We start from the raw sequence: 42,593 nt of genomic DNA, 5'->3' as shown, positions 1-42,593 counted from the left end.
CTTGTCGTGTGGCTTGTCGCTTGTCTTGTCTTGTCGCTTGTCGCCTTGCAGGTCATAAGCGTTTCGGGTCCCTCAGACCCGCCGGGGCGAGACGTGCTGTGGTCGGCCCGACAAGCGACAAGTGATCAGTCCTCGGGGGGCTGTTCGGGGGCGTGCTGGCGGTGGACGTAGCGGGCTTTGGTACCCTCTCCGACGCGGACGGCGGTGCCGTCCTTCATCCAGTCCCTCAGCCAGCCCACGACGGTCTGACGGGACGTGCCGTGCTCGTCGGCGAGCGCGCGGGCGATCGCGGAGGCTCCGGTGCCCGCGGGGCCGGCGGCGAGCAGCAGCGCCAGCGCGGCCTGTTGCGCGGGGCTGTCCTGCTCGCCCCGTAGCGCGGACAGGTTCAACCCGGTTGCGGCGGGCGGCCGGTCGCCTCCCGCGGGGGTCTGCGGTTCAGGGGCGGTGCCGAACTGTGCGTCGATCTGCTCGCGGAAGCGGCGCAGCATCTCGTCTTCCGGCGAGCCCGGAGCTTGCTCCGAGCTGTTCAGGGCGGACAGCCTCAGCCCTGCTCCAGCCGTGCCGGTGGTGCTGGCCTCGTCGCTGGAGGCTTGGTCGCGCATCCAGGCGGTGCGGTCGGTGTCCCAGCGTCGGGCGTAGGCAGGCCCGGCGGCTTTGGCGGACACGGCGTCGAGGGTGGGGTGCCGGTCGGAGGTGGCGGCGATGATCTCCCGGATCTGGTTGGGGAGGATGCGCCAGGCCTTGAACAGTGCGGCCGGGGACTCGGGGGTGCCCATGAACCCGGCGCCCTTGTGGGGGGCCTGTTCGACGCGCAGTCCGCGGGAGCCGGGGAACATCTTGGACAGGTCCATGCTCTCGGTCTCACCGCCGGTCAGGGCGACGCGGACCTTGGCTTCCCGCCGGATCATGAGGTTGCTCAGCACGCTCCCGGTCGCTCCGAGAGCGGTGAGGACGGTGCGGATGCCCATGGCGCGGGCGATCCGGATCACTTCCAGGATCTTCTCTCCGAGCTTGCGCACCTGCCGGTCCGGGCTGGACAGGATCTCCGCGCCCTCGTCGATGACCAGCATGATCTGCGGAATCTTCGCGCTGATGGGCAGCAGGTCCGTGTTCGCGCGGGCGAGGACGTCCTGGTAGCCCATCTTGCGGTGCTTGGCCACGCGCACGGCCGTGTCCAACATGGCCATGGCCTCGTCGTGCGTCCCGGCCAGCCAGTCGATACCGGGCCGGACCGCCCTGCCGTCCGGAGCGCTGATCTCGCCGTTGAGTGCCGGGAGCACCCAGGGCAGGCCCGCGGACCCGGCGTTGAGGTCGATCACCCAGGTCAGGATGTCGTCGGCGCGGGCGAACCCGGCGAGGATCGAGTGGACCATGTTGGTCTTGCCCGATCCGGTCGGGCCGACGATCAGGGCGCACTGCTCGCGCAGGTAGGTGAGGATCTGCTCGGCGTTGGTCCGGTAGCCCCACGGGATACCGGTGTGCACGGAGAGCGGTCCGTAATCGCTGGGGTAGGTGCGTTCCTGCTCCAGGACGTTGACGGTAGTCACGTCGATGATGACGCGGCCCTGGTGGATGCCGGGGGAGGCGGTGGCGGTGCAGCCGTGCGGCAGCTTCGCATCGGCGGACAGGCGGGGGGACTCGGCGGCGATCCTGTTCCAGGTGGCGCCGCCGGGCGGGAGTTCGGCGTCGATGGAGTACCCGGCGCCGGTCTCCCACTGCTCGACTCCGACCACGCGCACGGTGATCGAGCAGACCCGCTGGATACGGTCCACCCACTCCGCGGCGATGGCCCGCCGATCCGCGGACAGCTCGGCAGCGATCTGCCGCTGCTCGGCGGCGAGGGCCTCTTCCTCGCGGGCCTCCTCGAACAGGGCGGTGGAGCGGGCGGCGGCACCGATTCCGACGCCGATGGTGGCCAGGGAGCCGAGGGCGGCCCAGGTCAGGGGACCATTTGTCATGGCCCAGGTGGTCCATCCGGCGCCGACGAGCCAGGAGGCGGCGCGGGTGGCGAGCGTCCGGCCGGCGTTGCGGACCCGCAGCCCGACCACGGTGTGTCCGAGGGCGCCGGCCGCGCCGACGGCCAGGGCCCAACCCGGGGGCATGGCGGTGGCGGCGCCGGTGGTGGCGACGGCGAAGGCTCCGGTGGTGGCGGACAGGGCGCCGGTCACGGGTCCGTGACCGGCCGCCCAGTCCAGCACCGGGCCACTGCTCGCGTTCTGCTTGGCGGTGGCGGTGCTGCTCATGTCAGACGTTCCAGCCCTTCTCTGCCTCGTGGCCGTTGCGGGGGTCCTCGTGCCGGGCGATGTCCTGGGCGTGGACCTGGCGGAACACCGGGCCCATGTCCTCGGCCACGGCGACGGCGCTCATCAGGGCACCGAAGATGTCGTTGAAGTTGTCGGCGATCTGCTTCTCCAGCGGGAACTCACTGTCGGAGCGCTCGGCGAGGATCTTCATCACGTTCGCCACGCTGGCCAGGGCGGCGGGCAGGCTCTCGACCATCGCCAGGATCTCCATGCAGCCATCGGGGTCGTAGGAGGTGGCGGCCTGCTCCATTTCGGCGGCGGCCTCTTCGAACCGGAATCCGGACACGTGCTCTCCCTCAATCGACGAGTCGTTCGTACTGGTCGGGACGGTGGATGTAGGCCGCTCGACGCCGTCCGCGATGCCGTCGGTGCCGTCCTGGGCGGCTTCGGCCTCGGCGGCGGTTTCCTGCTCGGCCTGCTCCTGGCGGATCGCCTCATCTCGCGCGGCCCGCTCCTCGGCGGCCACACCGGCCAGCCACCGGTACAGGCGCCGTCCGGGGTGGATCAGCCAGGGCAGGTTGAGCTTGCGGCCGATCGGGCTGGTGACCAGCCCGAGCAGCCCGGCCGGGAGGGCGAGCAGCGCGGCGAGCAGGCGCCGGCCGTGGAAGCGGGCCGCAGACCGACGCAGCGCCTGCCGGGCCGCCCTACGGGCCGGAGCCTTACGGACCGTGGCGCGCTTGGCCGCGACCGTGCCGGCCGACTTGGCGTCTCGCTGCCCGCGGCTCTTGGCGACCGCTGAGTCTCGCGCGGCGCGGGCCTTACGGACGGCACTCCCGAGCAACCGGCCGGCCAGGCCGCCCCGGCGCCCGGCCCGGGACGCGTTCCCGACTCCGCCGCCGGCGCGGGCCTTGGCGTTGCGGCGGGCGTCCGCGACCGCGCGGCGGGCGGCGGTGGTCTGCGCCCGCTGCCCGGCACGGGATCCGGCCGCAGCTTGCTGCGTCGACCGCAGGGCCTTGACCTGCCCAACCCGGCCCGCAGCCTTACCCAGGGCGCCGGCCGCGCGCTTGGACGCCCCCTGACCGGTCTTGGCGCGGGTCTTCCCGGCCGCGGCGGTGCTGCCGTGCTGGGCAGACGAGCCGGATCCGCGGCGGTGCTGACTGGGAACGCTGCCCGAGCGGCCGCCGGTACGAGCGTTGCGAGCAGCAGACGAACGGCCACCGGCGCGGCTGCCGCCTGCTGCCGTGCTCGTTCCGCTGCGGCGCGGGCCCGCGCTACGGGCAGCGGCCCGGCCGGCGGTACGGGCGGCGGCCCGGCGGACTTCCTTGCGGGGGTTGGCCGTGCGGCTGCGGGTGGCGGCGACGGTGCCGAGTACGGCGGCGCCGGTCGCGGCCACCATCGCGGCGACCGGGCCACCGGCCAGGGCCGCGGTGGCGACCATGCCCACGGTGCTGTTCGCCCCGGACAGTGCGAGCGGGACGACCGGCCAGCCGCCGGGCGTGTGCTCCACCTCGGCATCGGCCGGGGCCGGAGCCTGCTCCGCTTGCGCAGGTGGCGGCGGAGGTGGTGCGGGTGCGGGAGCCTCGACGGCTACCGGCTCGGTGCTGAGTTCCGTCATGCTGAGAGCACTCCTTAAGGGGAGTAGGGCCCGGCCAGGGCTGTGGAAGGTTGCTGGCCGGGCCTGCCAACAGGGCTACGCGGCGTGCTGTTCGTCGGGGTAGGCGCACGGGGTGCACATGCCGAGGGAGGGCGGGATGACGTATCCGGCATCCCGCCGGCACTTCGGGCAGATGCGGCGAGCAGTGTTGGCCTTGGCCAGGGCCGCCCACTTCGCGGGCGTCATCGGCCGGACGGGCTTGGCCTGCTCGATCGCGTAGAGGTAGGCGACCAGCGGGCCACGGCGGCGCCGCGGACGCTCCAACTGGCCTGCTACGTCCTGGCCGCCGGGCCGCAGCCCGAGGGCCCGGAGCTGGCGGCGCGTGGCCAACCCGTCGGGGGCCAGCCGCCACCGGTAGGTGGGGACGGCGGCCATTAGTTGCTCGCGATGGCCAACTCAACCCCGCCCGTGCCGGGGTCGCGGTGTTCGGCGTAGCGGGCGGACACCCACCCCACCGACCAGCCGCACAGCTCCGCGGCAGAGCGCACGGACAGTTCCGCGCCGAACGCGGCAGTCACGATCCGGCGGGCTTCGTCTTCGGGAAGCTTGCCGTCGGCCGGCCCGCGCGCCAGCAGCGCGGCCCGTTCACGCTCGGCCCGCTCCTCACGCTCCTGCTGTTCACGGCGTTCACGTGCCTCCCGCTCGGCCCGCTCGCGGGCACGGCGTGCGGCGGCTTCCCGCTCGCGCTGTTCACGCTCCTGCTCACGCTGTTCACGCTCGTGTTCACGGCGTTCACGCTCGGCCCGTTCGGCAGCCTCAGCCCGCTCCCGGGCTTCGCGCTCCTCGCGCCAGTGCCGCTCCTCCCGCTCCGCCTGCTCGCGGGCGAGGCTGGCCTCGTGTTCGCGCTGTTCACGCGCCAGCGCCGCGGCATGCTCGCGCTCCTCGCGGGCCTGGAGGCGGGCAGCTTCCTCCCGCTCCCGCACTGCCTGCTCGCGCCGCTCCCGCTCGGCCCGCTGCTGCTCTTCCAGGGCCGCCACGGCGGAGGCGATGGCGCGGCGGTAGGCCAGGCTGGTCTCTGCGGTGACGATCAGCAGCAGCGGCGCCACCGAGTGGACGGCCACGCCGACCAGGTCTTTCTTCAGCGCGGAGTCGGCGGTGTTGAGCGCGAGGGTCATCAGGCCGGTCATCCAGCGCAGGGTGATGGGCCAGCGTCCGCCGTTGCCGCCCAGGCGGGCCAGCACGTCATCGAGCTTGACCACGATGACGACCGCGGCGTCCACCACGAGCGGCAGGATCGGGGCCGTCCAGTCCCACTCCTCTGCCGTGTGTGCGGCCATCAGCGGCGTCACGGTGAGGATGGAGTAGAGCATCGCCCCGCACACGATCAGCCACGTGCCGCCCGACAGGGCGCGCTCTGCTGAACGGGTCTGAACAGTGTTCACGCGACCTCCCCGACCGGCTTCGGGGCGGGCATGTGAGCGCGGCGGAAGCCGTTGGAGGCGGCGTTGTAGATGAACGCCTCACACCGCCACATGGCCGCGGACGCCGGGCGTTCACCGGAGGGCACCCACCCGTCCGGGTCAGCGCCGTGGGTGGCCGTGTCGGCGTAGGCGTCCTCACGGGAGGCGTAGACGGTGTGCGGCTCGCCGTAGTGCAGCAGCACCGTCAGCGTCCGCCCCTCCATCGACTCGCCCTCCAGCTCGGCCCTCAGTCGGCGGATCTTGATGTCCTTCAGCAGAAGTTCCTGCTGCGCGGCGGACAGTTCCTCCAACGCGCGGGACAGGATCGCGCTCACCTCAGAGGTGGCCGCATCCGCCCTCTCCGCGCGGTCTGCGGCGGCCTGCAGCTCCCGCACGTGGCGTCCCAAGGCGGCATCCGCCTGCGCCTGCACCTCCCGGGCACCGGAGCGGGCCTGTTCGGCGTCCTGCTCCAGCTGGTGCAGACGGCCGGCCGTGACGATCCGGATCATGCCGCACCCCCGTCAGTTGCCACGTCGGTGAAGCCGCGCAGGTGTACTTCGGCGCCGGCGTAGACGGTCGACGCCTTCAACAGGCGCGTCCCGCCCTGCACCGTGTGCGTCACCGTGTCCGGCGGCACGCCCAGCGCCTCCCGCCACGCCTCGAACACGTGCAGCCCGTCGTGGAAGCACAGGGTCAGCCGGTCGGGGTAGATGCGGGTCAGGTCGATGTCGGGGGCGGGCAGGTGCGGGAAGTCGACGGCGAGCAGCCGCAGCGCCTGGAGGGGCACCGTGAGGCTGTCGAACGTGAGGGTGCCGGTCATGCCGCGTCCCCCGGCAGGCTCGTCGGGGCCGTCTGGTTGAGCAGCGCGACGCGCGCGGCCAGCACCCGACGGCGGGCCCGGCGAACCCGGCGGGCGTCCAGCTCGGCCGGGTTGTGCTCCAGCGCGGCGATCTCGGCGTCGACCAGGTCGACGTCCGCCAGGATGACGGGCATCTCCAGCTCGATCGCGTCCAGCTCCGCGTCCGTCGGCTCGATCCAGTCGGCGAACGCGGTAACAGCGTCCTGAACAGTGACGATGGTCTTCATTGGGTCGTGGTTCCTCTCAACAGGTACGGCCCGACAGCGCCCCCGGAGTGCCAGCTCCGGGGGCGCGTCGTTTACGGGATGGGCAAGTCCTAGGTCAGCGGCCCTGCGCCCAGCGGTACAAGCCGATGACCGTGTCGGTGACGTCGGTGACACGGCCCGACTCCAGGTCGACGGCACGCGCATCGACCCGCGCGGCGGCCTCGTCCCTGCCGCGGCTGCGCAGAACCTTCGCCGCCTCGCGGTTCCTCTCGGCCTGCCTCTTCAAGCGGTCCATGAACAGTCCTCTCCTTGGCGGAAGGGTGGTGGAGCTCTCGCGGCTCCCCTCAGCGCTGCTCGTACGAGACGAGCAGCGGAGGCAACCAGCGCAGCGGATGTGCTGCGGAAGTCGAATCACGTATGCCGTCACCGCCAATGCGGCGGATCAGGGCAGGTCACCCGGCCCGACATGGGCGGTCGGGATGGTGGCCCGCACCCATCGACCACCCGAGTTCAGGTGGCTGGGTCGGCACTCTGTTGAGTTCTTCAGCAGTGCTGAATCCGGGCCTTGCTTCCGGGCACTGACACGGCCAATGAAGCCCTTCCGGGCCTCGCGTTCTGGCGATGGCTTCAGATTGACCTAGGTCAATCTGACTGTCAAGGGGGCGCTGCGGTGCGACGTGAGATTGACCTAGGTCCGGTTAGGCTCGGGGGCATGGATCAGAGCCCCGAGGTGCCCAAGCCCACGCCGACGGCCAAAGACATTGCGGCGCAGTTCCGCGAGAAGATCACGGGCCCCGATCGTGAGTACGAAGCGGGGGACCGGCTCCCAGCAGCTCGCGCGCTCGCCAAGGAACTTGGCGTGCAGCTCATGACTGTGCAGAGCGCATACGGCCAACTCCGGGACGAGGGGTTGATCCTCACTCAGCAGGGGCGCGGGACGTTCGTCCGCGACCCTGCGGCGCCCCTCGGCACCGAGCCGGGCAGCAGCCCCGCTTTCGCGGCCCTGGCCGCAGAGCTCAGCACGATTCACGACGCTCTCCGGTTGCTCGGGGAGCGACTTGACCGGCTTGAGCGGCTTGTGGGTAGCGAGACTCCACCGTCGCCGTGAGGGTGTCTGCACGCCTCAGAAGTCGTTCGACCTTGATGCGTGCGTCCCTCAAACTCGCTTTTATAAAAAGCGAGTTCAGCAGGAGTCATGCATTCCAGCTCGCCGCTTCGCTCATTGATACCTGGCATGCCAATGAGCATGTAGCCGTGAACGGCGGAGGACCCGGACAGAGTGTCCGGGTCCTCTTTCCTTGCAGGTCAGGATGGTTGACGACTCGTCATCGGGTGGCTTCGTCCACAGCGTCCAGCACTGCCCCCCACGGGAGTTCACGCCCCTTAGGTGCTTCGCGCGGCTCATACAGCGGCCACACCTCCGGGCCGTAGATGACGCGCACGCCTCCCGCCCGAAGGGTGTCGATGTGGTGCTGCCATGCCGGGTGGCGGGCGTGCGCCGCGTTCACCCGAGGGAAGACGACGACGGGCAACCCGAGTGTTCCGATCGCCTCGCCCACCTGGGTCAGTGCCTGGTTGTCCATAAGGCCCGTGGCGAGCTTGGCCACCATGTTGGCCGATGCCGGGGCTACGACATAGCAGTCAACCGGCGGGTGCGGCCGTAGCTCGCCAGGCAGGCGTGGTTCATCGCGCACGGGCAGGCCAGTCAGCTTCTCCAACTGCTCGACCTCGCCACTCATCCGTAGCCACTGACCTGCGGTCGGCGTCAGAGTGACAGCCACCTGCCAGCCACGTTGCATCGCCGGCTCAACCAGACCGGTGCGCAGCGCCTCTACGCCTCCGGCCGCCGACCCGACGACTCCGAGCACCGCACGCTTGCCTGAACTCACTGCACCGCCCTGCACCGTTGAGCCATCACGAACACCTCGGACGATCGCGAGCCGCTGGTGACTGGCGACTGCTTGATCAGGTCCCGCAGCGTCTCGCGCACCCTCGGATTGTTGCGTACGAGCTGCGGCGATGTGCGCTCAGCCGTGCGGAGCTCAGTGAACGCCTCATCGCCCTGTCCGCTGAGTGAGAGAGCGCGCGCGAAGTCGATGCGGTGCGACACGCTGCGTTCCTGTGGCATGTGGTCGACATTGATCCGGCCGTGCTCCACCACGTACGACACGTTGTCGAGGTCCAGTTCAACCGACAGACGGTGAAGCAGGACGTTCGTGGGTCCAAAGCCGGTCTGCCAGTAGTTCTCATCAGAGCCGAGATGATCCGCGAGTTCCTCGGCTCGGTCCAACAAGCTGGTTGCCGTGGGCCGGTCCTGGTGGCGGGCCGCTGCGACTGCGGCCCGCAGGTGGATCATCCCCAGCAAACTCAGTGCCGCAGGGTCGTTGTCGGTCACCTGAGACGCGAGCCAGGCGGCGGCCGTGTTACCAAGCTCCAAGGCGTCGTCGTACCGACCGTTGGCCAGTAGGGCGTGCGTGCCGGACCGCGCGGCGGACGCCAACACGAGAGGGTCGTCAGACTCGTCTGCGGCACGCATCGCCCGCTCGGCGGCGAGCCATGAGATATCCGATTCGCCGATTTTCGCGAGGGTCGTTGCTGCGAGATGGTGGGTACGGGCCGACACTGCCCAGCAGTCGCTACGGTCCTCGCCGCGCCGTGCGGCTCGCTCCTCCAGCTCTTGCGCGGTCTGGAGGAGCGCCGGAAGTGCGGCGATGACGCTGCCGAGTCGCCCACCCTGGTAGTCGTTCCATGCCTGCTCCACGCGCACGGCTACTGGCGCAGGTGTGGGGAGCTGCACCTCAGCCTCGGGGCCGAAGAGCAGACGAGACAGTCGGCGCGGGCTCATGAGCGCGTCACGCACGGCCGGGACATCGTCCTGCTGCTTCTCGTCCTCCATGAGCACTGTCTGACCGAGTAGGTCCCCGAGGGGCACTCGCAGGATGCGCGACAGCTCCGCCAGCATGTCGATCCGGGGAGGCTTCCGGCGCCCCGTCTCGATCTTTGCCAGCCAGTCCGTGCTACGCCCGACCAGACCGGCGAGCACCTCTTGCGTGTAGCCGCGACGCTTCCGGTAGAACGCGATGCGCTCACCGATGGTGAGGTGATCTCCAAGACCACGCATTCCGTGCTGCCTCCTGCTGGTTGTAGGGGCCCGTCTCACCGTACAGAGCAGCTCCCCAAGCGGGTAGCCGGCCTTCTGGCGGCTACATGCAAGTACGAGAGTGGTGGTCCTGACATGAACGGGCCCGGACAGAGTGTCCGGCTGCCTTGGAGCTCATGACCCCAGCCAAGCTCAGTGGCACCGAGATGAACCTTTCACCCTCACTGGACGAACGTTGGTGATAGAACCAAGGAAGTACTTTCTCGAACAATGTGAGGCGCACATGCAGACTGCGGCTGACTCCGATGGCGACTCGAAGGAATTCTCGATCTCGATCGCGGGTGTCGAGTTGACGACGGGTGATCGAATCGACTTTCCGCGATCGGGCGTAACTGCCATTGTGGGTTCGAATAATTCTGGCAAGTCAACATTGCTTCGTCAGCTCACTGCGCACATAGCTCGTGGGCAGCAGGCGGCAGAGCTGGATAGAACGTTTCTGGTGCGTCGGGTAATTTTCGAGCGATCTGGCACGGTCAATGATGGTCTGGCTTGGGTGCGTGAGCATGCGGTGGAACTGGACCGGGGTGGTCAACGGGTATTCTATGGTCCAGGTGTTGAAGGGGTCCGGCTGGAAGCTATTGCGACCAGACTAAGAGATTTCGGGTTGGGGCTGCATGAGCTGAATAATTTGCTCGTCTTTTATGGGGATGCGTGGCAGCGTCTCCAGGGTGCTACGCCCGTGGAGATGCGAGATACCTTTTCAACACCGCCATCATCCCCACTTCATGTCCTGCAAGACGACTACAAGCTGTTCGAGGAACTCAATAGGATCAGCCTGGAGGTATTCCGCCAGCCGCTGACATTGGACCGCCTTAGTAAGCGGGTGAACCTTAGGGTGGGGGATCCGGGAGTTCCGACGCCAAGGATCGATCGTGTAACTGAAGAATACTCGACAGCCTTGTCATCCTTGCCAGCATTGATGGAGCAGGGTGACGGTATGCGGAGTCTCCTCGGCCTGCTCGTGCCCTTGGTGACCTCCGCCTACCCCATCGTATTCATTGATGAGCCCGAAGCATTCCTGCACCCCCCGCAGGCGGCGGCGCTTGGAAGGATTCTGGGTGAACAGGCAAAGGAAAGAGGCGTCCAGGTAATCCTGGCTACGCATGACCGGAATATGCTTTCAGGACTACTTGCATCCAAGGCCGATGTATCCATTGTCCGCCTAAATAGGTCCGTCGATGACGAGACATCTATGCATCAGCTCAATGTGGGCGATTTGCGAGAGATCTGGAATGACCCGGTGCTCCGTTACTCAAATGCCCTAGATGGCCTATTTCATCGGCTCGTCGTCCTGGCGGAGGCTGACGGCGACTGCCGGTTTTATTCGGCGGCGCTGGAGGAATCGGCGTCCGATCTTGGGTTGCCATTTCCTCCGGGAGATGTACTTTTCGTTCCAAGCGGCGGGAAGGCTGGCATGTCAAAGCTTGCAAGGGCTCTGCGGGCTGTGAACGTTCCAGTCGCAGCGAGTCCAGATATGGACCTCTTGAACGACCGGGACACGTTGAAAGGGCTTGTCCAGTCTCTCGGCGGAGCGTGGGCCGAATATGAGCGTGACTATAATTTGGCTACAGCTCCGTTTCGCCAACCGCGCGATAAGGTGCTGGTTTCGCAGATCATCTCTACCCTTAATGCGGTTTTTGCTGATCGCGGGGGCGAGCCTTTCACCGCCGAGGTTCGTGGCGAATTCGTTACTCAGCTGCGGGTAAAGGAAAGTCCATGGTCGGACGTGAAGCAATATGGCGAGCTCGCCTTCAAGGGAGAAGCGGCGCAGGCCCTACAGCGTCTTCTGTCAAAACTTGAACAACTGGGCATTGTGCTTGCGCGCGTTGGAGAGCTGGAGCGTTTCGCACCTGCTCTCGGAGTGGCAAAGGGCGCGGCATGGCTACCTGCCGCCCTCAAGGCCGGCGCACACAAGGAGCCTCCGGCGCGACGGCATGTTGCCGCACTTGCCGAGGCGGGCAAGAGCGCGTGAGGTCTCGTTTGGGCTGGCTACAGGCATGGTCCCCGCTCAGGTCTCGGGCCGTCTGGGGGCCGTCGAAGGGTGGCCCCCAGCGCCCAACGACGACCAATGACGACCGTCCGAGCACAGGTCAGAGATGGGCTGACGTCGATCGCGTGAGGTCGCTCCATGCCAATGTCACTTCCTGCGCAACAAGCGGCAGGAGTGGGAGGAGTACCGCTCGGAGGTCACGGCGTTCGAGCTGCGGAAGAACCTTCCGGCGCTGTAGGTCCCTCGGCCGGGGCCGGCGGGCCTGCCGCGGCAGCGCTCACACCGACGCGTCCTCCGACGCCGTCGTCCAGGCGAATCCGTCCGGGTCGGTGAACGGCCCGGCGTCGCTGCCGATGACGAGGCGGTGGGAGCCGGTGCCCTCGGGGGAGACGCCGGCGACCTTGGCGAGGCCGCGGCGCTTGTAGAGGGCCAGCTTGACGGGACCGGGCCCGGTGGCGAACTCGACGTACTTGCTGCCGAAGCTCTTCCCGACGGCCAGGCCGTGCTCGACGTAGAACTGCTTGCTGGCCTTCACGTCCTCGACGCCGAGCAGGAGGACGAACTCGTCGACCTGCCCGGTCGCCGGGCCGGTGTTCTTCTTCGACGACGACGCGAGCTGCCAGATCGTCCCGTCGGGGGCCTGCACGACGCCCCCGTAGCCCCAGAGCGACTTGGCGGCGGGCTTCAGCGTCGTCGCCCCGGCCCGCACGGCCGCGTCGGCGAGGGCGTCGACATCGGCAGGCTGAGGGACCACGAGCGACAGCGTGAACCCGCGGAAGCCGGAGGTCGGTGCCTCCGACGCCCGCAGGCGCAGCCGGTCGCCCAGACCGAAGGCGGCGGAGTAGAAGCGGTCGGCGGCGGCGGGGTCGGCCACCTCGAGGGTGACGGATGCGAGGGAAGTCATGACAACGACGCTAATCGCGCTCCGGGTACCGTGCTTCTCGATTCCTGACCAGGTCCTCAGGCCTGCTGCCGCTTCAGGTCCGCCAGCAGCCGGTGCAGTGGCTCGGTGGCCCGGCGCCGGTACTCCTGCACCGCCCACCCGTTGCCGTCCGGGTCCTGGAAGTGCATGAACGTGGCGCCGTCGTCCGGGGAGTACTGGACCGGCTCCGAGATGTCGAGGCCGCGGGCGACCAGCTCCGTGTGGGCCGCCTTGATGTCGGCGACGCACAGTTGCAGGCCCTGGTAGGAGCCCGGGGCCGGGGTGGGGCCGGGGGTCATCTGCCAGATCGACTCGCCCAGGGCGATCGAGCAGCCGGAACCCGGAGGGGTCAGCTGGATGATCCGCATCCCGGGCATGACCTCCTGGTCGATGTCCACGTGGAAGCCGACCTTGTCCCGGTAGAAGTCCCGGGCGCGGTCGATGTCGGTCACGGGCAGCGGGATGACTTCGAGGGTGATGTCCATGGCGTGACTCCTTCGTCCGGCCTCGTGCGAACCGCCGGCTCGTCCGGCTGAACGGCTCCCCCTCACCGAAGCCGAAAACGGTGGGCGGCGCCACCGAGTGGACGGCCGCACGGCCCGTGCCGTGGTGGAAATGGCCTTCCCGTACCCCGTGTGGCCAGAAAGCGCCGTACCTCGCCTCCCACGTCGCGGCCAGTGCCCGTGGCCACGCGCGGCCCCGTCCTCCTGGCGAACTCACCGGCGCTTCTGCCGGCCCGTGCGGTTAGGCTCAAAGCCGTAGGACCTTGATCCGAAGCATGTCCGAGGAACAGTGCGAGGGAGGCCCGGATGACGGCCGCGCCGGGGCGCAGGAGCAGTACCTTCACGCGGCTGCTGCGGCACGGTTTCACCGACGCCTCCGCCGCCGAGCGGCTTCTGGACAGCCCCGAGCTCGCGCTGCTGCGCGACGACCCGGTGCTGCTGGAGGCGCTGGGCGCCACCGCCGACCCCGATCTCGCGCTGCTCGGGCTCGTCCGGCTGCTGGAGGCCCAGCAGAGCCCCGGCGCACGCCGGGAACTGCTGGACACCCTGATCTCCTCCAAGCCGCTGCGCGACCGGCTGCTGGGCGTCCTGGGTGCCTCCACCGCCCTCGCCGACCACCTCACGCGGCACCCGGACGACTGGCAGGCCCTCGTCATGTACGAGGCGTACGACCTGCACCCCGGGGTGGAGGAGTTCGAGGCCGGCCTCGCGGAAGCCGCCGACCCGGTCTCCCTGCGGGTCGCCTACCGGCGCTGCCTGCTGTCCATCGCCGCCCGGGACGTGTGCGGCACCACCGGTGTCGCCGAGTCCGCCGCCGAGCTCGCCGACCTCGCCACCGCCACCCTGCGCGCCGCCCTCGGTATCGCCGAGGCGGCCGCGCCGGAGGATGCCGGCCTGTGCCGGCTCGCCGTCATCGCGATGGGCAAGTGCGGCGGCCACGAGCTGAACTACGTCTCGGACGTGGACGTCATCTTCGTCGGCGAGGCCACCGAGGGGACCGACGAGACCAAGGCCGTACGCGCCGCCACCCGGCTCGCCTCGCACATGATGCGGATCTGCTCGGAGACCACGGTCGAGGGCTCCATCTGGCCCGTCGACGCCAACCTCCGGCCCGAGGGCCGGAACGGCCCGCTCGTACGGACCCTCTCCAGCCATCTCGCCTACTACCAGCGCTGGGCCAAGACCTGGGAGTTCCAGGCGCTGCTCAAGGCCCGCCCGGTGGCCGGCGACCTCGACCTCGGCGAGGAGTACGTCGCCGCCGTCCAGCCCCTGGTGTGGAAGGCGGCCGAGCGCGAGAACTTCGTCCCCGACGTGCAGAAGATGCGCCGCCGGGTCGTGGAGAACATCCCCGTCGCCGAGGTCGACCGCCAGCTGAAGCTGGGCCCGGGCGGCCTCAGGGACGTCGAGTTCGCCGTGCAGCTGCTCCAGCTCGTGCACGGCCGGGCCGACACCTCCCTGCGCAGCGGCACGACCCTGGACGCGCTCAAGGCCCTCGCCGCCGGCGGCTACGTCGGCCGGGCCGACGCGGCCCAGCTCGACGAGGCCTACCGCTTCCTGCGCTCCCTGGAGCACCGCATCCAGCTGTTCCGGCTGCGACGCACCCACCTCGTCCCCGAGGACGAGGCCGAGCTGCGCCGCATCGGCCGCTCCCTGGGCCTGCGCAAGGACCCGGTCGCCGACCTGCACCGCGAGTGGCGGCGGCACGCGGGCGTCGTACGCCGTCTGCACGAGAAGCTCTTCTACCGGCCGCTGCTCGACGCGGTCGCCCAGCTCGCCACCGGCGAGGCCCGGCTCAGCACCGAGGCGGCCCGCGAGCGCATGGTCGCCCTCGGCTACGCCGACCCCGCCTCCGCCCTGCGCCACCTGGAGGCGCTGGCCTCCGGCGTCACCCGCAAGGCCGCCATCCAGCGCACCCTGCTCCCCGTGCTGCTCGGCTGGTTCGCCGACTCCGCCGACCCGGACGCGGGCCTGCTCAACTTCCGCAAGGTCTCCGACGCGCTCGGCAAGACACCCTGGTACCTGCGGCTGCTCAGGGACGAGGGCGCCGCCGCGCAGAACCTCGCCCGCGTGCTGTCCGCCGGCCGGCTCGCGCCCGATCTGCTGATGCGCGCCCCGGAGGCGGTCGCGCTGCTCGGCGACGGGGACGGCGGCGGCCTGGAGCCACGGTCGCGGGCGCATCTGGAGCAGGAGATACTCGCCGCGGTGAAACGCGCCGACGGCGGCGCCCAGGCGGTCACGGCCGCCCGCGGGGTGCGTCGCCGCGAGCTCTTCCGTACGGCCGCCGCCGACATCGTCGGCTCCTACGGCACCGAGGAGCAGCCCGCCGAGGCCGATCAGGGCGCCCTGGTGGACCGGGTCGGCGGCGCGGTGTCGGACCTGACCGCCGCCACCCTGGCCGGTACGCTCCGCGCGGTCGTGCGGGACGGCTGGGGGGACGACCTGCCCACCCGGTTCGCGATCATCGGTATGGGCCGCTTCGGCGGCCACGAGCTGGGGTACGGCTCCGACGCGGACGTGCTGTTCGTGCACGAACCGCGCGACGGCGTCGACGAGCGGGAAGCGTCCGAGGCGGCGAGCAAGGTCGTCTCCGAGATGCGCCGCCTGCTCCAGATCTCCAGCGCCGACCCGCCCCTGCTCATCGACGCCGACCTGCGCCCCGAGGGCAAGTCCGGGCCGCTCGTGAGGACCCTCAAGTCGTACGAGGCGTACTACCGCCGCTGGGCCCTGACCTGGGAGTCGCACGCGCTGCTGCGGGCCGAACCCGTCGCCGGCGACGAGGAGCTGGGCCGCCGCTTCATCGAGCTGATCGACCCGCTGCGCTACCCGGCGGACGGGCTCGCCGACGAGGCTGTCCGCGAGATCCGGCGGCTCAAGGCCCGCATGGAGTCCGAGCGGCTGCCGCGCGGCGCCGACCCCAAGCTGCACGCCAAGCTCGGGCCGGGCGGTCTGTCCGACGTGGAGTGGACCGTGCAGCTCATGCAACTGCGGCACGGCTCGACGGAGCCGGGCCTGCGCACCACCCGCACCCGTGAGGCCCTGGCCGCGGCCCGTATCGCCGGGCTCCTCGCCGACGAGGACGCGGCGATCCTCGACGAGGCCTGGGTCCTCGCGACCCGCGTCCGCAACGCGGTGATGCTGGTCCGCGGCCGGGCCGCCGACACCTTCCCCTCGGACCCCCGGGAACTGGCCGCCGTAGGGCGGTACTTGGGTTACGGCCCCGGCCACGTCGGCGACATGCTCGACGGCTACCGGCGCACCGCGCGCAGGGCGCGGGGCGTGGTGGAGGAGCTGTTCTACGGGGCGGCCGAACGCTGACGCCTGCTGCGCGGATCAGGCCCGTTCCTCTCCCGGGAGACGTCCGGTGCGCGCGCCGGCACCGTCTGCGGCAGCGCGTACGGTGTCCTCCCGTACCAGAGCCGCGCGACCGTGAACCCGAAGGCCAGACACAGCAAGCCACCGACCGCGTCCAGCCAGAAGTGGTTGGCCGTGGCGACGATGACCACCAGCGTCAGCACCGGGTACAGCAGCCCCAGGACCCGCACCCAGGGGACCCTCGCCAGCGCGAAGATCGTCAGCCCGCACCACACGGACCAGCCGATGTGCATCGACGGCATCGCGGCGTACTGGTTGGACATGTGCTTCAGATCACCGGACGCCATCGAGCCCCAGGTCTGGTGGACCATGACCGTGTCGATGAAGCCGCCGCCGTTCATCAGCCGTGGGGGCGCCAGCGGATACAGGTAGTAACCGGCCAGGGCGACGGCCGTGGTCGCGAACAGCGCCATGCGGGCTGCCGCGTAACGGCCGGGATGGCGACGGTACAGCCACACCAGGACACCCAGCGTGACGATGAAGTGGAGCGTCGCGTAGTAGTAGTTCATCCCGACGATCAGCCAATGCACCGAGTTCACGGCGTGGTTGACCGCTTCCTCGAAGGCGATGCCCAGATGGTGTTCGGCCCGCCAGATCCAGTCGGCGTTGCGCAGCGCCTCGGCCTTCTGCTCGGGCACGGCGTTGCGGACGAGCGAGTACGTCCAGTAACTCACCGCGATCAGCAGGATCTCGAACCAGAACCGTGGCCGGCGCGGGGTGCGCAGCCGACGCAGTGGACCACGCCCCGTATCGGCCGCAACGGGGTCCGGGAGGGCCGCTTCCAGGCTCTCCGGCTTCGTTACGGTCGTTTCACCCATAGGCGCAAAGTCTGCCAGAAAAGGACTTCTCCACCGATCATCCCGCGGCCCGGTCCGAGCCGCATGTCCTGCGGCGAAATCAGGCCGCAGGACTCAGAAGCGCCCGCGTTCCCCAGGGGCCGAAGCGGTCGAACCGCGCACCACCAGTTCGGGCATGAACACGAACTCGCTGTGCGGTGCGGGCGTCCCGCCGATCTCCTCCAGCAGCGTGCGCACGGCCGCCTGCCCCATAGCCGGGACGGGCTTGCGGACCGTGGTCAGGGGCGGGTCGGTGAAGGCGATCAGCGGGGAGTCGTCGAAGCCGACCACGGAGATGTCCTTCGGCACGTCCAGACCGAGCTGCCGGGCCGCCCGGATCGCACCCAGCGCCATCATGTCGCTGGCGCACACCACGGCCGTGCAGTTCCGCTCGATCAACGCCGTGGCCGCCGCCTGACCACCCTCCAGGGTGTACAGGGAGTGCTGCACCAGCTCCGACTCGACGGTCTCGGCGCCCAGGCCCAACTGGTCCTGCACCGTGCGCACGAACCCCTCGATCTTGCGCTGCACCGGCACGAACCGCTTCGGGCCGAGGGCCAGCCCGATCCGGGTGTGCCCCAGGGACACCAGGTGCGTGACCGCGAGGCTCATCGCCGCGCGGTCGTCGGGGGAGATGAACGGTGCCTGCACCTTCGGCGAGAAACCGTCGACCAGCACGTAGGGCACGCCCTGGGCGCGCAGCCGGTCGTAGCGCTGCATGTCGGCGGTGGTGTCCGCGTGCAGCCCGGAGACGTAGATGATGCCGGCGACCCCGCGGTCCACGAGCATCTCCGTGAGCTCGTCCTCGGTCGAGCCGCCCGGGGTCTGGGTGGCCAGCACGGGCGTGTAGCCCTGCCGTGTCAGTGCCTGGCCGATGACCTGCGCCAGAGCCGGGAAGATCGGGTTCTCCAGCTCCGGGGTGATCAGCCCCACCAGCCCCTCGCTGCGCTGACGCAGGCGCACCGGGCGTTCGTAGCCCAGCACGTCGAGAGCGGCCAGCACGGACTGGCGGGTGGTGGCGGCGACGCCCGGCTTCCCGTTGAGGACGCGGCTGACGGTCGCTTCGCTCACCCCCGCCTGCACAGCGATGTCGGCAAGCCGTGTGGTCACAGCACTGGACTGTAGCGGCCGGGGTTCTCCTTGCACACCGACGGGACGCCTGGTGCGCGCCGTCGCACGGCCCGCTGCGGGTTGCTGGGTCATCGGGGTCCCCAAAAAGAGTTGTGGTCGGCGTCCGGTCCGCAACGGATGATTCCCCCGGCGGAAGCGGATAGCAAGTGCTTGCAGAGTCTTGCACAGCTGTCCGAGTACCCGTCGAACAGCCGGAACCCCGGGCGTCAGGCGAGTCGACGTGAGGTCACGGCGGGGTAACCATCCGCATCTCTTGCATCTTTTTGCTGCAAGGTCTTTCGCAAGACGTTGCGGCGCGGTTAATGTCACCGACGCCCGGCCGCCAACGGCGCAGTCGGCAGCACAACGGGCTTCACCCTCAAGGAGAACTCATGCGGCGTGGCATAGCGGCCACCGCGCTGGTGGCGTCCCTCGCCCTGGCGGCGACGGCCTGCGGCGGAAGCGACAGCGGCGACGAGGCCGACGGCCCGGTCACCATCACCTGGTGGGACACCTCCAACGCGACCAACGAGGCGCCGACGTACAAGGCCCTGGTCAAGGAGTTCGAGGCCGCCAACAAGGACATCAAGGTCAACTACGTCAACGTCCCCTTCGACCAGGCGCAGAACAAGTTCGACACCGCCGCCGGTTCCCAGGGCGCCCCGGACGTGCTGCGTTCCGAGGTCGGCTGGACCCCCGCCTTCGCCAAGAAGGGCTTCTTCGCGCCGCTGGACGGCACCGAGGCCCTCGCCGAGCAGGACGAGTTCCAGCCCAGCCTGATCGAGCAGGCCACATACGAGGGCAAGACCTACGGCGTCCCCTTCACCACGGACACCCTCGCCCTCGTCTACAACAAGGCCCTGTTCGAGAAGGCGGGCGTCGAGGCCCCCAAGACCTGGGAGGACCTGAAGAAGGCCGCCGCCACGATCAAGGACAAGACCGGCACCGACGGCTACTGGGGCTCCACCCAGGCCTACTACGCCCAGTCCTTCCTCTACGGCGAGGGCACCGACACCGTCGACGCCGACGCCGAGAAGATCACCGTCACCTCGCCCGAGGCCAAGAAGGCCTACGGCACCTGGCAGAGCCTGTTCAAGGGCAAGGGCCTGCACAAGGCCGACACCACCGCCGACGCCTACGCCCACATCCAGGAGGCGTTCGTCAGCGGCAAGGTCGCCTCGATCGTCCAGGGCCCGTGGGAGATCACGAACTTCTACAAGGGTTCGGCCTTCAAGGACAAGAACAACCTCGGCATCGCCACCGTCCCGGCCGGCTCCACCGGCAAGGCGGGCGCCCCGACCGGCGGCCACAACCTCTCCGTGTACGCGGGCTCGGACAAGGCCCGCCAGGAGGCCTCGCTGAAGTTCGTGAAGTTCATGACCTCGGCCAAGGCCCAGGAGACCATCGCGCTGAAGAACTCCACGCTCCCCACGCGCGACGACGCCTACACCGACAAGGTCAAGGCCGACCCCGGCATCGCCGGCTACCAGGGCGTGCTCTCCAGCGCCCAGCCGCGCCCGGCGCTGCCCGAGTACAGCTCCCTGTGGGGGCCGCTCGACGACGAGCTGCTCAAGATCGCCGGCGGCAAGGAGTCCCTGGACAAGGGCCTCGGCAACGCCGAGACCGCCATCGCCAAGCTGGTGCCGGACTTCTCCAAGTGACCGCCGCGTGGCCGCCGGATCCCCCAGCCATGGGGGAGGGGATCCGGCGGCCACCGGCCCGCGTCTGCCGCCCGGCAGCCTCCTTGACCTCCTTGAACCTCCAGAAGGTGTCGAACCATGACAGTCGCCATCGACCGAGCGACCGGCAAGCGGCGCGGTGAGCGGGAACCGCGACCCGGGCCGGCCCAGCGGCTGAAGAACGGCTTCCACAAGCACTGGTACGCCTACGCGATGATCGCCCCGGTGGCGGTCGTCCTCGGCGTGCTCGTGCTGTATCCCCTGGTGTACGGCCTGTACCTCACCCTCACCGACGCCACCAGCCTCAACACCGCCCGCACGATCGGCGCCAACGAGATCGAGGCCACCTACAAGTTCATCGGCCTGGACAACTACGCCGACATCCTGTGGGGCCCGACGGCGTACGACCGCTTCTGGTCGCACTTCCTGTGGACGGTCTTCTGGACGGCGGCCTGTGTCGCCCTGCACTACGGCATCGGTCTCGGCCTCGCCCTGCTGCTCAACCAGAAGATGCGCGGCCGCACCCTCTACCGGATGCTGCTGGTGCTGCCCTGGGCGGTGCCGACCTTCGTCACCGTCTTCGGCTGGCGGTTCATGCTCGCGGACGGTGGCGTCATCAACACCGCCCTGGAAGGCCTGGGCCTGCCCGCGCCGCTGTGGCTGGAGGACACCTTCTGGCAGCGGTTCGCCGCGATCATGGTCAACACCTGGTGCGGTGTGCCGTTCATGATGGTCTCGCTGCTCGGCGGACTGCAGTCGATCGACGCGAGCCTGTACGAGGCCTCCGAGATGGACGGCGCCAACGCCTGGCAGCGGTTCCGCTACGTCACCCTGCCCGGTCTGAGGTCCGTCAGCACGACGGTCGTACTCCTCGGTGTCATCTGGACCTTCAACCAGTTCGCCATCATCTTCCTGTTGTTCGGCAACACCGCCCCGGACGCCCAGATCCTCGTCACCTGGGCCTATCAGCTGGGCTTCGGGCAGCAGCCGCGCGACTACGCCCAGTCCGCCGCCTACGGAATCCTGCTCCTGTCCATCCTGATCGTCTTCACCTCCTTCTACCGCCGCTGGCTGAACCGCAACGAGCAGCAGCTCGCGATCTGAGGCAGGAGTCCCCCATGAGTACGACCACCGTCGAGACCTCCGCCCCGGCGGCCGAGCGGCGCCCCGCGAACACCCCCGGACAGGTCCGCGGCCGCGGCGAACGCAGCCGCCGGGCCTCCCTCGCCTCGCACGCCGTGCTGATCGTGGCGAGCCTGACCGCGCTCTTCCCGGTGGCCTGGCTGGTCTTCCTGTCCCTCGGCCCGGACAAGGACGACTACCTCCACCCCGGGCGCATCTGGGGCAAGATGTCGCTCGACAACTACGCGTTCGTCCTGCAGGACACCGGTTTCTTCGACTGGCTGAAGAGCACGCTGGTCGTGGTGCTGGGCACGACGCTCATCGGCGTCGTCGTCGCCGCGTCCACCGGCTACGCGGTCTCCCGCATGCGGTTCCCCGGCTACCGGAAGCTGATGTGGGTGCTGCTCGTCACCCAGATGTTCCCGATCGCGGTACTGATCGTGCCGATGTACCAGATCCTCTCGGATCTGCAGCTCATCGACAGCTACCTTGGTCTCATCCTGGTCAACTGCACCACGATCGTGCCGTACTGCGCCTGGCTGATGAAGGGCTATTTCGACACCATCCCGTTCGAGATCGACGAGGCCGGGCGCGTCGACGGGCTGACCCCCTTCGGCACGTTCGCGCGGCTCATCCTGCCGCTCGCCAAGCCGGGCCTCGCGGTCGCGGCGTTCTACAGCTTCCTCACGGCCTTCGGTGAGGTCGCGTTCGCCTCCACGTTCCTGCTGAGCGACGACAAGTACACCTTCGCCGTCGGTCTGCAGACGTTCGTGAGCGAGCACGACGCGCAGCGCAACCTGATGGCCGCGACGGCTGTGCTGATCGCGATACCGGCCGCCCTGTTCTTCTACGTCGTGCAGAAGAACCTGGTGACCGGCCTGACCGCCGGCGGCACGAAGGGGTGACCCCGCGTCCCCCGGGGCGCTGCCGAACCGCACTTCACAAGCCCGAGGTGGCCGCGGCGCCCATCCGACCCCGCTGTGCCGCGGCCACCTCGTCACCCCGCCCAGACCTCACATGACCACACCTTCGTTACGCATCAAGGACGACATGAGCCAGCACTCAGCTGCACCTGCCCCCACTCCCACGTCCGCCGTGGCCGTCGCCAAGCGCCGCGACTGGTGGCGGGACGCGGTGATCTACCAGGTGTACCCGCGCAGCTTCGCCGACAGCAACGGTGACGGCATGGGCGACCTGGAGGGTGTCCGCACCCGTCTGCCGTACCTGCGCGACCTCGGCGTGGACGCCGTGTGGCTCAGCCCCTTCTACGCCTCGCCACAGGCCGACGCCGGCTACGACGTCGCCGACTACCGCGCGGTCGACCCCATGTTCGGCAACCTCCTGGACGCCGACGCGCTGATCCGCGACGCCCACGAGCTGAACCTGAGGATCATCGTCGACCTCGTGCCCAACCACTCCTCCGACCAGCACGAGTGGTTCAAGCGGGCCGTCGCCGAAGGTCCGGGCTCCCCGCTGCGGGAGCGCTACCACTTCCGCCCCGGCAAGGGCGAGAACGGGGAACTGCCGCCCAACGACTGGGAGTCGATCTTCGGCGGCCCGGCCTGGACCCGGGTCACCGAACCCGACGGCACGCCCGGCGAGTGGTACCTGCACCTGTTCGCCCCCGAGCAGCCCGACTTCAACTGGGAGCATCCGGCGGTCGGCGACGAGTTCCGCTCCATCCTGCGCTTCTGGCTGGACATCGGCGTCGACGGCTTCCGTATCGACGTCGCCCACGGTCTGGTGAAGGCGGAGGGGCTGCCCGACCTGGGATCCCACGACCAGGTGAAGCTGCTGGGCAACGATGTCATGCCGTTCTTCGACCAGGAGGGCGTGCACGAGATCTACCGGCAGTGGCGGCTGGTCCTCGACGAGTACGCGGGCGAGAGGATCTTCGTCGCCGAGGCGTGGACTCCGACCATCGAGCGCACCGCCCACTACGTCCGCCCGGACGAGCTGCACCAGGCCTTCAACTTCCAGTACCTCAGCACCCACTGGGACGCCGAGGAGATGCGCGAGGTCATCGACCGCACGCTGGAGGCCATGCGCCCGGTCGGCGCCCCCGCCACCTGGGTGCTGTCCAACCACGACGTGACCCGGCACGCCACCCGCTTCGCCAACCCGCCCGGCCTCGGCACCCAGATCCGCCTGGCCGGCGACCGGGAACTGGGGCTGCGCAGGGCCCGGGCCGCGAGCCTGCTGATGCTGGCGCTGCCCGGCTCGGCCTACGTCTACCAGGGCGAGGAGCTCGGTCTGCCCGACGTCGTCGACCTGCCGGACGAGGTGCGCCAGGACCCGGCGTACTTCCGCGGTGCGGGCCAGGACGGCTTCCGCGACGGCTGCCGGGTGCCGATCCCCTGGACCCGGACGGGATCCTCGTACGGCTTCGGTGGCGGCGGCAGCTGGCTGCCGCAGCCCGACGGGTGGGGCGAGCTGAGCGTCGAGGCGCAGACCGGCGAGCCCGGCTCGACCCTGGAGCTGTACCGGGCCGCGCTCGCGGTGCGCCGCGAGCAGCCCGACCTCGGCGCCGGGACGTCCGTGGAGTGGCTGCGGGCACCCGAGGGTGTGCTGGCCTTCCGGCGCGGGGAGTTCGTGTGCGTCGCGAACACCACCGGGGAGTCGGTGGCGATGCCAGCGTACGGCCGGGTGCTGGTGGCGAGCGGGGAGATCGTCGAGGTCGACGACGAGGCGAAGGTGCCGGCCGACACCACGGTGTGGTGGACCACCGCGGCCGCGGGGGCCCGCGCCTGATTTTCCTTTGAATTTCGTACGGCCCGCTGCCCTTTCGGGTGGCGGGCCTTTACTATCTGCGTCACCGCAAGGTTTCTGAACCTTGCTGCAAGAGCCTTCAACGAAGAAGGAAACCCCACATGGCACGCAGATTCCTCGCCTCCGCCGCCGCGCTCGCCGCGGCCTCGATTGTCATGAACCCGACTGGTGCGCAGGCCTCCCCACCTGGCACCAAGGACGTCACCGCCGTCCTCTTCGAGTGGAACTTCGCCTCGGTCGCCCGCGAGTGCACCAACACCCTCGGGCCCGCCGGATACGGCTACGTCCAGGTCTCCCCGCCCGCGGAACACATACAGGGCCCGCAGTGGTGGACCTCGTACCAGCCGGTCAGCTACAAGATCGCCGGCCGCCTCGGCGACCGCACGGCCTTCCGCGACATGGTGCACACCTGTCACGCGGCCGGAGTGAAGGTCGTCGTCGACACCGTCATCAACCACATGGCGGCCGGCGGCGGCACCGGCACCGGCGGGTCGTCGTACGGCAAGTACGACTACCCCGGCCTGTACTCCGCGCCCGACTTCGACGACTGCACGGGCCGGATCGGCAACTACCAGGACCGCTGGAACGTCCAGCACTGCGAACTGCTCGGCCTCTCCGACCTCGACACGGGCGAGAACCACGTCCGCGGCGCGATCGCCGGCTACATGAACGACCTGCTCTCCCTCGGCGTCGACGGCTTCCGCGTCGACGCGGCCAAGCACATGGACACCGCCGACCTCGCGAACATCAAGTCCCGGCTGAGCGACCCGTCGGCGTACTGGAAGCAGGAGGTCATCCACGGCGCCGGCGAGGCCGTCCAGCCCGCCGAGTACACCGGCAACGGCGACGTCCAGGAGTTCCGCTACGCCTACGACCTCAAGCGGGTCTTCAACAACGAGAACCTCGCCTACCTGAAGAACTACGGCGAGGGCTGGGGCTACCTGAACAGCGGCCTCTCCGGGGTCTTCGTCGACAACCACGACACCGAGCGCAACGGCTCGACGCTCAGCTACAAGGACGGCGCCACCTACACCCTGGCCAACGTCTTCATGCTGGCCTGGCCCTACGGCGCCCCCGACGTCAACTCCGGCTACGAGTTCACCGACCACGACGCCGGCCCGCCGAACGGCGGCCGGGTGAACGCCTGCTGGCAGGACGGCTGGAAGTGCCAGCACAACTGGCCGGAGATCAAGGCCATGGTCGGCTTCCGCAACGCCACCCGGGGTCAGGCGGTCACCAACTGGTGGGACAACGGCGCCGACGCCATCGCCTTCGGCCGGGGCGGCAAGGGCTTCGTGGCCATCAACCACGAGTCGGGCTCCCTGTCCCGGACGTACCAGACCTCGCTGCCCGCGGGGACGTACTGCAATGTGCAGAACAACACGACCGTGACCGTGAACTCCAGCGGCCGGTTCACCGCGACGCTCGGCGCCGACACGGCTCTCGCCCTGCACGCGGACCGGACCGCCTGCTGAACCGGAGAGCCCCGAGCCCTCGCCCCCCGGGAGTTCCGGGGGGCGAGGGTGCGTGTCCAACCCCGGGTTGTTGAAAGTTCTTTCCCATGCTTTCAAGACTCTTGCTGTAAGCGTTTCGGCGGCGATACGGTCGCGCGGGGTCGGACCCGAGAGAGCCGCGATGCAAGGAGTCCACGTCAGTGATACCGAGATGGCGTGCGCCCTCAAGGCGCCGAACCGCCCGTGCCGGACGGGTCGCCGCGGTCATGGCGACCGCGCTGACCGCAGCGCTCGTCCAGCCGCTCGCCGCCGGGGCGGCCACCCCGCCGGCGCCTCCGTCCGACGCCGAGCTGGCCGCCGAGCCCGCCCGGCACGACGCCACCCGAGAGCAGTTCTACTTCGTCCTGCCGGACCGATTCGCCAACGGCGACCGGCGCAACGACAAGGGCGGTCTGACCGGTTCCCGCCTCGCCACCGGCTACGACCCCACCGACAAGGGCTTCTACCAGGGCGGCGATCTCAAGGGCCTGACCAAGCGGCTCGACTACATCAAGGGCCTGGGCACCACGGCCCTCTGGATGGCCCCGATCTTCAAGAACCAGCCGGTGCAGGGCACGGGGGCTGGGGGTACCTCCCAGGCGTCTAGCACTGGGGGAGCCTCGGCCGGCTACCACGGCTACTGGATCACGGACTTCACCCAGGTCGACCCGCACTTCGGCACCAACAAGGACCTCCAGACCCTCATCGACAAGGCCCACGCCAAGGGCATGAAGGTCTTCTTCGACGTCATCACCAACCACACGGCGGACGTCGTCGACTATGAGGAGAAGTCGTACGACTACCTCTCCAAGGGGGCCTTCCCGTACCTGGCGAAGGACGGGAAGCCGTTCGACGACGCCGACTACGCGGACGGGAAGCGGGACTTCCCCGAGGTCGGCCGCGATTCCTTCCCGCGCACGCCCCGGGTGACCCGGAACAACAAGGTCCCGTCGTGGCTCAACGACCCGACGATGTACCACAACCGGGGCGACTCCACCTTCGCCGGTGAGAGCTCCGCCCACGGCGACTTCTCCGGACTCGACGACCTGTGGACCGAACGGCCCGAGGTCGTGCGGGGCATGGCGAAGATCTACCAGCGCTGGGTGCGTGACTTCGACATCGACGGCTTCCGGATCGACACCGTGAAGCACGTCAACATGGAGTTCTGGACCCAGTGGGCCACCGCCCTCGACGCCTACGCGGCCAAGCGGGGGCGAGAGGACTTCTTCATGTTCGGCGAGGTGTACTCGGCGGACACGTCCGTCACCTCGCCGTACGTCACCCAGGGCCGGCTCGACGCCACGCTCGACTTCCCCTTCCAGGAGGCGGCCCGCCAGTACGCCTCGCAGGGCGCGAGCGCGCAGAAGCTCGCGGGTGTCTTCGGCGACGACTACAAGTACACGACCGGCAAGGCCAACGCGTACGGGCAGGTCACCTTCCTCGGCAACCACGACATGGGCCGGATCGGGTCCTTCCTCGAGCAGGACAACCCCGAGGCCACCGACGCCCAGATCCTCGCCAAGGACAAGCTCGCCAACGAACTGATGTTCCTCAGCCGCGGCAACCCCGTCGTCTACTACGGGGACGAGCAGGGCTTCACCGGCCCGGGCGGCGACAAGGACGCCCGGCAGAGCATGTTCGCCTCACGCACCGCCGACTACCTCGACGACGACCGCATCGGCACCGACCGCACCCACGCCGAGGACGCCTACGACACGCGGGCACCGCTCTACCGGCAGATCAGCGCCCTCGCGAAGCTCCGCAAGGCCAACCCGGCGCTCACCGACGGCGTCCAGCAGCAGCGGTACGCGGCCGACGGGCCGGGCGTGTACGCCTTCTCCCGCACGGACCCGAAGAAGGGCACCGAGTACGTCGTCGCCTTCAACAACGCGGGCGAGAACAAGACGGTGACCTTCCCGACCGGCTCGGCCGGCATGACCTTCCAGGGCATCCACGGCACCGACGCCTCCCCGAAGAGCGACGACGACAAGAAGCTCACCGTCACCGTCCCGGCCGGCTCGGCGATCGTCCTCAAGGCGTCCGGCAGGCTCGCCAAGCCCGCCACCGCGCCGACGATCACCCTGAAGGCCCCGGCGGCCGGCGCCACCGGCACGGTGGAGCTCTCCGCCGATGCCGACGGTGGCGGGCTCAACCGGGTCGTCTTCGCCGCCCGGACCGGCAACGGAAAGTGGCGGGTCCTCGGCTCCGCCGACCACGCCCCGTACAAGGTCACCCACACCATCGGGAAGAACGTGGCGCCCGGCACGGCCCTGCGCTACAAGGCGGTCGTGGCCGACTCGGCGGGCCGCACCGCGAGCGCCCTGGCCGCCTCCACCACCGGCACCCCGCCCGCTCAGGAGCCGCCCTCTGCGTCCTCCCGCGACTACGCCGTCGTCCACTACAAGCGCGCCGACGGGGACTACGCCGACTGGGGCCTGTACGCCTGGGGCGACCTCGCCGAGGGCGAGGCCACCGAGTGGCCGAAGAGCCACCCCTTCACCGGCCGCGACGCCTACGGCGCCTTCGCCTGGGTCAAGCTCAAGCCCGGCGCCTCGAACGTCGGCTTCCTCGTCATCGACAAGGACGGCACCAAGGACGTCGACACCGACCGCACGATCGACGTCACGAAGACCGGCGAGATCTGGATCGAGCAGGGCAAGGAGACCGTCACCACCGAGCGGCCCGAGTACCCGGCGCCCGACAAGGGCAAGGCCGTCCTGCACTACCACCGAGCCGACGGGAACTACGACGGCTGGGGCCTGCACGTCTGGACAGGCGCCGCGAACCCCACCGACTGGTCGAAACCCCTGAAGCCGGTCAAGACTGATACCTATGGCGCAGTCTTCGAGGTACCGCTCACCGACGGAGCCACCAGCCTCAGCTACATCCTGCACAAGGGCGACGAGAAGGACCTGCCCACCGACCAGTCGCTCGACCTCAAGGCGAACGGCCACGAGGTGTGGCTGGTGAGCGGCCAGGAGAAGTACCTGCTCCCGCAGCCCGCGGGCAGCGCGGCCGCCCTCGACCTGACCACGTCCAAGGCCGTCTGGATCGACCGGAACACCCTCGCCTGGAACGGCTCCGACGCCGCCGCCTCCACCCAGCTGCTCTACGCCCGCGACGGCTCCATCGCGGTCCGGGACGGCGCCCTGACCGGTGACGCGAAGTGGCTGCGCCTGTCGAAGAGCGAGCTGACCGACGCCCAGAAGGCGACGTTCCCGCATCTGAAGGAGTACGACGCCTGGACCGTCGACCCGCGCGACCGCGAGCGGGTCCGCGAGGCCCTGCGCGGCCAGGTCGTCGCCACCCAGCACGCCGCGAACGGGGCCGTGCTCGCGGCGACCGGCGTCCAGATCGCTGGAGTCCTCGACGCCCTGTACTCCGGCGCCACCAAGGCCGACCTGGGGCCGACGTTCGCCAAAGGCCGCCCCGTGCTGTCCGTCTGGGCGCCGACCGCACAGCGGGTCTCCCTGGAGATCGGTGACTCCACCGTCCCGATGAAGCGCCACGCCGCCACCGGCGTCTGGTCCGTCACCGGCCCGAAGTCCTGGAAGGGCAAGCCCTACCGGTACGTCGTGAAGGTCTGGGCTCCCAGCGTCCGCAAGGTCGTCACCAACAAGGTCACCGACCCCTACGCCCTCGCCCTCACCGCCGACTCGAAGCGCAGCCTCGTCGTCGACCTGGACGACAAGGCGCTCAAGCCCTCCGGCTGGTCGGCGTACACCAAGCCCAGGGCCGTACCGCTGCGCGACGCCCAGATCCAGGAGCTGCACATCCGGGACTTCTCCGTCGAGGACCGCACGGCGAAACACCCCGGCACCTACCTCGCCTTCACCGACAAGGACAGTGACGGCGGCAAGCACCTGCGCGAGCTGGCGAAGGCCGGTACCTCGTACGTGCACCTGCTGCCCGCGTTCGACATCGCCACCATCCCGGAGAAGAAGGCCGACCAGGCGAAGACCGACTGCGACCTCGCCTCCTTCCCGGCCGACTCCGACCGGCAGCAGGAGTGCGTCGGGAAGATCGCCGCGAAGGACGCCTACAACTGGGGCTACGACCCGTTCCACTACACGGTCCCCGAGGGCTCCTACGCCACCGACCCGGACGGCACCGCCCGCACGGTCGAGTTCCGCAGGATGGTCAAGGCCCTCAACGACGACGGGCTGCGGGTCGTCATGGACGTCGTCTACAACCACACCGCCGCGAGCGGCCAGGCGGACACCTCCGTCCTGGACCGGATCGTGCCCGGCTACTACCAGCGCCTCCTGGCCGACGGCTCGGTCGCCAACAGCACCTGCTGCGCCAACACCGCCACCGAGAACGCCATGATGGGCAAACTCGTCGTCGACTCGGTCGTCACCTGGGCCAGGGAGTACAAGGTCGACGGCTTCCGCTTCGACCTCATGGGCCACCATCCCAAGGCCAACATCCTGGCCGTCCGCAAGGCCCTGGACGCGCTGACCCTCGCCGAGCACGGCGTCGACGGCAAGAAGATCATCCTCTACGGGGAGGGCTGGAACTTCGGCGAGATCGCCGACGACGTCCGGTTCACGCAGGCCACGCAGGAGAACATGGCCGGCACCGGCATCGCGACCTTCTCCGACCGCGCCCGTGACGCGGTGCGCGGTGGCGGCCCCTTCGACGAGGACCCCGGCGTCCAGGGCTTCGCGTCCGGCCTGTACACCGACCCCAACTCCTCGAAGAACAACGGCACCGCCGCCGAGCAGAAGGCCCGCCTGCTCCACTACCAGGACCTGATCAAGGTCGGGCTCTCCGGCAACCTCGCCGGCTACCGGTTCACCGGCACCGCCGGCAAGGTGGTCAAGGGCTCCGAGGTCGACTACAACGGCGCCCCCGCCGGATACGCCGACGCCCCCGGTGACGCCCTCGCCTACGCCGACGCGCACGACAACGAGTCCCTGTTCGACGCGCTCGCCTTCAAGCTGCCCGCTTCGACGAGCGCCGCCGACCGGGCCCGGATGCAGGTCCTGGCCATGGCGACCGCCACCCTCTCGCAGGGCCCGGCCCTCTCCCAGGCGGGCACCGACCTGCTGCGCTCCAAGTCCCTGGACCGCAACTCCTACGACAGCGGCGACTGGTTCAACGCCGTCCACTGGAGGTGCGAGGACGGCAACGGCTTCGGCCGCGGCCTGCCCCTGGCGGCCGACAACGCCGACAAGTGGCCGTACGCCAAGCCGCTGCTGACCGAGGTCGAGGTGGGCTGCGAGCAGATCGAGGGCACCTCGGCCGTGTACCGGGACCTGCTGCGGATCCGGAGCACCGAGAAGGACTTCTCCCTCGGCACCGCCGGGCAGGTGCAGTCCCGGCTCTCCTTCCCGCTGTCCGGCAAGGACGAGACGCCCGGCGTGATCACCATGCGCCTCGGTGACCTCGTCGTCGTCTTCAACGCCACGCCCCAGCGGCAGGAGCAGCGCGTCCCCGCCCTCGCCGGGGCCGGGTACCGGCTGCATCCGGTACAGGCGGCCGGGGCGGACTCCACCGTCAAGTCCTCCTCCTACGCGGCCGGATCGGGCACGTTCGCCGTTCCGGGGCGCACGGTCGCCGTTTTCACCCGGGCCGCCGGATAGCGCATTCCGTGGGGGGCAGGCCGTGCCTCACGGTCTGCCCCCTGCGTCCCCGCACTTCCCCGCCGCCGTGACCGCACCCGGCGACCGGTGCCGGGGTCTGGGCTCGGGCGGGGACGCAGGCCTCCATGACGGTGCGCCGACCCCCGGAGATTCCGGGGCCGTCGTCCGGGCCGCCGTACGCGGGGCCCGCCGCACCACCAGCGGCCCGCTGCCCGCGGGACCTCGTCTCCGAGCGGACTGAGAGACCACTCTCACGGTCGAGATCCGCACACGCCCTGCGCGCCTCCTGCGTCGACGACCACATCCCGCCGCCGATCCTGCGCCACGGGGGCGGCGCCCCGTACGCCGGCGCCTGCGGTCCAGCTCGGGCCGGGCCTGGAGCGGCCCTCGGTGAAGCTCCGCACGGCCGCCGCCGACGCCCCCGGCCGGCCTCGGCGCCCCGTGCGACGTGCTGCCGGGCTGCTTCGGCCGCGACCGCGAGGACGACATGGCGATGCCGGGCCCTGCGGTTAGGGTGAGCCCACTGGCCTAGAATAGGAGTACTGATGCCGCAGATCACCGTCGACTATTCCGCCGACCTCGCGGACGACTTCGACCGGCCCGGCTTCGCGAAGGCGCTGCACGAGGCGACGGTCGAGATCGCGGCCGCCAAGCCCCCGGCGTGCAAGACCCGGTTCCGCCCGACCGAGGACATCGTGGTCGGGCCCGAGGCCGGGGGACACGCCCATGTGCACGTCCACATCGCGCTGCTCGCCGGCCGCACCGACGAGACCAAGGCCCGGCTCACCCAGGCCGCCCTGGAGCTGCTGCGGAGCCACCTCAAGCCCGCCGAGGGGCTGGCGTTGCACGCCTCCGCCGAGGTCCGCGACCTGGACCCGTCGTACGCGAAGTTCGAGAGCTGAGCCGGCTCAGCCCGCCAGGGCGATCAGCCGGCCGGCCAGATGCGCGAACGGGCCGTCGGCCGGCTCGTCCTCGACGATGCCGCGCAGCAGCGCGGCCATCTCCTCGTCGTAGGTGGCACTGACCGCGGCGAGGGCGGCGAAGTCGTTGACGAGCTGGGACTCCAGCTCCTCGCGCGGGATGCGCCGGCCGTCCAGCCAGATCAGCGCCGTCGACTCGGCGAGCGAGATCCAGGAACGGACGACCAGTTCGAGACGCGCGGGCGGATCGGTCACGCCCAGGTGCGAAAGGATCTGGACATACGCGGCCTGCCGTACGGAGTCGACGAGCGCGTTGGTCGTCGAGGAGCCGACCGCCGGGCCGCCGCGCATCAGGGCGGAGAAACCTGGACCGTGCTCGTCCACGAAGTCGAAGTAGCGGCGCATCACACGCAGCAGCCGCGCCCCCAGCGGACCCTCGTGCGGCTCCACGAAACGGGCCGCCAGATCGTCCGAGGCCCGCTGCAACGCGGCCTCGTACAGGCTGAGTTTGCCGGGAAAGTAGTGGTAGACCAACGGGCGTGAAATGCCCGCGGCCGACGCTATCTCGTCGATGGAGACCTCGTCGGGCGAGCGGCGGCTGAACAGTTCGAGGGCGACGCCGATCAACTGCTGCCGCCGCTCCTCGACTCCCATTCTGCGGCGAACCCCGATAGTCATACGAACACCTTACCGATCGATTCCGGCCTCGAACGGGCCGGACCGATCACGGGCTCGACCGGACTCACCGGAACGGGCCCGGAAACCCGCCCCCGTCAGCGCAGCCCGCGGAGCGAACGCCCGTCCTTCAGGGTCCCCTTGAGCTGAGCCTGCGCCCCCTGCTCGGCCGGCACGGTCAGCAGACTGCTCCGCGACCTTCCGTCCACTCCGCCCGTCGCCCGGATCGACGCGGTCTCCCGGCTTCCGGCGGCCAGCAGGTACCAGTCGCCGGCCTTCGACTTCCACAGCACCCCGGCCAGCACATGCGGGTCACGCACCCCGCACGACGGGACGTTCTCGGCCTTGGCCGCCACCGCCCCGTACGTCCCGCCCGGTGTGTGGAACTGCGCCAGCACCCGCGCCCCACCGCCCCGCCAGGTCTCGGCCCGCGTGCACACCCACGCCCCCGAGCCGCTCGCGTCGGGCAGCGGCTGTTCGTTGAACGCCCAGGCGTTGACGCTCCGCACCCCCGCCGAGCGCACCGTGCCCAGCGAGCAGGCGAACGGCTGCCAGGTGCGCAGCGCGGCGGCGCCGGACACCTCGCCGGGGGAGCCCGGCCGTCCGGCGGTGAGCCGGGCCGGGACCAGTTCGCCGAGGTCGGTCAGCAGCCGCGTCCTGCCGCCGTCGGTCACGTGCAGCACGTTCCACGAGGTGCAGGGGCCGGACCGCAGGGCCGGGCTGGCCAGCGGTGCGGTGACACCGTCGGTGAGCGTGAGGTCCATCGTGCCGGAGCCCGGCTTCATCAGGTCACGCTCGCCCGCCTTCTTCACCCAGGGGGCCACGAGATAGCGGACGTTGCCGTCGGACCGGCCCAGGACCACCGCGCCCGCCTCGGCCCGGCCGGCCCCGTCGACCCGGGCGAAGTCGAGGGCGGCGCCCTGTGTGCCGTCCTTCGGCTCGGCGTACCGGGCGATGCGCAGACCGTCGTAGAGGATCACCACGCGTGCCGCGTCGACCGTCCCCGCGTACAGCAGCTGGGGCGGTCCGGCCGGGCCCCCGGAGAGGGTGCCGGGGGTCGCCGACACCTGGACCGTCTCGCCGGGGCGGGCCCACACGGCCAGGGCCCGGCGCAGCAGGGCCTGGTCGCTGGTGCGGTCGCCGCGGGCCGGCCACACGGAGAAGTCGGTGCGCGCCGAGCTGCGCCACGCGGTGGGCGGGACCCGGGTCAGCTTCGCCGGGTCCAGCGCGGCCTGCGCGGCGGGGTTGCGCGCGTACGGGGGTGCTGCGGCACCCTCGGGGCCCCAGCCCTCACCGGGCAGGCCGAGCAGCGCCCCGCACACCAGCAGGGCGGCACCGGCGGCCAGGGCGGCCCGCAGGTGCTGGCGGCGGCGCATCAGGTCGGTGGGGCGGGCCTGGAGCGAGCAGGGGTCGAACTCGGGGGAGTCGAGCAGCCCGTACTGGGCGGGGATCCCGTCGGCCTCCAGGACGGCGCCCTCCGGGTCGGCGACGCCCGCTGCCGCGAGGACCTTGCAGACCCCGTCGGCCGTGAGCCGCTCCAGGCCGCGCAGCGCGTAGGCGGCCCGGGCCGGTCCCGACAGGCTGGACAGCCGCTGGTCCAGGGCGAGTTCGTCGGCGCCGCCGGAGCGCGGGAACAGCTTCAGGCCCCACACGTGCGGCAGCAGCGGCGGCAACTGGGACCTCTTGGGCCACGCCCTCGCCTTCAGCGGCAGCCCCGCCTCCAGTGCCGTGCGCAGCACCTGGAGGCGGACCAAGGCGTAGCCCGGGTCGCCGTCCCGGCCGGTGGACTGGGCCGGGATCACCGGGGCCGGGGTGCGGTTGCGGGGGAGGGCCCGCTGGGTGAGGGCGTGTGCGGTCAGGACGCGGCGGCTGCGCCCCAGTCCGGGCGGCAGCACCAGGTAGGCCAGCCGGACGAGCCGCGGGTAGTGCTCGACGAGCGCGGCCTCGGCCTGCTCGACGTCGACGACCGGGCCGGCGGGGGAGGGGGGTGCGGGGCGCTGGGCGACATCCTGTGACTGCACGTTCAGCAGAACGAGCGAATCCTTGGATGGTCACCTGGCTGCGGAGCGTCACGCCCCCGGGTGCTCCCCGGGCTCCACGAGGAGCCGGGCGTAGTTCGCCATGGACCGCTGGTAGCGCGGCAGATGCGGGGCCAGGGCGCCCAGGGCCAGCGCCAGTGCCTCCCGGTCGCGGCCGAGACTCGACAGACACAGGGCGAGGCAGGCCCGTACGGGGTCGTCCAGCTCGTCGGACGGGGCGACCAGCTCGGGTGTCAGCAGCGCGACGCCCTCCTCGGCCCGGCCGATGTTCCGCAGCGAGCTGGCCAGCTGGATCGCCGTACGGCGGGCCTTGTAGGGGCTGACGTCGGCGAGGCCGTTGCTCAGCGCCTCCCGGTAGAGGGGGACCGCCTTTTCGGAGTGGCCCGTGGAGTCCCAGGCGCAGGCCTGCTCGAACGGGCCGAGCGGACTGCCCTCGGGCAGCTCGGCGACGAGGGCGTCGACATCGGCGCGGAAGCGGGCCTCGTCCTCCTCCGTCTCGGCGTAGTCGTCGAAACGGTCCCACAGGGCGGCCACACGGTCTTCCCAGTCCTGATCCACCGGACCACCCTCGCACAGGAGTGCACACCGGGGTAGCGCGATTTGAGCAGGGCGGGCGCCGCAGCCGTATCGAAGGCGAGAGCCCCCTGCCGGGGCTCCGTGCGGCATGCGTCCGGATCGTGCCGTGGCAGGGACCGTGCCGAAAAGGACCGGAGGAACAGATGAGGGTGACCCGACCGATGCTCGCGCTGAGCGGCGCGGTGGCGATACTGGCGCTGGCCGGCTGCGGCGGATCCGGCGACAAGGACGAGGCGGCGGCCGTTCCGGAGGCGGTGACCGGCAGCCTGGAGCACATCGCGGCCGAGGCCGACTGCAAGCCGAACATGCAGACCGACGCCGACACCATCCGCCAGGCCCTCTGCAAGAAGGGCAAGGAGAAGTACGTCCTCGCGACCTTCTCCACGGACCGGGGCCAGCGTGAGTGGATCAACACGGCCAAGGACTACGGCGGTTTCTACCTGGTCGGCCGCAAGTGGGTGGCCGTCGGACACGAGGATGTGCTGCAGACGCTGCGCGGCACGCTGGGCGGCACCGTGGAGGTGGGGCTCAACCACGCGAGTCACGCCCCCGGCGGAGGTGAGGACGACAAGCCGGCGCACTCCGGTCACCACGACAACTGACCGCGCCGCTTCGCCGGACGCATGAGAAAGCCGGCGGTGGGATCTCCCACCGCCGGCTTTCTCTAGCGGGCCGTTACTGGCAGTCCTGGCCGCTGTTGATGCACTGGACCACCTTGTTCATCAGGTTCTCGTCCATGACGTTGATGAAGTCGTTGTGGTCGGTGATCGGCTTGTGCAGCTGCTCCGGGAAGCCGTCCACGGCGTACGGGCTCTTGATCTGGCCGTTCTCGATGGTCGGCGCGGGAACGTCGTACACCAGGCGGACCTGGAGCTGCGGGATCGCCTTGAAGCCGTTGGCGCAGCTGCCGTCCTGCTGGACGAAGGCCACGTGGTCACGGTGGTTGGCGCTGTCGATGTTCTGTCCGTCCCAGCAGCTCTGGAAGTTGGACGTCCGCACCACCTGGCTGCCCTCGGGGCAGATCACGTACTTGTCCGTCACCTGCCGGTCCTCGAAGCCGGTGCAGCTGAACGAGGTGTTGGCGTTGGCGAGGCCGTTGGTGAAGGCCTTGGCGTCACCGGTGATGATGCGCAGGAACTTCGGCATCGCGACGACGTCGCTCGCCTTGTTGCCGACGAACTTCATGTCCGCCTGGCTGGCCTTGAGGATCTTGCCGACGTTGCCCTCGGCGCCACCACCCAGGTCACCCGCGTCGAACTCCTGAGTGCCGTCCTGGAGGCGCAGCACGGGCCAGTAGTAGGTGGACTTGTCAGCCTGGTTCTGGCACGAGGTGGCGGCGTTGGCCAGGTCCTCGTCGCTGGAGAAGGCGTCGTTGTCCTGGTTGCCGACGTAGTCGTGCGTGTGGTGCGCGCCGTTGTCGACACCCGGGGCGACGATCAGGTTGTCGCTGTTGAACAGGTTGTTCTCGTTGACACCGCACTTGGCGGTGAACGAGCCGGTGGACCCGGAGTCACCGTTCGCGGCGAGACCGTTCGGCAGGTTACGGGAGTTGGGCTGGACATCGTTGATGTTGACGAAGTCGTCAGCCACCGGGCCCGCGGCCCCGTTGCCGTTGTCGCCGACCTGGCCCTGACCGTTGTCCTGGCCGCCGTTGTCCTGGCCCTGGTCCTGCCCGCCGTCGTTGTTCTGGCCGTCGTTGTTCTGGCCGTCGTTGTTCTGACCGCCCCCGCCCTGGCCGTCGTTGGTGTTGGCGTCGGCTGCCATGCCCTGGCACTCGGCGAGCTGCTCGAGATTGCCCGGGGCCTGTCCGCCCACCCGCCGGATGTTGATGCCGATCCGGTCGATGACCGCGACCCGCTTCGACTTCAGCGGGCCGAGGATGGCGTTGTTGACGAAGCCCGCGTCACCGGCCTGGGCCTGACGCGTGGAGGCGAGCCGGGAGTACGCCTCGGTGATCTGCTTGTCCAGGTTGGCCAGCTCCTTGTCCACCCCCTGGCGAGCACCGTCCGGCACATCGGTCAGCTTCTGTCCTACGTCCGGACACTGGATCGTGGCGATCTGTGCGCCCGCGGACTTCGTCTGGTTCGCCGAGTTCTCCTCGTGCGCCGAGGCATAGAAGTTCGCCCAGATCAGCCCGCCCCCACCGAGCGCTAGGGCCGCCGATGCGGCTACGGCCTTGGTGGCCAGCGGCGTACGGCGTTTTCTTGTGTTGCGTCCCATGGAACTCCTCTGACTTCCTTTTTCGGGGGCATCGAGGCGCCCGACAGGAGTGAAGCGGCTCCCTTCCATACGCAGGGCGTCCCAAGGGTGTTCAGAGGTCCCGGAAATTGATGCGAGATTCGTGAGGACTCTGTGTTCTCAACAACCCCTGGAGCACGGGGAGTTGTTGATCACCCACAGTGGGTGAGGGAGAGAGTCCGGTTTCACCGGCCGTGGTCGAGATAAGCGAGAACCGCCAGCACACGACGGTTGTCGTCGTCCGAGACCTCAAGACCCAGTTTGGCGAAGATGTTCGCGGTGTGCTTGGCGATCGCCCGTTCCGTCACGACGAGTTTCCCGGCGATCGCCGCGTTGGACCGGCCCTGCGCCATCAGCTCCAGCACCTCCCGCTCCCGGGGCGTCAACCGCGCCAGCGGCCGGTCGTCGCCCGAACGGCGGGCCAGCAGCTGCTGGATGACCTGCGGGTCCATCGCCGTACCGCCGTCGGCGACCCGCCGTACGGCGTCCACGAACTGCTCGGCGTCGAACACCCGGTCCTTCAGCAGATAGCCGACCCCTCCGGTGCCGTCGGCGAGCAGTTCACGCGCGTACAGCTGCTCCACGTGCTGGGAGAGCACCAGCACCGGCAGCCCGGGCCGCTTCCCGCGGGCGTCGAGCGCGCACTGCAGGCCCTCGTCGGTGTGCGTGGGTGGCAGGCGTACGTCGACCACGGCGACGTCCGGGTCCAGCTCGGCCAGCGCGGCGGCCAGTTCGGGCCCGGTCTCGACGGCCGCCGCGATCTCGAAGCCGTGCGCCTGCAGCAGCCGGACGAGTCCGTCGCGCAGCAGGAAGAGGTCTTCGGCCAGGACTACGCGCAAGGGATCTCCATGGTGACCATGGTGGGGCCGCCCGCGGGGCTGCTGACGGCCAGGACGCCGTCGAATGTACCCAGTCGCCGCTCGACCCCGGCCAGCCCCGAACCGGCCCCGATCACCGCTCCGCCCTTGCCGTTGTCCGTGACGGTCGCCCGCAGCATGCCGTCCGCCCGGTGCAGGTCGACCCAGATCCGGTCGGCGCCCGAGTGCTTCACGGCGTTGGTGAGCACCTCGCTCACGGCGAAGTACGCGGCCGACTCCACGGGCGCCTGAGCCCGCCCGGGCAGATCCACGCCCACCTCGGTGGGCACCGGCAGCCGCAGCGCCAGCGCCCGTACCGCGTCGCCCAGGCCGCGCTCGGCGAGGACCGGCGGGTGGATGCCGCGCACCAGCTCGCGCAGCTCGGACAGTGCCTCGACCGAGGACCTGCGGGCCTGTGCGATCAGCTCCCTGGCCTGGGCCGGGTCCTTGTCGAGGAGCGCCTCGATGGTGCCCAGGTCCATGCCGACGGCGACCAGCCGGGCCTGGGCCCCGTCGTGCAGGTCCCGCTCGATGCGCCGCAGTTCGGCGGCCGAGGTGTCCACGGCGTCGCGCCGCGTCTCGGTCAGCACCCGCACCCGCTCGGCCAGTTCGCCCTGGTTGCTGCCGAGCACCGCCCGGGTGAGCCGGAAGTGGACGTCCAGCAGGCGCGGGGTGAGGAAGTGCGCGAGGAACAGCAGCACCAGAGCCAGGGCCGCCGCGCCGAAGGCGGACGCCTGACCCGTCACCGGCACGAACCCGTACCAGTACCCGTCGGGGAAGACCCGCCACAGCCCGATGGCGAGCGCGAACCCCTCCAGCGGATAGATCAGCAGCACGGCCGGCAGCAGCGCGGTGACGAACCCGGCGGTCATGTCGACCGGCAGCCACCGCAGGTCCCGCCAGGTCGCCGGGTCGCGCAGCATCCCGAAGGTGCGCGCCCAGGGGTTGGCGTCCTCCGGCAGCGGCCGGTACGCCGGAGCAATCCGCACCCCGCCCCACTCCGCCGCGAGCACCCGCCGTGAGTTGGCGAACGCTCGCACCCCCGTCAGCACGTACGGCGTCGTGACGATCCCGACCCCGATCGGGATGAGCGCGATCGAGAGCAGGGACAGGCAGAAGCACAGCACCGCCCCCGGCAGGGAGACGAGGGCCAGCGCGAGCCCCCGCAAAGCGGCGAGTCCGATGCCCCGCCCCGCCGTCCGCCCGTTGCCGTTCTTCGTGTCCATGGTCATGGCGTCAGTCTCGTCGAGCACGTCTGCCGGGTCACGGGGCCGGGACACCCGGTCGGGGGTGGTGCTACGTACACCTCTCGGGGGAAAGCGGGCGGTGGTTCAGCCACCGGCGCCGGACGCGATCACCTTCGCCTCCACCTCCGGGTCGAGACCCTTGCCCGTCCGGTCCGGGCGCTGGGGCGCCACGCCCCCGATGTCCTGGAGCCACCGCCAGGTGTCCGCCACGGTCTCCTCGACGGGCCGGCAGACCAGCCCGGCCCCGACCGTCCGGGAGACGTCCGCGCTGTGCAGGGCATCGTGCAGGTCGCTGCCCGGCGGCACCCACACCGGCAGCTCGGTCCATGGCTCGATGCCCGCCTCCAGGATCACCCCGGGCTCGGTCCAGCGGAGCTCGGCGCCACCGCCGGTGACCCGGACACAGGTGTCCAGCAACTCGCCCATGGTGGTGTGCCCCTGTGGACTGGCCAGGTTGTACGGCCCGCTCAGCTCCCGCTCGGCCGCGAGCAGGATCCACCCGGCCAGGTCGCGGACGTCCACGTACTGGAGGGGCAGTTCACGCGGGCCCGGCGCCAGCACCGGACCGCCGCGCGCCGTCCGGCCCAGCCACCAGGGCAGCCGGCCGACGTTCTCGTACGGGCCGAGGATCAGCCCGGACCGTACGAGCACCGACCGGTCCGCGCCGAAGGCGTCCAGCACGGCCAGCTCACCGCCTCGCTTGTCCTGCGGGTACGCGGTCTGCTCCGCGTCGGCCGACGCCCCCTCCACCAGGGGCGCGTCCTCGTCGTAGCCGGCGGGCGGGGCCCACGCGTACACCGAGCAGCTCGACACGTACACGTACCGTCCGGCGCGGCCCCGCAGCAGCCGCGCCGTGTCCCGCACCGCACTCGGCGCCGCCGACCAGGTGTCGACGACGACATCCCACTCGCCCGGGTCGTCGGCGAGGGCGGCCAGTCCGCCGGGCGCGGTGCGGTCACCGAGCAGTGACCGCACGCCCGGCGGCGCGTCGTGCCGCCCCCGGTGGAAGACGGTCACGTCCCGGCCCCGCCCCAGCGCCGCCTCCACGACGGCCCGCCCCACGAACTCCGTCCCACCCAGCATCAGAATCCTCATGCCGGTGACTCTGCCCGGTGGGGCGAGGGGAGGGGACGGGGATCTGCTGTCAGCAGACAGGTCGCGACGGGACGGGGGCGGGACGGGACTTGGGCGCGCCTCGGTACGCCGTCGGCGGCCCGTACGTGTAGCCCACGCGGCGCACGGTGCGGATCGTGTCGCGGTGCTCCACGCCCAGCTTGCGGCGCAGGCGGGCGATGTGGACGTCGACCGTACTGCCGTCGCCCACGTGCCCGTAACCCCACACCGTGCCGACCAGCTGGTCGCGGGTGTGCACCCGGCCCGGGTGCGCCACGAGGTGCGCCAGCAGCTCGAACTCCAGGTACGTGAGGTCGAGCGGCTGCCCGGCCACCCGGGCGGTGCGCCGCACGGTGTCGACGCGGATCAGCGGCTCGCCGCCCGGCTCGGCACCGGATTCCGGGCCGGCGTTCCGCGGCAGGTCGGGCACCGCCACCGGGAACGGCGGCTGCCGGCCGGCCGGGACGAGCACCAGGTAGCCGATCATCGGCGGCTGCCCCGGCAGCGCGGGCAGGGTGTGGTGCGCCGCCGGCAGCCAGGTGGCACCCCGCAGCAGGTCCGCGACGGTCACCCCTTCCTCCCGGTCGACGGCACGCAGCCGATGCCGGGGGCCGTGCGGCCTGCCGGGAGCCGTCTCTCACTGCTCGGACACCTGCCGGCACCTACCGCGAGGCGTCGGTCTCCATGCCCCATCACGGCGCACCCCACCGACAACGCGAGGGGGCGCCCACCGCGAACGGTGAGCGCCCCCTCGGGAGCCGTGCAGCGTGCCGGTCAGACCTGGCCGGCCTTCTCCAGCGCCGAGCAGCAGGTGTCGACGAGCAGACGCGTCACCACGTACGGGTCGACGTTGGCGTTCGGACGGCGGTCCTCGATGTAGCCCTTGCCGTCCTTCTCGACCTGCCACGGGATACGGACCGAGGCGCCGCGGTTGGAGACGCCGTAGGAGTACTCGTTCCACGGGGCGGTCTCGTGCAGACCGGTCAGGCGGTCGTCGATGCCGGCGCCGTAGTTCTTGACGTGGTCGAGCGGCTTGGAGCCCTCGCCGAGGGACTCGGCCGCGGTGATGATCGCGTCGTAACCCTCGCGCATCGCCTTGGTCGAGAAGTTGGTGTGCGCGCCGGCGCCGTTCCAGTCACCCTTGACCGGCTTGGGGTCGAGGGTGGCGGCGACGTCGAAGTCCTCGGCGGTGCGGTAGAGCAGCCAGCGGGCCACCCACAGGTGGTCGGAGACCTCCAGCGGGGAGACCGGGCCGACCTGGAACTCCCACTGGCCGGGCATGACCTCGGCGTTGATGCCGGAGATGGCCAGACCGGCCTTCAGGCAGTTGTCGAGGTGGGCCTCGACGACGTCACGGCCGAAGATCTCGTCCGCGCCGACACCGCAGTAGTAGCCGCCCTGGGGGGCCGGGAAGCCGCCCTTGGGGAAGCCGAGCGGGTAGCCGTCCTTGAAGAACGTGTACTCCTGCTCGATGCCGAAGATCGGCTCCTGCGCCGCGAACTTCTCCGCGACCTCGGCCAGCGCCGCACGGGTGTTGCTGGCGTGCGGGGTGAGGTCGATGTTCAGGACCTCGCACAGCACCAGGACGTCGTCGCCGCCGCGGATCGGGTCCGGGCAGGTGAAGACCGGCTTGAGCACACAGTCCGAGGCGTGGCCCTCGGCCTGGTTGGTGGAGGACCCGTCGAAGCCCCAGATCGGCAGCGCGTCGAGACCGGCGGGGGCACCCGCGATGATCTTGGTCTTGGAGCGCAGTTTGGCCGTCGGCTCGGTGCCGTCGATCCAGATGTACTCAGCCTTGAAGGTCACGGGCCACATCCTTCGGGGGTGTGTCTGGGCGCGTATCGCGGGTGCTGCGGCGCCGCGGCACCGAGGCGCCGCGTCTGCTGCCGCCCGGCAGCCTCGCAACAGGCGATTTCCCGGCCATTGCTCGAATGTGAACCCCGTGTTACCTGGTGATGCTGTGCCGCACCTCACGCCGAGAGGGCGTGCTGCCGGAGGCGGCGCCGGTCACCGGCTCCCCTC

General features: G+C 70.2%; 34 protein-coding genes and 2 pseudogenes. 12 read left to right on the top strand and 24 right to left on the bottom strand.

Annotated features, from left to right (window positions below; all coding sequences use genetic code 11):
* Positions 1 to 125: 125 nt before the first annotated feature.
* The 8 genes from ACFU3E_RS32505 to ACFU3E_RS32470 all read right to left on the bottom strand — a co-directional run bounded on the left by ACFU3E_RS32505 (position 126) and on the right by ACFU3E_RS32470 (position 6,657).
* Positions 126 to 2,243 carry a hypothetical protein gene (locus ACFU3E_RS32505; RefSeq protein WP_384166429.1) on the bottom strand — a complete coding sequence of 706 codons (2,118 nt, stop codon included), beginning with the start codon at positions 2,241 to 2,243 and terminating at the stop codon, positions 126 to 128.
* A 1-nt stretch (position 2,244) separates the two neighbouring features.
* Positions 2,245 to 3,858: a hypothetical protein gene (locus tag ACFU3E_RS32500; RefSeq protein WP_384166426.1), complete on the bottom strand. Its 1,614-nt coding sequence runs from the start codon at positions 3,856 to 3,858 to the stop codon at positions 2,245 to 2,247.
* A 75-nt stretch (positions 3,859 to 3,933) separates the two neighbouring features.
* On the bottom strand, positions 3,934 to 4,272 hold the full coding sequence (locus ACFU3E_RS32495) for an RRQRL motif-containing zinc-binding protein (RefSeq protein ID WP_384166423.1): 339 nt from the start codon (positions 4,270 to 4,272) through the stop codon (positions 3,934 to 3,936).
* Positions 4,272 to 5,279 carry a DUF2637 domain-containing protein gene (locus tag ACFU3E_RS32490; RefSeq protein ID WP_384166420.1) on the bottom strand — a complete coding sequence of 336 codons (1,008 nt, stop codon included), beginning with the start codon at positions 5,277 to 5,279 and terminating at the stop codon, positions 4,272 to 4,274. The genes ACFU3E_RS32495 and ACFU3E_RS32490 overlap by 1 nt, the downstream gene beginning before the upstream one ends.
* Positions 5,276 to 5,806 carry a hypothetical protein gene (locus ACFU3E_RS32485; RefSeq protein WP_384166417.1) on the bottom strand — a complete coding sequence of 177 codons (531 nt, stop codon included), beginning with the start codon at positions 5,804 to 5,806 and terminating at the stop codon, positions 5,276 to 5,278. Before ACFU3E_RS32485 ends, ACFU3E_RS32490 begins: the two co-directional genes overlap by 4 nt.
* Positions 5,803 to 6,117, bottom strand: a complete 315-nt coding sequence (locus ACFU3E_RS32480; protein WP_384166415.1) for a hypothetical protein — start codon at positions 6,115 to 6,117, stop codon at positions 5,803 to 5,805. Before ACFU3E_RS32480 ends, ACFU3E_RS32485 begins: the two co-directional genes overlap by 4 nt.
* A complete protein-coding gene (locus ACFU3E_RS32475; RefSeq protein WP_384166412.1) occupies positions 6,114 to 6,383 on the bottom strand; it encodes a DUF6284 family protein in 270 nt (89 codons plus the stop codon). Before ACFU3E_RS32475 ends, ACFU3E_RS32480 begins: the two co-directional genes overlap by 4 nt.
* 94 nt (positions 6,384 to 6,477) lie before the next feature.
* Positions 6,478 to 6,657, bottom strand: a complete 180-nt coding sequence (locus ACFU3E_RS32470; RefSeq protein WP_384166409.1) for a hypothetical protein — start codon at positions 6,655 to 6,657, stop codon at positions 6,478 to 6,480.
* A 417-nt stretch (positions 6,658 to 7,074) separates the two neighbouring features.
* Here ACFU3E_RS32470 and ACFU3E_RS32465 point away from each other — a divergent pair, with 417 nt between their 5' ends.
* Positions 7,075 to 7,470 (top strand): GntR family transcriptional regulator, encoded by a 396-nt coding sequence (locus ACFU3E_RS32465; RefSeq protein WP_384166406.1) that lies wholly within the window; start codon positions 7,075 to 7,077, stop codon positions 7,468 to 7,470.
* 217 nt (positions 7,471 to 7,687) lie between these two features.
* Here the strand turns inward: ACFU3E_RS32465 and ACFU3E_RS32460 are convergent, their stop codons facing one another.
* Both ACFU3E_RS32460 and ACFU3E_RS32455 read right to left on the bottom strand, forming a co-directional pair.
* Positions 7,688 to 8,251: a flavoprotein gene (locus ACFU3E_RS32460; protein WP_384166403.1), complete on the bottom strand. Its 564-nt coding sequence runs from the start codon at positions 8,249 to 8,251 to the stop codon at positions 7,688 to 7,690.
* On the bottom strand, positions 8,248 to 9,483 hold the full coding sequence (locus tag ACFU3E_RS32455; protein WP_384166400.1) for a helix-turn-helix domain-containing protein: 1,236 nt from the start codon (positions 9,481 to 9,483) through the stop codon (positions 8,248 to 8,250). Before ACFU3E_RS32455 ends, ACFU3E_RS32460 begins: the two co-directional genes overlap by 4 nt.
* A gap of 262 nt (positions 9,484 to 9,745) precedes the next feature.
* Here ACFU3E_RS32455 and ACFU3E_RS32450 point away from each other — a divergent pair, with 262 nt between their 5' ends.
* Positions 9,746 to 11,494, top strand: coding sequence for an ATP-dependent endonuclease (locus ACFU3E_RS32450; protein WP_384166397.1), 1,749 nt, complete (start codon positions 9,746 to 9,748; stop codon positions 11,492 to 11,494).
* A 169-nt stretch (positions 11,495 to 11,663) separates the two neighbouring features.
* Positions 11,664 to 11,750, top strand: a pseudogene (locus ACFU3E_RS32445) (glutamine synthetase); the annotation flags it as partial.
* Positions 11,751 to 11,789: 39 nt separating this feature from the next.
* On the opposite strand, the gene ACFU3E_RS32440 reads toward ACFU3E_RS32445, so the two are convergent.
* The 3 genes and pseudogenes from ACFU3E_RS32440 to ACFU3E_RS32430 form a co-directional block, all read right to left on the bottom strand.
* The gene (locus tag ACFU3E_RS32440) at positions 11,790 to 12,416 is read right to left on the bottom strand and encodes a glyoxalase (protein WP_384166432.1); all 627 of its coding nucleotides are present in this window, start codon (positions 12,414 to 12,416) and stop codon (positions 11,790 to 11,792) included.
* 56 nt (positions 12,417 to 12,472) lie between these two features.
* Positions 12,473 to 12,919, bottom strand: a complete 447-nt coding sequence (locus ACFU3E_RS32435; RefSeq protein WP_384166394.1) for a VOC family protein — start codon at positions 12,917 to 12,919, stop codon at positions 12,473 to 12,475.
* A gap of 28 nt (positions 12,920 to 12,947) precedes the next feature.
* Positions 12,948 to 13,118, bottom strand: a pseudogene (locus ACFU3E_RS32430) (pyridoxamine 5'-phosphate oxidase family protein); the annotation flags it as partial.
* A 125-nt stretch (positions 13,119 to 13,243) separates the two neighbouring features.
* Here ACFU3E_RS32430 and ACFU3E_RS32425 point away from each other — a divergent pair.
* Positions 13,244 to 16,252 (top strand): bifunctional [glutamine synthetase] adenylyltransferase/[glutamine synthetase]-adenylyl-L-tyrosine phosphorylase, encoded by a 3,009-nt coding sequence (locus ACFU3E_RS32425; RefSeq protein ID WP_384166391.1) that lies wholly within the window; start codon positions 13,244 to 13,246, stop codon positions 16,250 to 16,252.
* On the opposite strand, the gene ACFU3E_RS32420 is transcribed toward ACFU3E_RS32425, so the two are convergent.
* Together ACFU3E_RS32420 and ACFU3E_RS32415 are read right to left on the bottom strand one after the other, a co-directional pair.
* Entirely contained in the window at positions 16,231 to 17,127 is an 897-nt protein-coding gene (locus tag ACFU3E_RS32420; RefSeq protein ID WP_384166388.1) for a phosphatase PAP2 family protein, read from the bottom strand. The two genes, ACFU3E_RS32425 and ACFU3E_RS32420, sit on opposite strands and share 22 nt — an antisense overlap.
* A 93-nt stretch (positions 17,128 to 17,220) precedes the next feature.
* Positions 17,221 to 18,255 (bottom strand): LacI family DNA-binding transcriptional regulator, encoded by a 1,035-nt coding sequence (locus ACFU3E_RS32415; RefSeq protein ID WP_384166386.1) that lies wholly within the window; start codon positions 18,253 to 18,255, stop codon positions 17,221 to 17,223.
* Positions 18,256 to 18,647: 392 nt separating this feature from the next.
* On the opposite strand from ACFU3E_RS32415, the gene ACFU3E_RS32410 reads away from it, so the two are divergent.
* The 7 genes from ACFU3E_RS32410 to ACFU3E_RS32380 all read left to right on the top strand — a co-directional run bounded on the left by ACFU3E_RS32410 (position 18,648) and on the right by ACFU3E_RS32380 (position 31,808).
* A complete protein-coding gene (locus ACFU3E_RS32410) occupies positions 18,648 to 19,916 on the top strand; it encodes an extracellular solute-binding protein (RefSeq protein ID WP_384166383.1) in 1,269 nt (422 codons plus the stop codon).
* Between the two features lie 117 nt (positions 19,917 to 20,033).
* A complete protein-coding gene (locus ACFU3E_RS32405) occupies positions 20,034 to 21,038 on the top strand; it encodes a carbohydrate ABC transporter permease (RefSeq protein WP_384166380.1) in 1,005 nt (334 codons plus the stop codon).
* 14 nt (positions 21,039 to 21,052) lie between these two features.
* Positions 21,053 to 21,961: a sugar ABC transporter permease gene (locus ACFU3E_RS32400; RefSeq protein ID WP_384166377.1), complete on the top strand. Its 909-nt coding sequence runs from the start codon at positions 21,053 to 21,055 to the stop codon at positions 21,959 to 21,961.
* 145 nt (positions 21,962 to 22,106) lie between these two features.
* Positions 22,107 to 23,807 (top strand): glycoside hydrolase family 13 protein, encoded by a 1,701-nt coding sequence (locus ACFU3E_RS32395; RefSeq protein ID WP_384166374.1) that lies wholly within the window; start codon positions 22,107 to 22,109, stop codon positions 23,805 to 23,807.
* 119 nt (positions 23,808 to 23,926) lie between these two features.
* On the top strand, positions 23,927 to 25,300 hold the full coding sequence (locus ACFU3E_RS32390; protein WP_384166371.1) for an alpha-amylase family protein: 1,374 nt from the start codon (positions 23,927 to 23,929) through the stop codon (positions 25,298 to 25,300).
* A gap of 179 nt (positions 25,301 to 25,479) precedes the next feature.
* Positions 25,480 to 30,906 (top strand): pullulanase-type alpha-1,6-glucosidase, encoded by a 5,427-nt coding sequence (pulA, locus tag ACFU3E_RS32385; RefSeq protein WP_384166368.1) that lies wholly within the window; start codon positions 25,480 to 25,482, stop codon positions 30,904 to 30,906.
* A gap of 545 nt (positions 30,907 to 31,451) precedes the next feature.
* Positions 31,452 to 31,808, top strand: a complete 357-nt coding sequence (locus ACFU3E_RS32380) for a 5-carboxymethyl-2-hydroxymuconate Delta-isomerase (RefSeq protein WP_384166365.1) — start codon at positions 31,452 to 31,454, stop codon at positions 31,806 to 31,808.
* A gap of 6 nt (positions 31,809 to 31,814) precedes the next feature.
* Here the strand turns inward: ACFU3E_RS32380 and ACFU3E_RS32375 are convergent, their stop codons facing one another.
* The 3 genes from ACFU3E_RS32375 to ACFU3E_RS32365 form a co-directional block, all read right to left on the bottom strand.
* Positions 31,815 to 32,504, bottom strand: a complete 690-nt coding sequence (locus tag ACFU3E_RS32375) for a TetR/AcrR family transcriptional regulator (protein ID WP_384166362.1) — start codon at positions 32,502 to 32,504, stop codon at positions 31,815 to 31,817.
* 95 nt (positions 32,505 to 32,599) lie between these two features.
* Positions 32,600 to 34,522 carry a hypothetical protein gene (locus ACFU3E_RS32370; RefSeq protein WP_384166359.1) on the bottom strand — a complete coding sequence of 641 codons (1,923 nt, stop codon included), beginning with the start codon at positions 34,520 to 34,522 and terminating at the stop codon, positions 32,600 to 32,602.
* A 48-nt stretch (positions 34,523 to 34,570) separates the two neighbouring features.
* Entirely contained in the window at positions 34,571 to 35,098 is a 528-nt protein-coding gene (locus ACFU3E_RS32365; protein WP_384166356.1) for a tetratricopeptide repeat protein, read from the bottom strand.
* A 161-nt stretch (positions 35,099 to 35,259) separates the two neighbouring features.
* Between ACFU3E_RS32365 and ACFU3E_RS32360 the strand changes: the two genes are divergently transcribed.
* Positions 35,260 to 35,718 carry a hypothetical protein gene (locus ACFU3E_RS32360; RefSeq protein WP_384166353.1) on the top strand — a complete coding sequence of 153 codons (459 nt, stop codon included), beginning with the start codon at positions 35,260 to 35,262 and terminating at the stop codon, positions 35,716 to 35,718.
* Positions 35,719 to 35,791: 73 nt separating this feature from the next.
* On the opposite strand, the gene ACFU3E_RS32355 is transcribed toward ACFU3E_RS32360, so the two are convergent.
* The 6 genes from ACFU3E_RS32355 to glnII all read right to left on the bottom strand — a co-directional run bounded on the left by ACFU3E_RS32355 (position 35,792) and on the right by glnII (position 42,377).
* Entirely contained in the window at positions 35,792 to 37,336 is a 1,545-nt protein-coding gene (locus ACFU3E_RS32355) for a DUF1996 domain-containing protein (protein ID WP_384166350.1), read from the bottom strand.
* Between the two features lie 203 nt (positions 37,337 to 37,539).
* Positions 37,540 to 38,193: a LuxR C-terminal-related transcriptional regulator gene (locus ACFU3E_RS32350; protein ID WP_384166347.1), complete on the bottom strand. Its 654-nt coding sequence runs from the start codon at positions 38,191 to 38,193 to the stop codon at positions 37,540 to 37,542.
* Positions 38,184 to 39,443, bottom strand: coding sequence for a sensor histidine kinase (locus ACFU3E_RS32345; protein ID WP_384166344.1), 1,260 nt, complete (start codon positions 39,441 to 39,443; stop codon positions 38,184 to 38,186). The genes ACFU3E_RS32350 and ACFU3E_RS32345 overlap by 10 nt, the downstream gene beginning before the upstream one ends.
* Before the next feature lie 99 nt (positions 39,444 to 39,542).
* Positions 39,543 to 40,553 (bottom strand): SDR family oxidoreductase, encoded by a 1,011-nt coding sequence (locus tag ACFU3E_RS32340; protein WP_384166342.1) that lies wholly within the window; start codon positions 40,551 to 40,553, stop codon positions 39,543 to 39,545.
* 49 nt (positions 40,554 to 40,602) lie between these two features.
* Positions 40,603 to 41,142 (bottom strand): winged helix-turn-helix domain-containing protein, encoded by a 540-nt coding sequence (locus ACFU3E_RS32335; RefSeq protein ID WP_384166339.1) that lies wholly within the window; start codon positions 41,140 to 41,142, stop codon positions 40,603 to 40,605.
* Positions 41,143 to 41,345: 203 nt separating this feature from the next.
* Positions 41,346 to 42,377 carry a glutamine synthetase gene (gene glnII / locus ACFU3E_RS32330; protein WP_384166336.1) on the bottom strand — a complete coding sequence of 344 codons (1,032 nt, stop codon included), beginning with the start codon at positions 42,375 to 42,377 and terminating at the stop codon, positions 41,346 to 41,348.
* Positions 42,378 to 42,593 lie beyond the last annotated feature (216 nt).

Origin of the sequence: Streptomyces sp. NPDC057424 (assembly GCF_042803315.1) — a bacterium.
Classification (GTDB): Bacteria; Actinomycetota; Actinomycetes; order Streptomycetales; family Streptomycetaceae; genus Streptomyces.
The sequence above is the reverse complement of the archived record's forward strand: the minus strand, read 5'-3'. Positions and strand labels throughout refer to the sequence as shown.

Coding starts and splice junctions, on each gene's coding strand:
- ACFU3E_RS32505 (WP_384166429.1), bottom strand. CDS start 2,243: ATGAGCAGCACCGCCACCGCCAAGCAGAACGCGAGCAGTGGCCCGGTG.
- ACFU3E_RS32500 (WP_384166426.1), bottom strand. CDS start 3,858: ATGACGGAACTCAGCACCGAGCCGGTAGCCGTCGAGGCTCCCGCACCC.
- ACFU3E_RS32495 (WP_384166423.1), bottom strand. CDS start 4,272: ATGGCCGCCGTCCCCACCTACCGGTGGCGGCTGGCCCCCGACGGGTTG.
- ACFU3E_RS32485 (WP_384166417.1), bottom strand. CDS start 5,806: ATGATCCGGATCGTCACGGCCGGCCGTCTGCACCAGCTGGAGCAGGAC.
- ACFU3E_RS32480 (WP_384166415.1), bottom strand. CDS start 6,117: ATGACCGGCACCCTCACGTTCGACAGCCTCACGGTGCCCCTCCAGGCG.
- ACFU3E_RS32475 (WP_384166412.1), bottom strand. CDS start 6,383: ATGAAGACCATCGTCACTGTTCAGGACGCTGTTACCGCGTTCGCCGAC.
- ACFU3E_RS32470 (WP_384166409.1), bottom strand. CDS start 6,657: ATGGACCGCTTGAAGAGGCAGGCCGAGAGGAACCGCGAGGCGGCGAAG.
- ACFU3E_RS32465 (WP_384166406.1), top strand. CDS start 7,075: ATGGATCAGAGCCCCGAGGTGCCCAAGCCCACGCCGACGGCCAAAGAC.
- ACFU3E_RS32455 (WP_384166400.1), bottom strand. CDS start 9,483: ATGCGTGGTCTTGGAGATCACCTCACCATCGGTGAGCGCATCGCGTTC.
- ACFU3E_RS32450 (WP_384166397.1), top strand. CDS start 9,746: ATGCAGACTGCGGCTGACTCCGATGGCGACTCGAAGGAATTCTCGATC.
- ACFU3E_RS32440 (WP_384166432.1), bottom strand. CDS start 12,416: ATGACTTCCCTCGCATCCGTCACCCTCGAGGTGGCCGACCCCGCCGCC.
- ACFU3E_RS32435 (WP_384166394.1), bottom strand. CDS start 12,919: ATGGACATCACCCTCGAAGTCATCCCGCTGCCCGTGACCGACATCGAC.
- ACFU3E_RS32425 (WP_384166391.1), top strand. CDS start 13,244: ATGACGGCCGCGCCGGGGCGCAGGAGCAGTACCTTCACGCGGCTGCTG.
- ACFU3E_RS32420 (WP_384166388.1), bottom strand. CDS start 17,127: ATGGGTGAAACGACCGTAACGAAGCCGGAGAGCCTGGAAGCGGCCCTC.
- ACFU3E_RS32410 (WP_384166383.1), top strand. CDS start 18,648: ATGCGGCGTGGCATAGCGGCCACCGCGCTGGTGGCGTCCCTCGCCCTG.
- ACFU3E_RS32405 (WP_384166380.1), top strand. CDS start 20,034: ATGACAGTCGCCATCGACCGAGCGACCGGCAAGCGGCGCGGTGAGCGG.
- ACFU3E_RS32400 (WP_384166377.1), top strand. CDS start 21,053: ATGAGTACGACCACCGTCGAGACCTCCGCCCCGGCGGCCGAGCGGCGC.
- ACFU3E_RS32395 (WP_384166374.1), top strand. CDS start 22,107: ATGAGCCAGCACTCAGCTGCACCTGCCCCCACTCCCACGTCCGCCGTG.
- ACFU3E_RS32390 (WP_384166371.1), top strand. CDS start 23,927: ATGGCACGCAGATTCCTCGCCTCCGCCGCCGCGCTCGCCGCGGCCTCG.
- ACFU3E_RS32380 (WP_384166365.1), top strand. CDS start 31,452: ATGCCGCAGATCACCGTCGACTATTCCGCCGACCTCGCGGACGACTTC.
- ACFU3E_RS32375 (WP_384166362.1), bottom strand. CDS start 32,504: ATGACTATCGGGGTTCGCCGCAGAATGGGAGTCGAGGAGCGGCGGCAG.
- ACFU3E_RS32360 (WP_384166353.1), top strand. CDS start 35,260: ATGAGGGTGACCCGACCGATGCTCGCGCTGAGCGGCGCGGTGGCGATA.
- ACFU3E_RS32355 (WP_384166350.1), bottom strand. CDS start 37,336: ATGGGACGCAACACAAGAAAACGCCGTACGCCGCTGGCCACCAAGGCC.
- ACFU3E_RS32345 (WP_384166344.1), bottom strand. CDS start 39,443: ATGACCATGGACACGAAGAACGGCAACGGGCGGACGGCGGGGCGGGGC.
- ACFU3E_RS32340 (WP_384166342.1), bottom strand. CDS start 40,553: ATGAGGATTCTGATGCTGGGTGGGACGGAGTTCGTGGGGCGGGCCGTC.